Origin of the sequence: Micromonospora craniellae (assembly GCF_014764405.1) — a bacterium.
In the GTDB taxonomy this organism is placed as follows: domain Bacteria; phylum Actinomycetota; class Actinomycetes; order Mycobacteriales; family Micromonosporaceae; genus Micromonospora; species Micromonospora craniellae.
On record NZ_CP061725.1, the window covers coordinates 4533653 to 4590783 of the forward strand.

Here is a 57131-nt window from a genome sequence, read left to right on the forward strand (position 1 = left end):
CTGTCGCTGAACGAGGCCGCCGCCCAGGAGGTGTTCCGGGCGGAGGGCGTCGCGCTGATGTTCGAGGAGATCAAGTCCTCGCTGCGCGACTTCGGGGTGGAGTTCGATACCTACTTCAACGAGAAGGACCTGCACGACCGGGGTGAGCTGGAGCACGCCCTGACCCGGCTGCGGGAGCAGGGGCACGTCTTCGAGGCCGACGGCGCGACCTGGCTGCGCACCACCGACTTCGGCGACGACAAGGACCGGGTGCTGCGCAAGTCCAACGGCGATTGGACGTACTTCGCCGCGGACTGCGCCTACTACCTGGACAAGCGGGAGCGCGGCTTCGACCGGGTCGTGATCATGCTGGGCGCGGACCACCACGGCTACATCGGCCGGATGAAGGCGATGGCCGCCTGCTTCGGCGACGAGCCGGAGCAGACCCTGGAGATCCTCATCGGCCAGATGGTCAACCTGGTACGCGACGGCGCGCCGGTGCGGATGAGCAAGCGCGCCGGCACCGTGGTCACCCTGGAGGACCTGGTCGACGCCATCGGCGTGGACGCCTCCCGGTACGCGCTGGCCCGCTACTCGGCCGACTCGCCGATCGACATCGACGTGGAGTTGTGGACCCGGGCCAAGAACGACAACCCGGTCCACTACGTCCAGTACGTCGCGGCCCGCACCGCCGGGGCGGCCCGCAACGCGGCCGAGATCGGGCTGAGCCGGGGCGACGCCGCCGCGTTCCACGCCGAGCTGCTCGACCACGAGAAGGAGAACGAGCTGCTCAAGGCGCTCGCCGAGTTCCCCGCCGTGGTGGCCACCGCCGCCGAGCTGCGCGAGCCGCACCGGATCGCCCGCTACCTGGAGGAGAGCGTCGCGCAGGCGTACCACCGGTTCTACGACAACTGCCGGATCTCACCGCAGGGCGACGAGGAGATCACCGACACTCACCGGGCCCGGCTCTGGCTGAACGACGCCACCCGGGTGGTCATCGCCAACGGCCTGCGCCTGCTCGGCGTCTCGGCCCCGGAGAGGATGTGACCGATGCGCGCTCATGAGGCCGGTGCGCTGCACGGTGACATCGGCAACCGCGGGCCGGCGTGGCTGCGCACCCCGGCCGATGTCAACGCCCTGGTGCCGCGCCTCTGGCCGCGCAACACCCGGCGCGGCGACGACGGCGCGCTGGTGGTCGCGGGGCTGGACGTCCGCGACATCGCCGCCCGGTTCGGCACCCCGGTGTACGTCCTGGACGAGGACGACCTGCGGTCGCGCTGCCGCGACTTCCGGGCCGCCTTCCCGGACGAGGACGTGTACTACGCGGGCAAGGCGTTCCTCTGCCGCGCGGTGGTCCGGATGATCGCCGAGGAGGGCCTGTTCCTCGACGTGTGCAGCGGTGGGGAGCTGGCCGTGGCGTTGGCTGGCGGGATGCCGCCTGCGCGGATCGGCTTCCACGGCAACAACAAGTCCGTGGCCGAGCTGAGCCGGGCGCTGGACGCCGGGGTGGGCCGGATCATCGTCGACTCGTCCGCCGAGATCGACCGGCTCACCGCGCTGGCCCGCGAGCGGGGCGTCCGGCCCCGGGTGATGATCAGGGTCACCGTCGGCGTGGAGGCGCACACCCACGAGTTCATCGCCACCGCCCACGAGGACCAGAAGTTCGGCTTCTCGCTGGCCGGGGGCGCGGCGAGCGCGGCGGCGCTGCGCATCCTGGACGAGGACGTGCTGGAGCTGCGCGGGCTGCACTCGCACATCGGCTCGCAGATCTTCGACACCAGCGGCTTCGAGGTGTCCGCCCGCCGGGTGCTCTCGCTCCAGGCCCAGATCCGCAACGCCCGTGGGGTGGAGCTGCCGGAGCTGGACCTCGGCGGCGGCTTCGGTATCGCGTACACCACCCAGGACGACCCCTCGACCCCGCACGAGCTGGCCAAGCGGCTGCGCAGGATCGTGGACGCGGAGTGCGCGGCGGAGCGGCTGGCGGTGCCGCGCGTCTCGATCGAGCCGGGTCGGGCGATCGTCGGCCCGGCCGTGTTCACCCTCTACGAGGTGGGCACCGTGAAGTCCGTGCTGTTGGGTGCCGGTGGTGACGCGTCCGACGGGCACCGTGCCTATGTCAGCGTCGACGGGGGGATGAGCGACAACATCCGGACCGCGCTCTACGACGCCGCGTACTCGGCGACGCTGGCCTCCCGGGCCACCGCCGCCGGGTCGATGCTCGCCCGCGTGGTGGGAAAGCATTGTGAGTCCGGGGACATCCTGGTGAAGGATGAATTCCTGCCCGCCGACGTGCAGCCCGGAGATCTTGTCGCGGTACCGGGCACCGGTGCCTACTGCCGCAGCATGGCCAGCAACTACAACCACGTGCCCCGCCCCCCGGTGGTCGCGGTGCGGGACGGCCAGGCCCGGCTGATCGTTCGACGGGAGACCGAAGAGGACCTGCTCGCCTTGGATGTGGGATGAATCAACCTGTGCGCCTGGCCCTGCTCGGCTGCGGCACCGTCGGCGCCGAGGTGGTGCGGCTGCTGCACGAGCAGTCGGCCGACCTCGCCGCCCGGATCGGTGCTCCGCTGGAGATCGCCGGCATCGCGGTACGCCGGCTCGGGCGTGACCGTGGTGACCTGCCGATCGACCCGGCCCTGTTCACCACGGACGCGCTCGGGCTGATCAAGCGCGACGACGTGGACGTGGTCGTCGAGGTGGTCGGCGGCATCGAACCGGCGCGCGGGTGGCTGGTGGAGGCGCTGCGGGCCGGCAAGAGCGTGGTCACCGCCAACAAGGCGTTGCTCGCCGAGGACGGCGGCACGCTGCACGACGCGGCGGCCGAGGGCGGCGCCGACCTCTACTACGAGGCATCGGTGGCCGGGGCGATCCCGCTGCTGCGCCCGCTGCGCGAGTCGCTGCACGGCGACCGGATCACCCGCGTCACCGGCATCGTCAACGGCACCACCAACTTCATCCTCTCCGCCATGCACGCCACCGGCGCCGGCTTTGTGGAGGCGCTGGAGGAGGCTACCGAGCTGGGGTACGCGGAGGCCGACCCGACCGCCGACGTGGAGGGCTTCGACGCTGCGGCCAAGGCGGCGATCCTCGCCTCGCTGGCCTTCCACACCCGGGTCGGTGCCGACGACGTGCACCGCGAGGGCATCACCGAGGTGACCGCCGCCGACGTGGCCAGCGCGAAGGCGATGGGCTGCACGATCAAGCTGCTCTGCATCGCCGCGCGTGGCGCCGACGGTCAGGGGCGCGAGACGGTCAGCGTCCGGGTGCACCCGGCGATGATCCCGCTGAGCCACCCGCTGGCCGGCGTCGGCGACGCGTTCAACGCGGTCTTCGTCGAGGCCGACGCGGCCGGGCAGTTGATGTTCTACGGGCGGGGCGCGGGAGGTTCGCCGACCGCCAGCGCGGTGCTGGGCGACGTGGTGGCGGTGGCCCGCAACCGGCTGGCCGGGGTCCGCGCGGCCAGCGAGTCCGCCTACGCCGACCTGCCGGTACGGCCGATGGGCGAGGCGCTCACCCGCTACCACATCAGTCTCGACGTGGCCGACCGTCCGGGTGTGCTGGAGGCGGTGGCCGGGGTGTTCGCCCGCCACGACGTCTCGATCGCCACCGTGCGGCAGGGGCCGGCCGCCGGCGGCGCCGGGGGAGCGGGCGAGGCGATCCTGGTCATCGTGACCCACGTGGCGCCCGACGCGGCGCTGGCGGCGACCGTCGGGGAGCTGCGCGGGCTCGATATCGTCCGTTCGGTGGCGAGCGTGCTGCGGGTCGAGGGGGGCTCGTGAGCGGGCGGACCGGACGCGGGAGGCTGCCGGCCGGGAGTGACCGGCGGCAGGTACGAGAAGCGAGGAGAGCCGCATGTGGCGGGGTCTGATCGAGGCGTACCGGGACCGGCTGCCGGTCACCGACGCCACGCCGGTCGTCACGCTGCACGAGGGGAACACGCCGTTGTTGCCCGCGCCGGTGCTCTCCGCCCGGCTCGGCTGTGACGTCTACCTCAAGGTGGAGGGCGCGAACCCGACCGGGTCGTTCAAGGACCGGGGCATGACGATGGCCGTCTCCAAGTCGGTCGAGGCGGGCAACAAGGCGATCATCTGCGCCTCCACCGGTAACACCAGCGCCTCCGCCGCCGCGTACGCGGCCCGCGCGGGGGTGACCTGTGCGGTGCTGGTGCCGCAGGGCAAGATCGCCCTCGGCAAGCTGGCCCAGGCCCTGGTGCACGGCGCGAAGCTGCTCCAGGTCAACGGGAACTTCGACGACTGCCTGGCGCTGGCCGCCAAGCTCGCCCAGGACTACCCGGTGGCGCTGGTCAACTCGGTCAACATCGACCGGTTGCACGGTCAGAAGACGGCGGCGTTCGAGATCGTGGAGGCGCTGGGCGACGCGCCGGACATCCACTGCCTGCCGGTCGGCAACGCCGGCAACATCTCGGCCTACTGGATGGGCTACGTCGAGGACAGCGACGCCGGCAACGCCACCCGTACCCCGAAGATGTACGGCTTCCAGGCCGCCGGTGCCGCGCCGATCGTGACCGGGCAGGTGGTGCCCGAGCCGTCCACGATCGCCACCGCCATCCGGATCGGTAACCCGGCGAGCTGGACGAAGGCGCTGGACGCCCGCGCGGCCAGCGGCGGGCTGATCGAGGCGGTCACCGACCGGGAGATCCTGACCGCGTACCGGTTGCTCGCCCGGGAGGTCGGCGTCTTCGTGGAGCTGGGCAGCGCGGCCAGCGTGGCGGGTCTGTTGCAGCAGGCCGCCGCCGGTCGGGTGCCGGCCGGATCCACCGTGGTCTGCACGGTCACCGGGCACGGCCTGAAGGACCCGGAGTGGGCCATCACCACGGCTCCCGCGCCGGTGACCATCGCCAACGACCCGCTGGCCGCGGCCCGCTCGCTCGACCTGGTCTGAGGCGGCGACCCCGTTCCACCCACGTGGCCGGGCGGTCAGCCCCGGGGTGCGACCGCGCCGGCAACGGTCCGGATGACCAGGCCGAGGGCCTCGTGCCGGGAGACCTCGTGGGAGGCCAGGTAGCTCCAGCCGCCGTACAACTGGGACCACAGCACCGACTGCAACCACGGCGCGGGTAGCGCCGGGTCGATGCTGCCGTCGGCGTGTCCTCGCGCGATCATGGCGTAGAAGTCGTCGTCGCAGACCTCGGTGCCCCAGACCGGGTCCTCGACGAGCGCCGGCTCGGCGAAGACGAGCGAGAGCAGGTCACCCAGGTCGAAGTACTCGGCGCAGAGGCGGAGCAGCGCCTCGGCGCCGGTGCCGTCGGCGAGGCGGGCGCGTCCGGTGGCCTCGTTGAGCCGTCTCGCACCTTCGGCGGCGACGGCGGCCAGCAGGTCGGACCGTTCGGCGAAGTAGCGGTGCAGGGTGGTCCGACCGACCTGGGCGGCGGTGGCGATCTCGCCCAGGCTGGCGGCCTGGTTGTGCCCGAGCACCTCGATCGCGGCCTGCAGGATGGCCTGCCGGGTCCGTGCCCGGCTGCCGCTCTCGTCGGTGGTCACCACGCCGGAAAGGCTACCAACGTACGAGTCCGGAATATTGCTTGCCCGTAGTGGAACAGTAGTGTTCCATTGCCGCGTGACTGCAACCGCCGTACCCACCTCGACCGAACCCGAGCCGACCGCTCAGCGGGGCCGCACCGGGCTGCTGCTGGCCTACCTCCGGCCGCACTGGCCGGCGATGCTGATCGGGCTGCTGCTCGGCCTGGTCGCCAACGCGGCCGGGCTGGCCACCCCGCTGGTGACCAAATGGGTGCTGGACACCCTCGGCGCCGGTGACTCGCTGGCCCGACCGGTCACCGTGCTGCTGGTGCTCGTGGTGGTCGGTGCCGCCATCTCGCTGTGGCAGTGGATCCTGATGGGCCGCATCGCCGAGCAGGTGGTGCTCGACGCCCGCACCGGGGTGATCCGCCGCTACCTCGCCGCCCGGATCGACCAGCTGACCCACCGCTCTGGCGGCGAACTCGTCACCCGCGCCACCTCCGATCCCGCGCTGCTGCACGAGGCGTCCGGCAGCCTGGTCGGACTGACCAACGGAGCGCTGGCGCTGGTCGGGACGCTGGTGCTGATGGGCACGCTCGACCTGGTGCTGCTGGGTGCCACCATGGTCGCGGTGGTCGTGGTGGCGGTGCTGATGGGACTGCTGCTGCCGTCCATCGGACGTGCCCAGGAGGCGGCCCAGGAATCGGTCGGGCGGCTCGGTGGCACCCTGGAAGGTTCGCTGCGCGCCATCCGGACGGTCAAGGCCAGCCGCGCCGAGCAGCGCCAGACGGCGGCGCTCACCACGGACGCCCGCGACGCCGCCCGGCACGGACTCCACGCCGCCCGGCGCAGCGCCCTGGTGTGGACCATCTCCTGGACCGGCATCCAGCTCGCGATCATCGTCATCCTCGGCGTCGGCGCGGCGCGGGCCGAACGTGGCCTGATCGAGGTGTCCACCCTGATCGCGTTCCTGCTCTATGCCTTCGGGCTGATGGGGCCGATCAGCGAACTCACCCAGAACCTCACCGCCATGCAGGCCGGGATCGCGGCGGCCGGTCGGCTCCGCGAGATCGAGGCGTTGGAGGCCGAACCCGGCTCGTCGCCGACCGCCACCACGCCCGCCGAGCCGGAGCCCGTCCCGCCGGGCGGCGCCGCCGGGCGTCGCGACCTCGTCGGGCCGGTGCTGACACTCCGCGGCGTCACCGTCCGGTACGCCCCCTCGGCGCCACCCGCCGTGCGGGACATCGACCTGGATATTCCCCGTGTCGGCCACACCGCGCTGGTCGGGCCCTCCGGGGCCGGCAAGACCACGCTGTTCTCCCTGCTGCTGCGCTTCCTCGAACCGGAGCACGGTGAGGTGCTGCTCGACGGCCGGCGGTACCCGGACCACACCCCGGCGCAGGTCCGTGGCCGACTGGCCTACGTGGAGCAGGAGGCGCCGGTGGTGCCCGGCACCATCGGGGACAACCTGCGCTTCACCCACCCGGACGCCAGCGACGACGAACTGTGGGCCGCGCTACGCGCGGTGAACCTGCACGAGAAGGTGAGCGGGCTGGAGCTCGGGCTGGACACGCCGCTGGCGGCCACCACCGTCTCCGGTGGCGAACGGCAGCGCATCGCGCTGGCGCGGGCGGTGCTGCGTACGCCGGACGTGCTGCTGCTCGACGAGGCCACCTCGCAGGTCGACGGCCTGACCGAGGCGGTGGTGAGCCGGTGCGTCCGGGAACGGGCCCGGGAAGGGGCGGTGGTGACGATCGCGCACCGACTCTCCACCGTGCTCGACGCCGACCAGATCGTGGTGATGGAGCGTGGGCGGATCCGTGCCGTCGGTGACCACGCCACCCTGCTGGGCACCGACGAGCTGTACCGGGACCTGGTGGCGTCGCTGCGGATCGGCACCGCCGAACCGGTGCCCGCCCCGGGCAGCGACGGGCGGACCGGGTCGGGCACACTGCTCGTGCCCTTCGAACGCCTTCCCCAGGAGTGAGCCACGCCGATGTCGCTGCTCGCCAGATTCAGCCTCGCCAACCGAGGGCTGGTAGCCCTCATCGCGGTGGTGACCACGGCGTTCGGTGCGTACGCCGTGCCGTCGCTGAAGCAGCAACTCCTGCCCTCGTTGGAGTTCCCCGCCGCGTTCATCGTGGCGTCCTACCCCGGTGCCGGACCCGAGGTCGTCGAGTCCCAGGTGACCGTGCCGATCGAGAACAGTCTGCGGGGCATTCCCGCGCTGGACAGCGTCACCTCCACATCCAGCGAGGGACTGAGCACCATCCAGGTGCAGTACGAGTTCGGTACCGACCTGGACGACGTGGTCAACAAGATGCAGACCGCGCTGAACCGCACCCGGCTGCCCGACGAGGTCGAGCCGCAGGTGATCGCGGGCAGCACGGACGACCTGCCGGCCGTGGTGCTGGCCGCCAGCGGCGGCGACGAGCGGGCCCTCGCGGCCAAGCTGCGGGACACGGTGGTGCCCGAACTGGCGGCCATCGAGGGCGTACGCGGCGTCGAGCTGACCGGCGTACGCGACGACCTCGTGGTCATCTCCCCGGACCCGGCCAAGCTGTCCCGGGCCAAGGTGCAGCCGACCGCGATCGGCACCGCGTTGCAGGCCAACGGGGTCACGGTGCCCGCCGGAGCGGTCCTGGACGGCAACCGGGCGCTGCCGGTGCAGGTGGGCTCGCCACTGACCACCCTGGACGACCTGCGGGCCGTCATCGTCGCGCCGCCGAAGGGCAAGACCGGTCCGGTCCGCCTGGGCGACGTCGCCACCGTCTCCGAGCAGCTCGCCCCGGCCACCGCGATCACCCGTACCAACGGTCGGGAGAGCCTGGGGATCGCGGTCACCGCGGACCCGGACGGCAACGCGGTGCAGATCTCGCACGCGGTCGCCGACCGGCTCGACGGCCTGCGGGCCGCCACCGGCGCCGAACTGACCGTCGTGCTCGACCAGGCCCCGTTCGTGGAGAAGTCGATCAAGACGCTGAGTACCGAGGGTCTGCTGGGCCTGATCATGGCCGTGGTGGTCATCCTGGTGTTCCTGCTGTCGATCCGCTCCACCGTGGTCACCGCGGTCTCCATCCCGCTGTCGGTGGTGGTCGCGCTGCTCGCCCTCTGGATCGGCGACTACTCGCTCAACCTGCTCACCCTCGGCGCGTTGACGGTCGCCGTCGGCCGGGTGGTGGACGACTCGATCGTGGTGCTGGAGAACATCAAGCGCCACCTGACGTACGGCGGGCCGAAACGGGAGGCGATCCTCACCGCCGTTCGCGAGGTGGCCGGTGCGGTCACCGCCTCCACGCTGACCACGGTCGCGGTCTTCGCCCCGATCGCCCTGGTCGGCGGCTTCGTCGGTCAGCTCTTCGCCCCGTTCGCGATCACGACCACGGTGGCGCTGCTGGCCTCGTTGCTGGTCTCGCTGACGGTGGTGCCGGTGCTCGCGTACTGGTTCCTGAAGCCGGTCACCGGCGCCGACGGGGCAGCCGTGCGCCGCGCCGCCGAGGAGCGGGAACTGCGCAGCCCGTTGCAGCGGGCGTACCTGCCGGTGATCCGGTTCGCCACCGGCCGGCGGGTGTTCCGCCTGGCCACCCTGGCGGCCGGTCTGCTGGTGCTGCTCGGCACGTTCGGCCTGTCCCGGCAACTGGAGACCAACTTCCTGGACGACTCCGGCCAGGACACCTTGAACATCCGGCAGGAGTTGCCGGTGGGTACCGGGCTGGCCGGCACCGACGCGGCGGCCCGCCGGGTCGAGGCGGTGCTGGCGGAGACCCCGGGAGTGCGGTCGTACCAGGTAACCGCCGGAGGTGGCGACTCGCCCTGGGCCGGTGGCGCCGGCAACAACGTGGCCAGCTACGCGCTGCTGCTCGGCGAGGAGACCGACGCCAAGGAGATGCGCGGCATCCTGCGGGACCGCATCGGGGCGCTCGGCGCCGAGGCCGGCGAGATCACCTTCCCGGCCGGTCAGGGCGGCGCGTCCGCCAACGAGTTGGCCGTGGTGGTGCGCGCCGCCGACCCCGAGGCGCTGACCCGGGCCGCCGAGCAGGCCGAGGCGGTGTTGACCCGCCTCGGGGGCGTCGAAGACGTCTCGTCCACCCGCACCGAGCAGGTGCCGCGGGTGGAGGTGACCGTCGACCGGACGGCCGCCAGCCGGGCCGGGTTCACCGAGGCCGCGGTCGGTCAGCTGGTCGCGCAGGCGTTCCGGGGTACGCCGCTGGGCCAGGTGAGCCTCGACGAGGGTGCGCGCGACGTGGTGCTGCGGCTGTCCGCGCCGCCGCCGACGACCGTGACGGAGCTGCGCGAGATGCGGCTCGGCGCGGTGAAGCTGGACGACATCGCCGAGGTCACCGAGACCACCGGACCGCAGCAGGTGCGGCGGATCGACGGTGAGCGCAGCGTCTCGGTGACCGGCACGGTCACCGGCTCCGACCTGGGTGCGATCAGCGCCGAGCTGCAACGCGAACTCGACGCGATCGACGTACCCGGAGCGACCCTGACCATCGGCGGCGTCAGCGCCGAGCAGCGGGACACCTTCGCAGACCTCGGCCTGGCCGTGCTGGCGGCGATCGCGATCGTGTTCCTGATCATGATGGCGACCTTCCGCAGCGTCGTGCAGGCGCTGATCCTGCTGGTCTCGATCCCGTTCGCGGCCACCGGCGCGGTCGTCCTGCTGCTGGCCACCGGCACCGCGTTGAGCGTGCCGGCGCTGATCGGCGTACTCATGCTCGTCGGCATCGTGGTGACCAACGCGATCGTGCTGCTGGACCTGGTCAACCAGTACCGGGCCCAGGGGATGGACGTACGGGAAGCGGTGGTCGAGGGCGGACGCCATCGGCTCCGCCCGATCCTGATGACCGCCATCGCGACCATCTTCGCGTTGACGCCGATGGCCTTCGGGCTCACCGGCGAGGGCGGGTTCATCTCCCGGCCGTTGGCGATCGTGGTGATCGGCGGCCTGCTCAGCTCCACCCTGCTCACGCTGATCCTGGTGCCCACCCTGTACGCCATGGTGGAGGACACCAAGGCGTCGGTGCGGGCCCGGCGTCGGGGCCGGTCCGGCCCGACGCCCGAGGACGAGCCGCGCGACGCCGACCCGGGCGACGCGAGCGGGGCCGAGCCGGCCGGACGGGAGGCGGCTGCGGCCGAGTCGCCCGCCGAGGAGCGCAAACCGGAGAGCCGGCCCGTGCCTGCGGCCCCCTCCGGCGCGCTGATAGAGAGCACCGACCAGTTCGAGGTGCTCCGGCTGCCGAAGAGCCGCAACTCGCCCTTCCCGCCCACCGACTGAGTGTAAGGAGGGGGCCCCTGCTAACGCCTGGTGTATAGCAGGGGACCCCTCCTTACACCCGAAGGGTGTCCGCGCCCCGACTCACCCTGGGAGGGGGGCCGGGTAGGGTCCGCCTCGTGGCGTCCACCGTCGGGGTCATCACCCGCAACCGGAACTTCCGCAGTCTCTTCCTGGCCCAACTGGTGGTTTTCGGCGCCGACTGGTTCGTCATGGTGCCGTTGCTGGTCCTGTTGCCGCAGCTCACCGGCAGCGGGGTGTGGGGTGCGCTGGTGTTGGCCGTGGACACCGGCATCGTGGCGTTGCTGCTGCCGTACACCGGCACCATCGCCGACCGGTTCGACCGCCGCAAGATCATGATCGCCGCGAACGTGGCCGCGCTCGTCGGCGTCCTGCTCCTGCTCGGCGTACGCGACGCCGGCACGGCCTGGCTGGCGATGCTCGGCATCGGCGTGGTCGCGGTGGCCAAGGCGTTCTACTCCCCGGCCGCCCAGGCGGCCCTGCCGAACGTGCTCGACCCCGAGGAGTTGGCCGCCGGCAACGCGGTGGCCGGGTCGGCCTGGGGCACGATGACCGTCGTCGGTGCCTCCCTCGGCGGGGTCCTCAGCGCCGCTGCCGGACCGTACGTCTGCTTCTGGGTCGCCGCGATCGCCCTGGTGCTCGCCGCCGTGCTGGCCACCCGGATCCGCCGCCCCCTCCAGGCGCCACGCGAACGGGACGAGGCCCCGCCGCAGACCTGGGCGGCGATTCGCGAGGCGCTGGGCTACATCGCGCACCGCCCCCGGGTGCTGGCCCTGGTGACGGTGAAGTCGGCGGTGGGCCTCGGCAACGGCGTGCTGACCGTCTTCCCACTGCTGGCCGGGGTGTACGGGGTCGGCGCGCTCGGCACCGGCCTGCTGTTCGCCGTACGCGGCGCGGGCGCGCTGGTCGGCCCGATCCTGATGCGTCGGGTGCTGACCAACCGGGCCTGGCTGCTGCCCGGACTGGCACTGTCCATGTCGGCGTACGGGCTGGCCTATCTGGGCACCTCGGTGGTGCCCTGGTTCCCGCTGGTGCTGGTGCTGGTGTTCGTGGCGCACTTCGCCGGTGGCAGCAACTGGGTGATGTCGAACTTCGCGTTGCAGGGCGAGGTGCCGGACCGGTTGCGCGGCCGGGTGTTCGCCACCGACATGATGCTGGCGACCCAGGCGATCTCGGTCAGCCAGCTTGCGGTCGCCGCCGTGGTGGACGTGGTGGACGAACGGATCGTGCTGGCCAGTTGCGGCCTGGTCACCCTGACCTACGCGGTCGGCTGGCGGATCGCCACCCGGCGGCTCTCGCTGACCACGCCGGCCGCCGCGCCCGAACAGAGCGCCGTGCCGTAGCGGCACGCCGTCGCCGCCGACGTGTCCAGGGTACGGGAAGCCGGGTGTACCCGGGCGAATAGCATGGTCGCGTGCCGACCTCCTTCGCTGCCGGCCCGGTCCGGGTCCGGGTCCCTGCCACCAGTGCGAACCTGGGTCCCGGCTTCGACGCACTGGGCCTCGCCCTCGCGCTCTACGACGACGTCGCCGCCGAGGTGACGGCGGGAGGCGTGGCCGTATCGGTGGCCGGTGAGGGTGCCGACGACCTGCCGGCCGACGACGGGCACCTGGTGGTCCGCGCGATGCGGGCGACTTTTGACGAGCTCGGCGGGCAGCCGTCCGGGCTGGCGTTGGAGTGCGTCAATCGGATCCCCCAGGCGCGTGGGCTCGGTTCTTCCTCGGCCGCGATCGTGGCCGGCGTGCTCCTGGCCCGGGCGCTGGTGGTCGACGGGGAGCAGCGGCTCGACGACGACGCGGCGCTGCGGCTGGCAGCCCGGATCGAGGGGCATCCGGACAATGTCGCGCCCTGCCTGCTCGGCGGGTTCACGCTGGCCTGGACGGAGGCCTCCGGTGCGCGGGCGGTGTCGTTGCCGGTGGCCGAGGGCGTACGCCCGACGGTGCTGGTGCCGACCGAGCGGGGATTGACCGCGTCCGCGCGGGCGGCGCTGCCCGCGACCGTGCCGCACGGTGACGCCGCGCTCAACGCCGGGCGGGCGGCGCTGCTGGTGCACGCGTTGACCACCGAGCCGGATCTGTTGCTGCCGGCCACCGTCGACCGGCTGCACCAGGACTATCGGGCACCGTCGATGCCGGGTACGGCCGCGGTGGTGGACGCGTTGCGTGCGGCGGGTGTGGCGGCCGTGGTCAGTGGGGCCGGCCCGACTGTGCTCGCCCTGTCTGAGCTGCCGGAAGGCTTCGACGCGGGAACAGAATGGCAGATTCTGCGGTTGCCGATAGACGTGCCCGGCGCACAGGTCGAGCGGGGTAGACTCGGACACGCGGAGCGGGACCCTGTTGCCGCAGGTCGGAAGAGTTGATTACGCTCTAGACTTAGCACAGCCGCGAAGCATGCGATCTCCTGCGGGTCGGCGCACCCCCGAAGCTTTCGGCGGTAAGCCCGTCACCCCTGCCTAGGCCCACGCCGCACCGCAGTCTTCACTGGTCGCCGCAGACGGCGAAACCCGCTCACCGGCTTCCTGGTGGGTCGGGCGACCGACCGGCTGCTGTGTCACAGACTCCCGCGAAGCGTCATGCGAGGCGGGTGCACCGAGGCCGCCCGGCCACCTGTTAGTCGATTCCGGGCAGTCCCGGCCTATCGAGGGAAGGAATCCATTGAGCGACACCACCGACGTGACGTCGGATGTTTCCAACGTCGCTGGCGATGCCACTACCGCTGCTCCTGCCCGGCGTCGGCGCAGCGGCACCGGCCTGTCGGCGATGCTGCTGCCGGAGCTGCAGAGCCTGGCCGCGTCGCTCGGCATCTCGGGTACGGCTCGCATGCGCAAGGGCGAGCTGATCAGCGCGATCTCCGAGCGCCAGGGCAGCGCCGCCGGGGCCCCTCGACCACGGGCCGAGGTCGCGGCGGCCGCCGCACCGGTCCGCGAGGAGGTCCACGCGGAGGTCCGGGAGGCGGGTGAGCGGCCGGAGGCCGAGCGCCGCGCCGAGCAACCGGCGGCGAGCGTCGAGACCGAGGGCCGCAGCCGGACCCGGCGCAGTCGGGCTGTCGCGGCGGAGCCCCGGGCCGAGGAGGCCGCCGCCGAGACCGGCGAGCGGACCGAGGGCCGGGCCGGCCGCGAGCGTGGCGCCGACCGCGCCGAACGTGCGGAGCGGGGCGACCGCACCGAGCGGAGTGACCGCACCGAGCGTGCGGAGCGCAGCACCGACCGTGCCGAGAAGGCCGACCGTGCCGAGCGTGCGGAGCGTGGCGACCGCGCCGACCGGGGCGAACGCACCGAGCGGGGCGACCGGGGCGACCGCGGGCAGCGGGCCGATCGGGACAACGACGGTGACGACGACGAGGGCGGCGGTCGGCGCAGCCGGCGCAGCCGGTTCCGGGACCGTCGACGCGGTCGTGGCGACCGTGGCGAGGGCGGCGGCGACAGCGGCGGCCGCGAGCCGCAGGTCGGTGAGGACGACGTGCTCGTCCCGGTGGCCGGCATCGTCGACGTGCTCGACAACTACGCCTTCGTCCGGACCACCGGTTACCTGGCCGGCGCGAACGACGTGTACGTGTCGATGTCCCAGATCAAGAAGTACGGGCTGCGGCGCGGTGACGCGATCACCGGCGCGGTGCGTGCGGCGCGCGACGGCGAGCAGCGGCGGGACAAGTACAACCCGCTGGTCCGGCTGGACACCATCAACGGGATGGAGCCGGACGAGGCCAAGCGCCGGCCGGAGTTCTACAAGCTCACCCCGCTGTACCCGCAGGAGCGGCTGCGGCTGGAGACCGAGCCGCACATCCTCACCACCCGGGTGATCGACCTGGTCATGCCGATCGGCAAGGGCCAGCGAGCGCTGATCGTCTCGCCGCCGAAGGCGGGTAAGACGATGGTGCTCCAGGCGATCGCGAACGCGATCACGCACAACAACCCGGAGTGCCACCTGATGGTGGTGCTGGTGGACGAGCGGCCCGAAGAGGTCACCGACATGCAGCGTTCGGTGAAGGGCGAGGTCATCGCGGCCACGTTCGACCGTCCGCCGCAGGACCACACCACCGTCGCCGAGCTGGCGATCGAGCGGGCCAAGCGCCTGGTCGAGCTGGGCCACGACGTGGTCGTACTGCTCGACTCGGTGACCCGGCTCGGCCGGTCGTACAACCTGGCGGCGCCGGCCAGCGGCCGGATCATGTCAGGTGGTATCGACTCCACCGCGCTGTACCCGCCGAAGCGGTTCCTCGGCGCGGCCCGCAACATCGAGAACGGCGGCTCGCTGACCATCCTCGCCACCGCTCTGGTGGAGACCGGTTCGATGGCGGACACGGTCATCTTCGAGGAGTTCAAGGGCACCGGTAACGCGGAGCTGAAGCTGGACCGGAAGATCGCCGACAAGCGGACCTTCCCGGCCATCGACATCCACCCGTCCGGTACGCGCAAGGAGGAGATCCTGCTCGCGCCGGAGGAGCTGGCCATCGTGCACAAGCTCCGCAAGGTGCTGCACTCGCTGGACTCGCAGGCGGCGCTCGACCTGCTGCTGGACCGGCTCAAGCAGTCCCGCACCAACATCGAGTTCCTGATGCAGATCGCCAAGTCGACGCCGGGGGAGTGACCTCCACCGGGTGAGACCTTGTCGAAGGGGCGCGGCCGATCCGGTCGTGCCCCTTGCTTCAACCGACGCGAATGCGCGAGCCCGTGCGGGGAATGCGGAGAACGGGTCCGGCGTTGACCTGGCCGACCAGCCGGTACGGCCCGCTTCGCGGGTCGGCCCGGGCCCATGGCAAACTGGTCAATCGGCCACCGGTTCCGGTTCACGCCCCGATCGCGCGCATTGGCGCGCGAGGGCGACCCGGCGACCACGACGAGAGGACCGAGGCGAGATGAAGTCCAACATCCACCCGGAGTACGTGACCACGAACGTCACCTGCTCCTGCGGCAACACCTTCAGCACCCGCAGCACCGCGAAGGGTGGCTCGATCCACGTCGAGACGTGCAGCGCCTGCCACCCGTTCTACACGGGCAAGCAGCGTGTTCTGGACACCGCGGGCCGGGTCGCGAAGTTCCAGCAGAAGTACGCCAAGGTTCAGGCCAAGAAGGCCAAGTAGCTCCTGGTCCGACGCCCGCGTCCGGTTTCGCCCGGACGCGGGCGTCGTCCGTCTGTCGTCCGGTCTCCCCGCCGTCCAAGGAGCGATCCGCAGTATGAGCAGCGAGCGCCTGACCGCCCTCCTCGACGAGTACGCCGAGCTGGAGAAGCGCCTGGCCGACCCCGCCATCCACGCCGACCAGGGCACCGCCCGTCGGGTCGGCCGCCGGTACGCCGAACTCGTGCCGCTGCACAAGGCCGCCGGTGAGCTGGAGCAGGCCCGAGCCGACCTGGCCGCGGCACGGGAGTTGGCCGCCGAGGACGCGTCGTTCGCGGCCGAGGCGGAGACGATCGCGTCGACGCTGCCGGCGCTGGAGGAACGCCTGGCCGAGCTGCTCATCCCGCGCGACCCGCACGACGCCAAGGACGTCATCGTCGAGATCAAGGCCGGGGAGGGCGGCGAGGAGTCCGCGTTGTTCGCCGGTGACCTGCTGCGGATGTACACCCGGTACGCGGAGCGGCGGGGCTGGCTCACCGAGGTGATCGACGCGCAGGACTCCGACCTCGGTGGGGTCAAGGACGTCTCGCTGGCGATCAAGACCAAGGGTGTGCCCGACGGGGGCAATGGCGTCTGGTCCCGGCTCAAGTGGGAGGGCGGCGTGCACCGGGTGCAGCGGGTGCCGGTGACCGAGTCGCAGGGGCGCATCCACACCAGCGCGGCCGGCGTACTGGTGCTGCCGGAGGCCGAGGAGGTCGACGTCACCATCGACCCGAACGAGTTGCGGATCGACGTGTTCCGGTCGTCCGGGCCCGGCGGCCAGTCGGTCAACACCACCGACTCGGCGGTGCGGATCACCCACCTGCCGACCGGCATCGTGGTCTCCTGCCAGAACGAGAAGTCCCAGTTGCAGAACCGGGAGCAGGCCCTGCGGATCCTGCGTGCCCGGCTGCTCGCCGCCGCCCAGGAGCAGGCCGACGCCGCCGCCTCGGACGCCCGCAAGGCACAGGTCCGCACGGTGGACCGCTCGGAGCGGATCCGCACCTACAACTTCCCGCAGAACCGGATCACCGACCACCGGATCGGGTACACGGCGTACAACCTGGATCTGGCGTTGGCCGGCGATCTGGACGGTGTGCTCGACGCGCTCGGCGAGGCGGACCGCGCCGCCCGCCTGGCCGGCGACCCGGAGTTGACTCGCCGCTGACGCTGCTCAGGCGGTACGCGGTCGGGCCTTGGCCCGCAGCATCTCCCGGTCGGCGGCCTCGAAGGCGGCGCCGAGCGCGTCCCGTTGCCTGGGCCCGGCGGCGCCCACCTCGGCGAAGCCGATGCTGACGCCGACCGGAGTGCCGGGCACCAGCGACTCCCAGTCCTCGGTCCGGATCGCGGCGTTGATCCGACGCGCCACCTCGGCGGCCTCGGACATCCCGGCGCCGGCCAGCACCACCACGAACTCGTCGCCGCCGTAGCGGGCCACGAAGTCGCCCCGGCGCATCACCCGGTTGATCACCCCGGCGACCCGCTGGAGGACCAGGTCGCCCGAGTGGTGCCCGTGCCGGGTGTTGACCGCCTTGAAGCCGTCCAGGTCGCAGACGCCGATCACCACCCGCTCGCCCCGGGCGATCACCGAGGCGATGTAACGCTCCAGCCGTCGCCGGTTCGGTAGGCCGGTCAGCGGGTCGGTCAGCGCCTCGCCCTCGAACCGCGCCGCCTCGCGGCGCATCTCCTCGTGGTCGATCCGGGCGGCGATGCCGTCGATGTAGACGTCGCGGAGGCGGTCGTGCCGCTGGGCGGCGAGCCGGAAGGCCAGCCGGTCGGCGCGGTGCGCGGCCGCGTGGTCACCGGCGCGGGCCAGCGCGATGCTGCGCAGGCGCGCCGGTTCGGCCGCGCCGAGCGTCTCGGCGGATACCTGGACGGCGTCCAGCCGGGTGACCGCCTCGATCGGCCGGCCGGCCGCGACGGCCAGGCACGCCTGCCCGAGCTGGCGCATGTCGCGGGCCCGGGCGCTGTCCGCGCCGTGGCCGAGCAACCGCGCCGGATCGGCACCTGCGGGCGAGTCGATCGCGTCGCCGAGAGCGGACCGGCGGGCCGCCGCGTAGCCGTACGCGGCCAGGCTGCTCGGCCGTAGCCGGTCGGCGCGACCGGCGGCGACGAACCGGTCGAGGTCGGTGGCGACGTCCCGCAGGACCCGCAGGCAGCCGTCGCTGTCGCCGGTGTGGTCCAGGGCGACCGCGTTACGCAGCCGGATTCCGGGAGCGGCGAAGGTCTCCTGCGGGATGCCGGCGGTGGTGCCGAGCTGACGGGCCCGTTCGATCGCGCCGAGCGCGTAGCCGTGGAAGCTGAGGTACGAGTACGCCATCGCCAGGTCGTGCCAGCCCCAGGCGGTGTCGCGATCGGGGTCGTCCACCGCGCCCAGGGCCCGTGCCGCCTTCACCAGGTGCGTCACGCAGCGGTCCAGCGCGCCCTGATGGTGGGCGGCCAGTGCGGCCAGCGCGTTGAGGTGCCCGTGCAGGTAGGGCTCGGCGAGGTCGCGTACGGCTGCGGACGCCTCCTCGATGGCCCGGGTGTACTCCGCCGTACGACCGAGATTGATCAACGCGGAGAGCCGCTGGACGAGCGCGTCGGCGCGGGCCCGGGGGTCGGCGGTGCTGCGCAGCACCCGATCCAGCAACGCGTACGCCTCGGTCGAGCGGCTCACCTCCTGCAACGCCCGCGCCTTCGTCAGGGCGTCAACCTGGTCATCGACCCGGTCGAGCCAGCCCACCCGCGAACCTCCCGTCGGTGTGTCGCCGGATGCACCCGCTTATGCACGTGCACCGCGACGACTCATGATTATGGCGTGACCTCCCTGCCGCAACACCCGTCCGAAGGGACGAGACGCGAGCGTCCCACCGCCGTGCTGGCGCGGGCCGCCCGGGTCCTGGCCGACGCCGGGGTGCCCTCGGCCCGCGCCGAGGCGGAACTTCTGGCCGCGTACGTGCTGGCGGTGCCCCGGGGACGGCTGGCGCTCGCCGACGGCTTCACCGACGAGCAACTGGACCGCTTCGAGGCGCTGGTGACCCGGCGTTCCCGGCGGGAGCCACTGCAACACCTCACCGGGAGCGCGGGGTTCCGGCACCTGGAGTTGGCCGTCGGGCCGGGCGTCTTCGTGCCCCGCCCGGAGACCGAACTGCTCGCCGGCTGGGGTGTCGAGCGGGCCGCCGAGCGGGTGGCCGACGGGACGACCCCGGTGGTGGTGGACCTGTGCAGCGGATCGGGGGCGATCGCGTTGTCGGTGGCGCAGGAGGTGCCGGCGGCCCGGGTGGTGGCGGTGGAGCGCTCACCCGCCGCGCTGACCTGGCTGCGCCGCAACGCGGCGACCCGGGCGGCGGCGGGGGACCGGCCGATCGAGGTGCTGGCGGCCGACGTGACCGCACCGGACCTGCTGGCGGAGCTGGTCGGTCGGGTGGACGTACTGCTCTGCAACCCGCCCTACGTGCCGCTCGCGGTGGCCGTACCGCCGGAGGTGGCCGGACACGACCCGGCCGAGGCGGTGTTCGGCGGCGGCGACGGCCTCACCGTGATCCGGCCGGTGCTGCGGCGGGCGGCGGACCTGCTGCGCCCCGGTGGCGCCGTCGGCGTGGAGCACGACGACACCCACGGCGCGTCGGTGCCGGACCTGCTGGCCGCCGACGGCCGCTACACCGCGATCACCGCCCACCACGACCTCGCCGACCGGTCCCGTTTCGCCACCGCGTTCCGTCGCACGGACCACCGGCGACCCCCGACGGCCGACACGTGGCAGACTGGCTCCTCGTGATGCTCTACGACTGCCGGTCCCTCGCCGACCGGGACCGCGGCATCGCTGCGGCCATCGAGGCGGTGCGCAACGGCGAACTGGTCGTCCTGCCGACCGACACCGTGTACGGGGTCGGTGCCGACGCCTTCACCCCGTACGCGGTGAAGGCGCTGGTGGACGCCAAGGGCGGGACGCAGGCGTCGCCGCCGGTGCTGATCGGCTCCCGGCACACCCTCGACGGCCTGGTCTACACGCTGCCGCAGGCCGCCCGCGATCTGGTGGAGGCGTTCTGGCCGGGGGCGCTGACCATCCTGGTGAAGCACTCGGCGAGCCTGCGGTGGGATCTCGGCGACGACAGCGGCGTGGTGGCGGTCCGGATGCCGTTGCACCCGGTGGCGCTGGAGGTGCTGCGGGAGACCGGGCCGATGGCGGTCGCCTCGGCCAACAAGATCGGCCGCCCGGCGGCGCACACCGCCGACGAGGCCCGGGAGCAGCTCGCCTACTCGGTACGGGCCTACCTGGAGGCTGGACCCGCTGTCGACCCGCTGCCCAGCACGATCGTGGACCTGACCGGCGAGGTGCCGACGGTGGTCCGGGAGGGCGCCATCGGCCTGGCCCGGCTGCGCGAAGTGGTGCCGGAGCTGGTCGAGAGCCAGGTGGCGTGAATGCCTCCGTTCACCGTCCTGCACGTCTGCATGGGGAACATCTGTCGCTCGCCGATGGCGGAGCGGCTGCTCAGCCTCGCGGTGGCTCAGCGGCTGGCCCGGCGTGATCTCGACCCCGGCCGGGCCGAGGAGCTGTTGCACAGCCACAGCGCCGGCACCGGCGGCTGGCACGCCGGCGAGGAGATGAACCCGCCGGCGGCCCGCCAGGTGACCACCCGGGGCGGCACCGTGGCCGGCTTCGCCGCCCGGAAACTGCGGTCCGACCACATCGACGCCGCGGACCTGGTCCTGACCGCCACCGCCGACCAGCAGGAGTACGTGGTGGCGCTGCGCCCGGACGCCGCCGCGCGCACCTTCGTGCTGGGCGAGTTCGGTCGGCTGCTGACCGCGTTGGACCGGGACGCGCTGCCCTCGGCCGAGGCCACGCCGGATGCGGTGTATGCCCGTGGCGTGGCGGTGGTGGAGGCCGCGAACGTGGCCCGCCCGGGCATGTCCCTGCTGCCCAGCGACGACCTCGACGATCCGTGGGGGCGCGGCGACCAGTGCTTCAGCCGGGTGGCGGACGAGATCGAGGAGACGATCCACCCGCTCGCGGCGAGTCTGTTGCCCTGATTGGTGAACTTCCTCCGGGTTTGAGGAAAACCAGGGCGCAAAGGATCGTTAGCGCCATTCTGGGAGGGTCCTGACGGCTCCTGCGGGGAGATCTGATGACCCGGGCGTTCCTGCCGAAAGTGTTCACCGTCCTGCTGGCCGGCACGCTGGCCGGCCTGGCCCTGGCGGTGACGGCGCTGCCGGCCGCGCTGGTGTTCGGGATCGGTTTCTCGACGATGTCCGCGCCGTACTCGGAGCTGCCCCACACACTGCGGACGCCACCGACGGCCCAGCGGTCCAACCTGTACGCCAAGGACGGCACCACCCTGATCACCTCCTTCTATCAGGAGGACCGGATGGACGTGCCGCTGGACGAGGTGGCTCCGGTGATGCGCCAGGCCATCATCGCCGCCGAGGACATCCGGTTCCACGAGCACAGCGGGGTCGACCTGCGGGGCGTGGCGCGTGCCTTCGCCGCCAACCGGGGTTCCGGTAGCACCCGGCAGGGCGCCTCCACGTTGACCATGCAGTACGTCCGCAACGTGTTGAGCACGGACCCCCGGTTGACCGAGGCGCAACGGGCATCGGCCACCGAGGTCAGCACCGCCCGCAAGATCCAGGAGATCCGGTACGCGCTGGCGCTGGAGCGGGAGCTGACCAAGGACCAGATCCTGGCCCGGTACCTGAACATCGCGTACTTCGGGGCCGGGGCGTACGGCATCGCCGCCGCCAGCAAGCGCTACTTCTCCACCTCGCCGGCCGAGCTCACGCTGGCGCAGGCGGCGCTGCTGGCCGGGCTGGTCCGCTCCCCGCACACCGACGACCCCATCCACGGCGACGCGGACGCCGCCACGGCCCGCCGGGGGTACGTGCTGGACCAGTTGGCCGGCACCGGTCAGGTCACCGCCGAGGCGGCGGACGCGGCCCGGGCCGAACCGCTGAACCTGCGCCCCAGCGAGACGCCGAACGACTGCACCGGGGTGCCCGCGGGGCACAACGACTGGGGCTTCTTCTGCGACTGGTTCACCCGGTGGTGGAACGAGCAGAAGGCGTTCGGCGGCACGGTCGACGAGCGGCAGCGCACCCTGCGTCGGGGCGGTTTCACCATCGTCACCTCGCTCGACCCGAGCGTGCAGCGTGCCACCACCGAGCAGGTGCGGCGGATCTACTCGGTGGACGAGCCGTACGCCATGCCGACCGCGGTCGTCGAGCCCGGGACCGGGCGGGTGCTCGCCATGTCGGTGAACCGCAACTACAGCGTCGAGGCCAACCCGTCAGGGCAGACCAACTACCCGAACACCGTCAACCAGCTCGTCGCCGGTGGCGGCACGATCGTCGGGTACCAGGCAGGTTCGACGTTCAAGCTGTTCACCATGCTGGCCGCGCTGGAGGCCGGGATGCCGCTGCGGACCGTCTTTGACGCCCCGTCGCGCATCATCACCGACTACCAGGTCAGCGGCGATGCGAGCTGCGGCGGGTACTGGTGCCCGTCGAACGCCACCGTCTCGATGCGCGGCGAGCACGACATGTGGACCGCGTTCGGTGAGTCGGTCAACACGTACTTCGTCTGGCTGACCGAGCGGGTCGGCGCCGACCGGGTCGTCGAGATGGCCGAGCGGCTCGGCATCGTGCTGCGGGCCGGGGGGGACGCCCGGCTGGCCCGGCACGGCGCGCGCGAGTGGGGACCGTTCACCCTGGGGGTGGCCGCCAGCACCCCGCTGGACCTGGCCGGTGCGTACGCCACGCTGGCGGCCGAGGGGACGTGGTGTGCGCCCACCCCGGTGACCTCGATCGTCGACGGCACCGGCCGCCGGGTGACCGCGGGCCAGCCGGACTGCCGTCAGGTGCTCGATGTCGACGTGGCCCGGGCGGCGGCGGACGCCGCCCGTTGCCCGGTCGGGGACCAGTCGATGTACCGAGGCTGCTCCGGCGGCACGGCCACCGGCCTGCACGATCAGCTCGGACGGCCGGTGGGCGGCAAGACGGGCAGCTCCGACCGGTACGCCACGGAGACCATGGTGGCGTTCACCCCGCAGCTCGCGGTGGCGGCGATTGCGGCCAACCCCGACGATCCGCAGGACGCGGTCGGTCAGGCGGTGCAGGGCCGGTTGGTGGAGGGAGTGGGAGAGATTCTCGCCTTCGCGCTGCGCGACGTGCCGTCACGCGACTTCGTGCCGCCCAGTGAGACGACCGCCTGGCGGTACACCACCAGCCGCAGCGACGACTGAGCGATCGGGCCCGGGTCAGGGCACGGCCGGCGGCGCCTCGACGGCGGCCCGCTCGGCGTCCGCGGCGATGTTGCGGGCCATCCCGCCGAAGACCACCGCGTGGAACGGCGCCACCACCGCCCAGTACGCGTGCCCGCCGAGCCCCCGGGGCAGGAACACCGCCCGCTGGCGGTACCGGAGCTGACCGTCGTCGTCGCGCCGCACCCGCAGCTCCAGCCAGGCCCGGCCGGGCAGCCGCATCTCGGCCCGCAGGCGCAGCAGCTCACCGGGGACGATCTCCTCCACCCGCCAGAAGTCCAGCGCCTCACCCACCCGCAACCGGTGCGGATGGCGGCGGCCCCGGCGCAGCCCGACGCCGCCCACCAGCCGGTCCAGCCAGCCCCGCACCGACCAGGCCAGCGGGAACGAGTACCAGCCGTGCTGGCCGCCGACCCCCTCGATGACCCGCCACAGCGCCTCCGGCGAGGCGGTCACCGCCTGTTCCCGCACGTCGGTGTAGACGCTGCCACCGCTCCACTCCGGGTCGCTGGGCAGCGGCTCGGCCGGGGCGTCCCGCCCCGCCGCCGACGACCAGCGGGTCTCCACCTCGGCGTCGCGTACCTTCGCCAGGGCCAGCTCGACTGCCCGGTCGAAGCCGGTCAACCCCTCGGGCGGGTCCGGCAGGTACGCCCCGATGTCGTGTTCGTGTGCCACCGCCTCGTGCACCAGGCTCTCCACCAGCGGGCGGGCGAGCGCGTTCGGCACCGGGGTGACCAGCCCGACCCAGTACGAGGAGAGCCCGGGCGTCAGCGCGCGGACCGGCAGCAGGACCCGGCGGCTCAGCCCGGCGACCATGGCGTACCGCTGCATCATGTCGCCGAAGGTGAGCACGTCCGGGCCGGCGATGTCGAAGGCGCGGTTCACCTCCGGCGGCAGGCTCACGCAGCGGACCAGATAGTGCAGCACGTCCCGGACGGCGATCGGCTGCACCCGGTTGGCCACCCAGCGCGGGGTGACCATCACCGGCAGCCGTTCGGTCAGGTAGCGCAGCATCTCGAACGAGGCCGAGCCGGAACCGATGACCACCGCCGCGCGCAGCACCACCGTGGGCACGCCGCTGTCCAGCAGGATCCGGCCCACCTCGGTCCGCGAGTGCAGGTGCGCCGACGACGCGTCGCCGGCCGCCGGCTCCGGGCCGCCGAGGTACACGATGCGGCGTACGCCCGCCGCGTGCGCCGCCGCCGCGAAGGCCGACGCGGCCTGCCGGTCGGTGTCGGCGAAACCGGCCTGCCCGAGCGAGTGCACCAGGTAGTACGCGACGTCGACGTCGTCGAAGACCCCGGCCAGGCTCTCCGGCCGGCTCAGGTCGCCCTCGGCGATCTCGACCTGCCCGGCCCAGGGCACGTCCCGCAGCCGTCCGGCCCGCCGGGCCAGGCAGCGCACCGTGTGCCCCTCCGCCAGCAGGCGGGGCGCCAGCCGCCCGCCGATGTACCCCGTCGCACCGGTCACCAGGCATCTCACGGCCTCCAGTCTGCGGCCGAATAGACTCGGGCGCTGTGGAGACCGGTAAGGGCACCTTCTGGGGGCCCGACTTCGAGCAGCTCAGCACCACCGACCCCGAGATCGCGGACGTGGTGCTCGGCGAGCTCGACCGGCTGCGGGGCGGTCTGCAACTGATCGCCAGCGAGAACCTCACCTCGCCGGCGGTGCTGGCCGCGCTCGGCTCGACGCTGACCAACAAGTACGCCGAGGGCTATCCGGGGCGGCGTTACTACGGCGGGTGCGCCCAGGTGGACCGGGCCGAGGAGCTGGGCATCGCCCGGGCCAGGCAGCTGTTCGGCGCCGAGCACGCCAACCTCCAGCCGCACTCGGGCGCGAGCGCCAACCTGGCCGCGTACGCCGCGTTGGTGCAGCCGGGCGACACGGTGCTGGCGATGGAGCTGCCGCACGGCGGGCACCTGACGCACGGCAGCCGGGTGAACTTCTCCGGCAGGTGGTTCGACACGGTCGGCTACACCGTCCGGCGGGACACCGAGCTGATCGACTACGACGAGGTACGCGACCTGGCCCGTACGCGCCGACCGAAGATGATCATCTGTGGTGCGACGGCGTACCCGAGGCTGATCGACTTCGCCCGCTTCCGGGAGATCGCCGACGAGGTGGGCGCGTACCTGATGGTGGACGCGGCGCACTTCATCGGGCTGGTCGCCGGGCAGGCCATCCCCTCTCCGGTGCCGTACGCCGACGTGGTCTGCGCGACCACGCACAAGGTGCTGCGCGGTCCGCGTGGCGGGATCATCCTCTGCCGCGAGTCGCTGGCCGAGCGGATCGACAAGGCGGTCTTCCCGTTCACCCAGGGCGGGCCGTTGATGCACGCGGTGGCGGCCAAGGCCGTCGCGTTGCGCGAGGCGGCGCAGCCGGAGTACCGCACGTACGCCGCGCAGGTGGTGGCCAACGCGCAGGCGCTCGCCGACGGGCTGGCTGCGGAGGGGATGCGGCCGGTCTCCGGCGGTACCGACACCCACCTGGCCCTGGTGGACCTGCGGGAGACCGGGGTGACCGGGGCACAGGCGGAGGCCCGCTGCGACGCGGCGACCATCACGCTGAACAAGAACGCCATCCCGTACGACCCGCAGAAGCCGATGGTCGCCTCCGGCATCCGGTTTGGCACCCCGAGCATCACCACGCAAGGTCTGGGCGAGCCGCAGATGCGCCAGGTCGCCGAGCTGATCGCCCGGGCGGTACGCACCGACCCGGCGGCGCCGGGCGGCACCGACGAACTGGCCCGGGTCGCCTCCGACGTGGCCGAGCTGGTCGCCGAGTTCCCGGCGTACGCCCGATGACCGCGCCCCGCGCCGGGGAGCCCGGCGCCATCCGGTCCCGCCTGCCGCACCTGCGCCTGCCGCTGCTCGCCTGCGCCGCGCTGGCCGTGGTCGGGGTGCCGATCGCCGCGCTGCTGCGTGGCCCGACCGGCGCGGCCGGGGTGGCCGCCGGGATCGGCCTGGTGGTGGTGAGCTACCTGGTCTCCGGGTTCTCGGTGGCCTGGGCCGACGCGGTCAGCCCGAAGATGGTCATGCCGGTGGGGCTGGTCACCTACGCCACCAAGATGGTCTTCCTGGGCATGGTGATGGCCGCCGTGGCGCGTACCGGCTGGCCCGGCCAGCCCGACATGGGAGTGGCGATCATCGCGGGCGTGCTGGTGTGGATCGTCGCGCACACCACCTGGGCCTGGCGCTCCCCGCTGCCCACCGTGGACCGGGTGTCGGGTCACTGACCGTACGGCTGGTGTTCGCCGGGCGTTTTGCCCCCTTCCCGGCTGGCCGGGCAGGAGTAAGCTTGGGCCCGGCTTGAGGTGCCGCATCGATCACCCGCACGCTGCTCGCAGTGTGGGGGGTGCCGCACACTCGCGAAACACCCGGCTGATAAAGTTCGCCTCGTCATGGCCGACAACCCTCATCGCGGAAGCTCCGACGAGCACTCGTCGGAAGGCGTTGCCGGAGCCGTTCTTGGCTACCTGCTCGCCGGCATCCTGGTGTGGGGATTCCTCGGCTGGTTGGCGGGGACGTTCCTCGGCCTGCCGACCGGCATCGGGATCGGCGTGGGCATGATGCTCGGCGCAGCCGGAGCGATCTACCTGATCATGAAGAGGCTCGGTGCCTGAGTGCCGGCACACGCGGGTCTGTCGAGTGCGGAGGATGACACGGTGAGCGCAGAGCTTGTCGCCGCTGAAGGGCTGCCCTGGCCCCCGGGGGTCTCGGACTTCTATCTGCCGGAAGTGGCCGGCCCATTCGTCACCAAGTTCACCCTCATGGCCTGGCTGGCCGTCGGCCTGCTGATCATCTTTTTCATGGTCACCTATCGGAACCCGAAGCTGGTGCCGACCAAGGGCCAGTGGATGGCGGAGTCGATCTACGGCCTGGTCCGGGACAACATCGCCAAGGAACAGATGGGTAGCGCGGGCGTCAGGTTCGCGCCCTATTTCACGGTGCTCTTCTGCTACATCGCGTTGACCAACCTCTTCGGCATCATCCCGGGGTTGCAGATCTCGCCGAACTCGCACATCGCCTTCCCGATCGTGCTCGCGGCGATCACCTACGTGATGTACCTCTACCTCGGCATGCGCAAGCACGGTGTCGGCGGCTACCTCAAGCAGAGCCTGATCCTGCCGGGCATCCCCTGGCCGATGCACATCCTGCTGATCCCGATCGAGTTTTTGCAGACCTTCATCAACCGGCCGGTCACGCTCGCGGTGCGTCTCTTCGCCAACATGTTCGCCGGTCACCTGATCCTGCTGGTCTTCACCATCGGCGGCTTCGTGCTGCTCGCCTCGGACAACATCTTCATCCAGGCGACCTCGGTCTTCTCCTTCATCATGGCGATCGTGATGGCCTTCTTCGAGGTGCTGATCGCGCTGTTGCAGGCATACGTCTTCGTCACGCTGAGCGCCAACTACATGGGATCGGCGCTCGCGTCCGAACACTGATCCTTTCCGCGGGGCGCCCGCCCAAAGCTTCAGGTACGACCGTGTACGCGTGAAACCTCACGTGTCAAACAGGAGGAATACCCGCAATGACTGTTCTTGCCGAGATCAGCGGTAACGTCAACACGATCGGCTACGGCCTCGCCGCCGTCGGCCCCGCGATCGGCGTGGCCCTGATCTTCGTGGCGTACATCAACTCCAGCGCCCGTCAGCCCGAGTCGGCCGGCTACAACCGGACCTGGCTGGTCCTGGGCTTCGCCCTGGTCGAGGCGCTCGCCCTGTTCGGCCTGGTGCTCGCCTTCGCCGTTAACTGACCGTCCGCTTCCCGACCCGGAGGTCTGAAATGTTTGTCGCCGCCGAAGGTGTGGAGCACCACCCGCTCATTCCGCTGTGGCAGGAGTTGGTGATCGGCACGATCGCCTTCGCCCTGCTCTGCTTCGTGCTGCTGAAGTTCGTCATGCCGCGCATCGAGGCGATGTACCAGGCGCGGGTCGAGGCGATCGAGGGTGGCCTCAAGCGCGCCGAGGCGGCGCAGGCCGAGGCCAACCAACTGCTTGAGCAGTACCGGGCCCAGCTCGCCGAGGTGCGTACCGAGGCGGCGCGGATCCGGGACGACGCCCGGGCCGACGCCGAGTCGATCCGCACCGACATCCTCGCCAAGGCGCGGGAGGAGTCCGACCGGATCATCGCCGCCGGCCGGGAGTCGCTGGCCGTCGAGCGTCAGACCATCGTGCGCGAGCTGCGCGCGGAGGTCGGCGGTCTCGCGGTCGACCTGGCCGGTCGGATCGTGGGCGAGTCGCTCGCCGACGAGGCCCGCCGTAAGGGCACCGTCGAGCGCTTCCTCACCGACCTCGAGAGCGCGGGGGCCCGCTGATGCAGGCCGCCAGCCGGGAGTCCTACGCCGCCGCGAGCCAGCGGCTGGAGGAGTACGTCCGGGGCGCCGATTCGACGGCTCTCGCCACCACCGGTGCCGAGCTGCTCGCCGTGGCAGACCTGCTGCGGCGGGAGGTCCGGCTGCGCCGGGCGCTCTCCGACCCGGCCCGCCAGGGTGCGGACCGCAGCGGCCTGCTCAGCTCGGTGCTCGCCGGCAAGGTCGGCGCCGACGCGCTCGACCTGCTCGGTGTGTTGGTCGCCGGTCGTTGGTCGGCACCGTCGGAGCTGCTCGACGGTGCCGAGCGCCTCGGCGTGCAGGCCCTGCTCGCCAGCGCGGACCGCGCCGACGAGCTCGGTGAGGTGGAGGACGAGCTGTTCCGCTTCGGCCAGGTGGTCGCGGCGGACCCGCAGCTCTCCAACGCCCTGTCCGACCCGGGGGCCCCGGTGGCCCAGCGGACCGAGCTGATCGGGATGCTCCTGACGGGCAAGGCCCGGCCGGTGACGGTGCGACTGGTGGAGGCGGCGCTGGCCGGCTTCGGTGGTCGGTCGTTCTCCGCAGCGCTGTCCCGCCTGGTGGAGCTGGCGGCCGAGCGCCGTGACCGGCAGGTCGCGTACGTGACCGTCGCGGCCCCGCTGACCGCAGAGGAGGAGAGCCGGCTCACCAACCAGCTCTCGGCCATCTACGGCCGGGCGGTCGCGGTGAAGCTTACGGTTGACCCGACGATCCTCGGCGGAGCGAGCGTCCGGGTGGGTTCGGACCTGTACGACGGGACGATCCTGCGTCGCCTCAACGAGACCCGCAACGCGCTCGCGAAGCGCTGACCAGCACCCCGCGAAGCGCCCGGAATAACAGTCGACCCGAGGACCGGTCGGTACTAGGTATCCCGGGCCCCTGATACTTAAGGAAGCAGAGGATGGCCGAGCTGACCATCTCGACGGAGGAGATCCGCGGCGCCCTGGAGCGCTACGTCTCCTCCTATTCGCCCGACGTCTCCCGTGAGGAGGTCGGCACCGTCGCTGACACCGGCGACGGTATCGCCCACGTCGAGGGCCTGCCCTCGACCATGACCAACGAGCTGCTCGAGTTCGAGGACGGCACGCTCGGCGTGGCGCTGAACCTCGACGTCCGCGAGATCGGTGTCGTCGTCCTGGGCGACTACGCCGGCCTCGAAGAGGGCCAGCGGGTCAAGCGCACCGGCCGGGTGCTCTCCGTGCCCGTCGGTGACGCCTTCCTGGGGCGCGTGGTCAACGCGCTCGGCGCCCCGATCGACGGCCTCGGCGAGATCGCCGACGAGGGCTACCGCGAGCTGGAGCTCCAGGCCCCGAACGTGATGGCCCGGCAGTCCGTCTCCGAGCCGATGCAGACCGGCATCAAGGCCATCGACGCGATGACCCCGATCGGCCGTGGTCAGCGGCAGCTGATCATCGGTGACCGGAAGACCGGCAAGACCACGGTCGCCCTGGACGCCATCCTCAACCAGCGGGAGAACTGGGCCTCCGGCGACCCGACGAAGCAGGTCCGCTGCATCTACGTCGCCATCGGCCAGAAGGCCTCCACCATCGCCTCCATCAAGGGGCAGCTGGAGGAGGCGGGCGCGATGGAGTACACCACCATCGTCGCCTCCCCGGCCTCCGACCCGGCCGGCTTCAAGTACCTCTCCCCGTACACCGGCTCGGCCATCGGTCAGCACTGGATGTACGGCGGCAAGCACGTCCTGATCGTCTTCGACGACCTGAGCAAGCAGGCCGAGGCGTACCGGGCCGTGTCGCTGCTGCTGCGTCGCCCGCCGGGCCGTGAGGCGTACCCGGGTGACGTCTTCTATCTGCACTCCCGCCTGCTGGAGCGCTGCGCGAAGCTCTCCGACGAGATGGGCGGCGGGTCGATGACCGGTCTGCCGATCATCGAGACGAAGGCCAACGACATCTCGGCCTTCATCCCGACCAACGTCATCTCGATCACCGACGGCCAGATCTTCCTGGAGACGGACCTGTTCAACCAGGGCGTCCGGCCGGCGATCAACGTCGGTACCTCGGTCTCCCGGGTCGGTGGCGCGGCGCAGGTGAAGCCGATGAAGAAGGTCTCCGGTTCGCTGCGGCTGAACCTGGCCCAGTACCGCGAGCTGGAGGCGTTCGCCGCCTTCGCCTCCGACCTGGACAAGGCCTCCCGCGCCCAGCTGGACCGTGGCGCCCGCCTGGTCGAGCTGCTCAAGCAGCCGAACTACTCGCCGTACTCGGTGCAGGAGCAGGTCGTCGCGGTCTGGTCCGGCACCGAGGGCAAGCTGGACGACATCCCCGTCGGTGACGTGCGGCGCTTCGAGACCCAGTTCCTGGAGCACCTGCGGCGCAAGCACAACGCCACGCTGCTGGCGATTGCGGACAACAAGTGGGACGACGAGATCGTCGCCACGCTGGACGCCGCCGTCACCGAGTTCAAGCAGGGCTTCCTCGGCCGGGAGGATGAGCGCACGATCAACGAGGCGCCGGCGGCGCCGCTGGAGGGCGAGGCCGAGCAGGAGACGGTCACCCGCTACAGCGCAGCGCCGGCCCAGAAGCGTTAGGGCCGGGCCATGGCGGCGCAGGTACGTGTTCTTCGTCAACGCATCCGCTCGGCGAAGGGGATGAAGAAGATCACCAAGGCGATGGAGCTCGTGGCGACGAGCCGGATCGCCAAGGCCCAGGCCCGGGTGGAGGCGTCCCTGCCGTACGCCCGGGCCATCACCGGCGTTCTCACGGCGCTGGCGTCCAACGCGTCGGTCGACCACCCGTTGCTGACCCCGCGCGAGCGGGTGCGGCGGGCGGGCGTGCTGCTGGTAACCGCCGACCGAGGTCTGGCCGGCGGTTACAGCTCCAACGCCATCAAGACGGCGGAGTCGCTGGTCGCGCGGCTGCGCGAGGACGGCAAGGAGCCGGTGCTCTACGTCGTCGGGCGTAAGGGCGTGTCGTTCTACCGGTTCCGTAACCGGCCGATCGAGGCGAGCTGGACCGGCTTCTCCGAGCAGCCGTCGTTCGCCGACGCCCGCGAGGTGGGCGAGACGCTGGTCAAGGCGTTCTCGGCCGGCGCGGACGACCTCGACGGCGGTCCAAGTGCGGACGGGGTGCTCGGGGTGGACGAGTTGCACATCGTCTTCACCGAGTTCAAGTCCCTGATGACCCAGACGCCGGTGACCCGGATCATCGGTCCGCTGCAGGTGGAGGAGCGGCCTCGGTCGGAGGCGGCCCCCGGGCTGCTGCCCGACTACGAGTTCGAGCCGAACCCGGAGGAACTGCTCGACGCGTTGCTGCCGAAGTACATCAACACGCGGATCTACGCGGCGTTGCTGGAGTCGGCGGCGAGCGAGTCGGCGGCCCGGCGGCGGGCGATGAAGAGCGCCACCGACAACGCCGAAGAGATGATCGACAAGTACACGCGCGAGATGAACTCGGCCCGCCAGGCCGGGATCACCCAGGAGATCAGTGAGATCGTCGGCGGCGCCAACGCGCTGGCCGCGTCGGGAAGTGAAGTGTGATGACTGTTTCCACTGCTGGAGGACCAGCCGAGACCACGACCGCCACCGGTCGCGTGGTCCGGGTCATCGGCCCGGTCGTCGACGCCGAGTTCCCGCGCGACGCCATGCCGGACCTCTTCAACGCCCTGCACGTGAACGTGTCCCTCTCCGGGGGCGAGAAGACGCTGACCCTGGAGGTGGCCCAGCACCTGGGTGACAACCTGGTCCGCGCGATCTCGATGCAGCCCACCGACGGTCTGGTCCGGGGCGCCGAGGTGCGGGACACCGCCTTCCCGATCCGGGTGCCGGTCGGCGACGCGGTCAAGGGCCACGTGTTCAACGCGATCGGCGAGTGCCTCAACCTCACCGAGGGCGAGACCATCTCCGCCGACGACCACTGGGGCATCCACCGCAAGGCTCCGGCCTTCGCGGACCTGGAGCCGAAGACCGAGATGCTGGAGACCGGCATCAAGGTCATCGACCTGCTCGCCCCGTACGTCAAGGGCGGCAAGATCGGCCTGTTCGGCGGCGCCGGCGTGGGCAAGACGGTGCTCATCCAGGAGATGATCACCCGAGTCGCCCGGAACTTCGGTGGTACCTCCGTCTTCGCCGGTGTGGGGGAGCGGACCCGTGAGGGCAACGACCTCATCCACGAGATGACCGAGTCCGGCGTCATCGACAAGACCGCGCTGGTCTTCGGTCAGATGGACGAGCCGCCGGGCACCCGGCTGCGCGTCGCGCTCTCCGCGCTGACCATGGCGGAGTACTTCCGTGACGTGCAGAAGCAGGAGGTGCTGCTCTTCATCGACAACATCTTCCGCTTCACCCAGGCCGGGTCCGAGGTCTCCACCCTGCTGGGCCGGATGCCCAGCGCGGTGGGTTACCAGCCGACCCTCGCCGACGAGATGGGCGAGCTCCAGGAGCGGATCACCTCCGTCAAGGGTCAGGCCATCACCTCGATGCAGGCGATCTACGTGCCGGCGGACGACTACACCGACCCCGCCCCGGCCACCACCTTCGCCCACCTGGACGCCACCACGAACCTGGAGCGCTCCATCTCCGACAAGGGCATCTACCCGGCGGTGGACCCGCTGGCGTCCTCGTCGCGGATCCTCGCCCCGGAGTTCGTCGGCCAGGAGCACTTCCAGGTGGCCAGCGAGGTCAAGCGGATCCTCCAGCGCTACAAGGACCTGCAGGACATCATCGCCATCCTCGGTATCGAGGAGCTCTCCGAGGAAGACAAGATCACGGTCCAGCGGGCCCGTCGGATCGAGCGCTTCCTGTCGCAGAACACCTACGCGGCGGAGCAGTTCACCGGTGTGCCGGGCTCGACGGTCCCGATCAAGGAGACCATCGAGGCGTTCCGGAAGATCAGCGAGGGTGAGTACGACCACTTCCCCGAGCAGGCGTTCTTCATGTGCGGTGGGCTCGACGACCTGGAGAAGAAGGCCGCCGAGCTGATGAAGGGCTGACCCTTCGGTTCGAACGACGAAAGGCCGTCCCGGTTCACGCCGGGACGGCCTTTCGTTCATCTACGGGACGTACGATCCTGGCTGCCCGGTTTCCCGTGCTCGGCGATCACGCCGTGCCCGAGATACCGTCTAGTGCAGCTCAGGCGCGGACGAGCGGCGAACGACGTTAAACCTTTCGGCTACGCGGACCCGTACACCTCCCGGGGACGCGACGAACGGAGAAGCTTGTGGGTAAGGCCGGCAGGGGCGGTACGCGCGGCACGCGTGGTGGCAAGAAGAAGTCGATCTGGCGGGGCGTACCGCTGTGGGCGAAGCTCTGCACAATCTTCGGCGTGGTGCTGATGATGGTCAGCGGCACGTCGCTGGTGGGCGCCGAGGCGCTGATGGCCCGCTACGAGGGGGCTATCGGCAAGGCCGACCTCTTCGGTGACCAGGCGGCGGGCGGGGCCAAGAGCGACATCGAGGGCCCGCTCAACATCCTGCTGGTCGGCATCGACCCGGTCCGGGACGACCGGCCGCCGCTGAGCGACGCCATCATGATCCTGCACGTGCCGAAGGAGATGGACCGGGCGTACCTCTTCTCCCTGCCCCGGGACCTGTACGTCGAGATCCCCGCGTTCCCCAAGGCGAACTTCAACGGCAGCACCACCAAGCTGAACGCGGCGATGTCCTTCGGCAGCCGGGTGCCGGACGGGAAGCCGGATGCGGCACGCGGCTTCGAACTGCTCGCCCTCACCGCGCAGGAGGTCACCGGCATCGAGCGCTTCGACGCCGGCGCGATCATCAACTTCTCCGGCTTCCAGAAGATCGTCGACGCGATGGGTGGCGTCACGATGAACATCGAGCGGGAGGTCCGTTCCCGGCACCGCGAGCCGGACGGCAAGCACCGCCAGGGTCGGCCCGGCGGCGGGGGCTACATCGGGCCGCAGGCGGTCTACCCGAAGGGCAAGCAGCACCTGGAGGGGTGGCAGGCGCTGGACTACGTTCGCCAGCGTTACCCGGAGAACGGTGTACCGGACGGCGACTACGGCCGGCAGCGGCACCAGCAGCAGTTCGTCAAGGCGATGGCCGGCCAGGCGCTCAGCGCCGACGTGGTGACCAATCCGGTGAAGCTGGACCGGGTGCTGCGGGCGGCCGGTGAGTCGTTGATCTTCAGTGGCCGGGGGCACAGCGTGATCGACTTCGGTCTCGCGCTCAAGGACATCCGGCCCGGCAACATCCAGATGATCAAGCTGCCGGGTGGCGGGGTCATGGAGAACGGCAAGTACCTCGGTGAACGGTTCGAGCCCGAGGTGGACGACTTCTTCGTCGCGCTGGAGCGGGAACTCCTGGACCCGTTCCTCCTCGAACATCCCAAGTTCGTCAACAAGAGCTGATCGGGGTGTGGCTCCCGGCACCCGCATGAAGCACAGGTCAGGGCCGCGACTAGACTTTCCCTAATCCGCCGCCTCAGCAAGGAGACAGCGTGGCACAGCACCTTAACGTCCAGCTCGTGGCCGTCGAGGAGAAGGTCTGGTCGGGCGAGGCCGAGATGGTCATGGCCCGTACGACCGAGGGTGAGCTGGGTGTGCTGCCGGGGCACGCGCCCCTGCTCGGCCAGCTCGCCGACTCCGGCCAGGTGCGCATCAAGCTGCCCGGCGGTAAGCAGGTCGTCTACGAGGTGGCCGGTGGCTTCCTCTCGGTGAACGAGCGGGGCGTGACCGTACTGGCCGAGACCGCGACCCCGGCCTCCGCCTCCCAGGGCAACTGAGCCGACCCGCCGATGGAGATCGTCGAAGGGATCGGAATCGGCGTCGCCGTGATCCTCGGCGCGATTCTGGTCCTCTTCATCCGGCGGGCCCTGGTCACCCGTAGCGGTGGCATCATCCGGCTCAGCGTCCGGACCTCCACCATGCTGGACGGCCGAGGCTGGGCGCCCGGTTTCGGTCGCTTCGCCGGCGACGAACTCCGGTGGTACCGGTTGGTGAGTTTCGCCGTACGGCCCAAGCGGGTGCTCTCCCGCGAGGGTCTGACCGTGGAACGACGACGGTTGCCCGAGGGGCAGGAACGAATGTCCATGCCGTCGGACTGGATCATCCTCCGGTGTAACTGCGGACACGCTCCGGTCGAGATCGCCATGGCGCGGTCCACCGTCACCGGATTCCTTTCCTGGCTCGAGGCCGCCCCTCCGGGGGCGGTCTCGCCGCGTCTGGCGTCTTCTCAGGATTGGCCTGCTGCCTGACCTGCCCCGTGGGGTTGGGGGTTTCCGGGGGCGCCCACCCGCTCCGGGCGGTCAGGCTTGATCCCTGCGCGGGCGTGCTCCCCCGGAAACCCTGAAGCGGGCGTGGTCGGAGCGTGCGTTGCGGCTCCGGGAGTGCTGTCCAGCGGCGGGTTCTTGGTCAGCGTGGGCTGTTTGGGGCCTTCAAGGTGGTGGTGGCTACTAGTTCCACCTCGTATCCCTGGCCGTCGGTCAGGTAGGCGGCGTATGTGTCAGGGCCTCCGGCGTGCGGGTGGCGGTCGGCGAACAGCAGCGTCCAGCCGTACCCGGGGGCCTCCTCGACCAGGTGGTCCACGGCGGCGGGTGGGCCGGCGTGGAAGGCCAGGTGGTTCAGGCCCGGGGCGAGACGGTCGTGCCGCCGCCCGGAGAGCGCGGGGGACTCCTCCAACACCAGGTACGTCGGGCCGAGCCGCCAGGACCGGCCGGCCGGCCACTCCTGGAAAGTGGCCCAGCCCAACTGGCCGAGGAGCCAGCCCCAACTGCGCATCGCGGCGCCCAGGTCGGGTACCCAGAGTTCCACGTGGTGCAGGGACCCGAAGGTCACCGGCTCCCGCCCGGAACCCATAGCACGTCTCCGTCCGGATTTGCCGTTCTTGCCAGAATGAAGAGTAGATCCGACAACCGGTTGAGATACTTTGCCGGGAGATGGCTGGTCCGGTCGGGATCGTGTCCGACGAGGGCCCATGCCGACCGCTCGGCCCGCCGGGCGACGGTCCGCGCCACGTGCAGCAGTGCCGCACCCGCGGTGCCGCCGGGGAGGATGAAGGAGTCGAGCTTGCTCAGGCGCGCGTTGAACTCGTCGCACCAGCCCTCAAGGCGCTCGACGTACTCCTCGGTCACTCGCAGTGGCGGGTACTTCGGGTCCGGTTCGACCGGGGTGGACAGGTCCGCCCCCACGTCGAACAGGTCGTTCTGGATCGGCCCGAGCACCGCTCGCAACCCGTCGTCGAGCCCGCCCAGGGCCAGCGCGACCCCGATGGCGGCGTTGCACTCGTCCACGTCGGCGTACGCGGCGATCCGTGGATCGTTCTTCGGCACCTGTTCGTTGTTGCTCAGCCTGGTCATGCCGGCGTCGCCGGCCTTGGTGTAGATGCGCGTGAGGTGGACGGCCATGACGCACAGCCTACGGATACCGGACCTGACGATCCCGAACCGGCCGACGGCCGGTACGGGCTGGTCCAGCGGGGTCGGCCCGGGTGACGCGGGTGACGCCGCGGTCGCCGACGTCGACGTCATCCGGGTACGCGGCGGCGCCCGGCTCACCGGCACCGTGCACGTGGTCGGCGCGAAGAACTCCGCGTTGAAGCTGATGGCCGCCGCGTTGCTGGCACCGGGCCGGACGGTGATCACCAACGTTCCGCGGATCACCGACATCGCCATCATGGGCGAGGTGCTGCGCCGTCTCGGCTGCGGCGTCCGCTTCGACGCCGACGAGCCGGTGGACCCGATGGTCGCCGTCGGCGGGGTGGCCCGCTCCTGCTCGGTCACCATCGACGTGCCGGAACAGCCGGGTGTCGAGGCCGACTACGACCTGGTCCGCCGGCTGCGTGCCTCGATCTGCGTACTCGGCCCGCTGCTGGCCCGCTGCGGATACGTCCGGGTGGCCCACCCGGGCGGCGACGCGATCGGTTCCCGTGGCCTGGACATGCACATCTCCGGGCTGACCCGGATGGGCGCCGACATCGCCGGCGAACACGGCTTCGTGATCGCCTCCGCGCCGGACGGCCTGCGGGGCGCGGAGATCACGCTCGACTTCCCGAGCGTCGGCGCGACCGAGAACCTGGTCATGGCGGCGGTGCTGGCCGAGGGCACCACCGTGATCGAGAACGCGGCCCGCGAGCCGGAGATCGTGGACATCTGCACGCTGCTCCAGCGGATGGGCGCGCTGATCGAGGGGGAGGGGACCTCCACGATCAGCATCGTCGGCGTACGCCGGTTGCAGCCGGTCCGGCATGCCACGGTGGGCGACCGGATCGTTGCCGGAACCTGGGCCTTCGGCGCGGCGATGACCCGCGGCGACGTGACCGTGACCGGTCTCGACCCGGCCTTCCTGGAGGTCGCGCTGGACAAGGTGGTCGCGGCCGGCGGCCTGGTGGAGACGCGGCCCGACGCCTTCCGGGTACGCATGGACGGCCGTCCCCGGGCCGTGGACGTGGTGACGCTGCCCTACCCGGGGTTCGCCACCGACCTGTTGCCGATGGCGATCGGGCTCGCCGCGCTCAGCGACGGCGCCTCCCTGATCACCGAGAACATCTTCGACGGCCGGTTCATGTTCGCCAACGAGATGATGCGGCTGGGCGCGGACATCAAGACCGACGGGCATCACGCCGTGGTACGCGGACGCGACCGGCTCTCCGGCGCGCCGGTACGCGCCACCGACATCCGTGCCGGCGCCGGACTCATCATCGCCGGGCTCTGCGCCGACGGGGTGACCGAGGTGTCGCATGTGCACCACGTCGACCGGGGCTACCCCGATTTCGTGGCCGACCTGCGGGCGCTCGGCATCGAGGTGGAGCGGGCGAGCGCGCCGGAGGAACCCGAACTGACCTTCTGAGCAGCGGTCTCCTTAGCCATCGTTCAGGCTCGCCGACTAGGGTGCAGGCAGACACTCGAATCGCAGCGAGGGAGGGGCAGATGGCGGGTCGACTCGCGGTCGTGGGCGCCGGGCTGATGGGCTCGGGTATCGCACAGGTGGCGGCACAGGCGGGCTGGCAGGTGGTGCTGCGGGACCTGGACGACGCGGCCACCCGGCGCGGTCTGGACGGCATCCGTACGTCGCTGGGGAAGTTCGCGGAGAAGGGCAAGGTCTCCACGGCCGACGCCGAGGCGGCGCTGGGGCGGATCACGGCCACCACCGACCTGGAGGCGACGGCCGACGCGGACATCGTGGTCGAGGCGGTCTTCGAGCGGCTGGAGGTCAAGCACGAGGTGTTCCGCGCGCTGGACAAGATCTGCAAGGCGGACGCGGTGCTGGCCACCAACACCTCGGCCATCCCGGTCACCCAGATCGCGGCGGTCACCGAACGTCCCGAGGCGGTCGTCGGCACCCACTTCTTCTCGCCGGTGCCGATGATGAAGCTCTGCGAGCTGATCCGGGGCTACAAGACCAGCGACGCCACGCTCGACACGGCGAAGTCGTTCGCCGAGGAGATCGGCAAGACCGTGGTGGTGGTCAACCGGGACATCGCCGGATTCGTCACCACCCGGCTGATCACCGCCCTGGCGATGGAGGCGGTCCGGCTGGTCGAGACGGGCGTGATCTCCGCCGAGGACCTGGACACCGCCTGCAAGCTCGGCTTCGGGCACGCCATGGGCCCGCTCGCCACCGTCGACCTGACCGGCGTCGACGTGCTGCTCAACGCCACCCGCAACATCTACACCGACACGGGCGACGAGAAGTTCTTCCCGCCGGAGCTGCTCCAGCGCATGGCCACCGCCGGCGACCTGGGCCGCAAGACCGGCCAGGGCTTCTACTCGTACTGATGCGCCCAGATGTGTAAGGAGGGGTCCCCTGCTAACGCCTGGTGTATAGCAGGGGACCCCTGCTAACGGCGCTGGCCGCGCGAGCGCCATCGGGCTGTTAGCAGGGGGCCCTTGCTATACACCAGGCGTTAACAAGGGGCCCTTCCTTACACCCAAGTCTCAGCCGTCGCGGCGGGTGGTCCAGCGGAACGTGGTCAGGCAGAGCACCAGGCCGACCACGCACCAGGCGCCGAGCACCAGGGCGACCCGGGCCAGCTCGAACGAGCCGCCGGGCTCGTTGGCGCCAAAGCTCTCCGGCAGGAAGACCGCCCGCAGCCCCTGGCACATCCACTTGAGCGGAAAGACGGCCGCCACCTGCTGCATCCAGCTCGGCAGGTTGGTGAAGACGAAGAACACCCCGGAGATGAACTGGAGCACCAGGGCGACCGGGGTGACCACTGCCGAGCCGCTGCGCGCCGTACGGGCCAGAGACGAGATGGCGATGCCGCAGAGGGTGCAGGCGGTGATGCCCAGCGCGCTGACCCATCCGAAGGTGAACCAGGCCGTAGCAGTCGTCGGCAGGTTCAGGTCGAACAGCAGCACCGAGACCGTGAGCAGCAGGGCGGTCATCACCACGCCGGTCACCAGCACCATGATCACCTTGCCGGCGAACCAGACCCACTTCGGCATCGGCGTGCCCCGGTAGCGCTTGAGCACGCCCCGGTCCCGCTCGATCGGGATCCAGATGCCGAGGTTCTGGAAGCTGACCGTCATCAGGCCGGTGGCGATCATGCCGGTGATGAAGTACTGCGTGTAGCTGACGCCCTCGCCGAGGTCGTCGTCGAAGATCGACGCGAAGATCAGCACCATGATGACCGGGAAGCCCAGCGTGAAGACGACGGATTCCCGGCTGCGCAGGAACTGCCGGATCTCCAGGCGACCCTGGCGCAGGGCGAGAGCGGCGCCTCCGACGCGGCGGGCGGCGGGGGCGGCGACCGGAGCGTCCGGTCTGGTCGTGGTCGTCATCGGTGTCCGATCATCCGCAGGTAGATGTCCTCCAACGTGGGCCGGGTGACGGTCAGGCCGGGCGCCTCGCCACCGAAACGCGCGGCCAGCTCCGTCACCAGCGCCGTCGGCGTCGCGCTCTGCGCGCTCTCCGCCGCCCCCTCCGGCGTACGCCAGGAGACCGTGGCCAGCGCCTCCCGCCGGTTGCCCAGCTCGGCGGGTACGGCGACCTCGACCAGCCGGCCACCGGCGATGACGCCCACCCGGTCGGCGAGCGTCTCGGCCTCGTCCAGGTAGTGCGTGGTGAGCACGATGGTGGTGCCGGCTGCGGAGAGGTCCCGGATCAGCTCCCAGAACTCGCGGCGGGCCTCCGGGTCGAAACCCGTGGTCGGCTCGTCGAGGAAGAGCAGTTCGGGGCGACCGATGATGCCCAGCGCCACGTCCAGGCGGCGCTTCTGCCCGCCGGAGAGGGTGTGCGTACGGGCACCGGCCTTGGCGGTGAGTCCGACCCGGTCGATCACCTTGTCCGGGTCGTCGCCGTGGGGATAGAAGCCGGCGAAGTGGTGCACCACCTCGGCGACGGTCAGCTCGTCGAACTCGCCGGTGCCCTGCAGGACGATGCCGACCCGGCCGCGCCAGTCGCGCACGGAGTGGCCCGGTGCGCGTGAGCCGCCCGACCGGGACCCGGGCGAGGGGTCGGTGCCCAGCACGCGTACCTCACCGGCGTCGCGTTGCCGGTAGCCCTCCAGGATCTCCACCGTGGTGGTCTTGCCCGCGCCGTTCGGGCCGAGCAGGGCGAACACCTCGCCCCGGTGGACGTCGAGGTCCAGATCGGCCACGGCGACGTTGTCGCCGTACGCCTTGCGCAGGCCCCGGACGCGGATCGCGACGTCGTCACTCATGCCGTCAAGTGTGCGGCCCGCCCGGGTCCACCATCCGCACCGGGGGGTGGTGGTTCCTCCCGTCACGGGCGGATCGGCCCCGGGCGTCACCGTCGTCGTGCTGTGCGGTTCTGCACAATCTCGGGCGCGTCCGCTTGGCGGACGCGCCCGGGCCGGCGGATCAGCGGTGGCTGTAGGTTCGCCTGGACCGGTTCGCCGGTACTCAGGGGCAGACGCGCCACTCGTCGTTCTCGCGCAGCAGGCTGATCGACTCGGCCGTCTCGCCGCTGGCAGTCTCCAGGCGTACCGACGCGACGCCGGTGGTCCGGCCGTTGTCGGTGGAGACCCGCATCCCGGTGATGTCGTAGTCCACCAGTCGCGGCTGCGCCTGGCGCTGCCGGGCGAAATCGTCCGGGGTCACCTGGTCACGCTGCCGCTGGCAGAGAAGGTCGTAGGCGCGCTGGTGGTCGCCGTCCCGGACGGCGTTAAGGTATTCGCTGGTGGCGCTACGGGCCGGGCCGACCGCGTCCTGCACGGTCCGGAAGAGGAAGAACCCACCGGCCGCACCGCCCAGGCAGCAGACCGCGACGACCACGCCCACCACGATGAGCACGATCCGCAGGGAGCGGCGGTTGTCACGGGGCGGGACCGGAGGCGGGTGGTACGTCATGGAGGGCAGCGTAGATCCACTATGCAAGGCCAGGCCGTCCGCGTACGCGGGATCAGACCCGGAAGCCGGCCTCCCGGGCGGCCTGGCGCTCCCGGCGTCGGTCCGCGCGTCGGCGCAGGAACCACGGCAGGTAGCACGCGAACGCGACCAGGAACACCAGCACCAGCACCGGCAGCACGATCGCCACCAGCGACATCACCACGCTGGTCGCGTCCTCGACGGTGCTCGCCACCGGGGCGCCGACACCGGCCGTGGTCGCGTTGATGACCGGGCGCGCGGCGGACTTTAGCAGGTGTACGCCGAGCGCGATGAGCACCCCGACGACGACCGGCAGCCACTGGCCGCCGTCGGCGAAGAAACTGTCCGGGTCGCTGACCGTCACGGTCTCCGAGGCGGAGCCGGCGCCGAAGGCCAGCCCACCGGCGGTCGGGCGGACGACGGTCTGCACCAGGTCGTTGACGTGGTCCACCACCGGCACCTTGTCCGCGACGACCTCGACGACGAGCAGCACCGCGAGGATGCCCAGCACCCAGTCGTTACCGAGCCACTGCCAGCCGCCGGGCAGGTCGATGACGCTGGTGAAGCGGGCCAACGCTCCCATCAGCAGCAGCGGGATGTAGGCGTTCAGCCCCGCCGAGGCGGCGAGGCCGGTACCGGTCAATACTTCGAGCACCATCTCAGCATGGCACCGGCACGCCAGTGGTGCTCGGCGGCGATGCCCGGCTGCTCCGCTACCCTCGTCGGGTGCGGTTGGTGATTGCGAAATGCTCGGTGGACTATGTCGGACGGCTCTCGGCCCACCTGCCGCCGGCCACCCGGCTGCTGATGGTGAAGGCGGACGGATCGGTGTCGATCCACGCCGACGACCGGGCCTACAAGCCGTTGAACTGGATGAGCCCGCCCTGCCGGCTGGAGGAGGCGCCCGGGGTGTGGCGGGTGGTCAACAAGGCCGGTGAGGAACTGCGCATCACCCTGGAGGAGATCTTCCAGGACACCTCGTACGACCTGGGTGTCGACCCGGGACTACGCAAGGACGGGGTGGAGGCGCACCTGCAGGAGTTGCTGGCCGCCAACCCGGCGACCCTGGGCGAGGGCTACACGCTGGTCCGCCGCGAGTACATGACCGCCATCGGGCCGGTCGACCTGCTCTGCCGGGACGCCGACCAGGGCGCGGTCGCGGTCGAGGTGAAGCGTCGGGGCGAGATCGACGGCGTCGAGCAGCTCACCCGTTACCTCGAACTGCTCAACCGCGATCCGCTGCTCGCACCGGTGGCCGGCGTCTTCGCCGCGCAGGAGATCAAGCCGCAGGCCCGGGTGCTCGCCAGGGACCGCGGCATCCGCTGCGTGGTGGTCGACTACGACCGGCTGCGCGGCATCGAACGCGACGAGTTGACCCTCTTCTGACGGTCGGGCTTCTGGCGGTCGGGCCGGAACTCCGTCGGCCACCGATCGTCCCGCGACCGGCCGTGCGGTCAGGCACGTTGGCGAGGGATCGTGGTGCGGACCGCGATCAGCGACTTCGGCAGGCCACCGACCCGCTCCACCAGGATGCGGGACTGCGGGAAGTAGTGCCGCATCTGGGACCGGTCCAACAGTTCGGTCCAGAGCACCTGATGGATGGCCGCGTCGTGGGTGCGGGTGGCCTTGTGCCCGAGTGGCCAGCGTCGGGCGACCGCGGTGCGCAGGCGGACCGGCAGGAACTGCATGCCCGGGGCGATCCAGTGCGGCTCGATCGGGAAGTAGCGGTACGGCGTCTGCACCCAGTGCCGCTCGCCCAGGGTGTGCACCGCCTCGGCGAACCGCAGCCGGCGCTCGTGTCCACCCACGTGTTCCAGCACTGAGTTGGAGAACACCAGGTCGTAGCGGCGCTTGGCGATGCGGGCCGGCAGGTCGCAGGCATCGGCCTGGTCGACCTCGGCCCAGTCGGGCACCTCGGCGGTGGGTCGTTCCAGATTGACCACGTGTACGCGGGCGGGCCGGACGGTCGCGCGGGTCCAGGTGCCGAGGCGTCCACCGAGGTCGATCACGTGCATCTCGGACAGGCGCGGAAATGTCCGGATCAGCCATTCGGCGCGGCGCTGGCGTTGCCGCGCGCTCCATGAGCCGTCCTTGTCGACGAGATGGAATCGCAATCGATGGGGGCGCATTTAACGCAATGTACCGTCGCGGCTACCGACGCTAAACCTCCGTCTCGGATCGAAGCTGACGATGATCGGGTTTCCGACAGTGGCGGGTCCCGGACCCGCGCGGTCACCTGCCGTAGAGCATCTTGACCGCTTTGACGAGACGGGCCACGTCAGCGGGGGTGCGGTCGAACGTGGTCGAGGGCAGCAGCGTCCGGCCCCGGCGACGGGTCACCGCCTTGGCCCGGCCGAACTCGCGCAACCCGTCCTCGCCGTGGATACGGCCGAACCCCGACTCGCCGACCCCGCCGAACGGCAGGGTGGACATCCCGGCGAAGGTGAGCGCCGAGTTGATCGACGCCATGCCGGAGCGCAGCCGTCGGGCGATGGCCACCGCCCGACGCCGTCCGAAGACCGAACCGCCCAGCCCGTACGGCAGGGCGTTGGCCCGGGCGAGTGCCTCGTCCGCGTCCCGTACCCGGTTGACGGTCAGCGTCGGGCCGAAGGTCTCCTCGCGGACGGCGACGGAGTCCTCCGGCACGTTCACCAGCACCGTCGGGTGCGCGTACGGCGGTCGTACCGCGTCCCGTCCGCCGAGGGCGGCCCGTCCGCCCCGGGACAGCGCGTCGTCGATGTGCCGGCGGATGACGTCGAGCTGGCTGGGCATGGTGATCGGGCCGACGTCGGCGCCGTCCGGGCCCACGCTGAGTCGGCCCGCGCGTGCGACCACCTTGTCGAGGAAGGCGTCGAAGACCGGCTCCACCGCGTAGACCCGTTCGATGCCGATGCAGGTCTGCCCGGCGTTGGTCATCGCACCCCAGACGGCGGCCTCGGCGGCGGCGTCCAGGTCGGCGTCCACGTCGACGATCATCGCGTCCTTGCCGCCGGCCTCCAGCAGCACCGGGGTCAACGACTCGGCGCAGGCCGCCATCACCTTCTTGGCGGTCGCCGTGGAGCCGGTGAAGGCGACTTTGTCCACCCCGGAGCGGCACAGTGCCGCACCCACGTCGCCGAGCCCGTGCACCGTGGTGAAGACCGGCTGCTCGGGCACCACCTCGGCGAACGAGTCGACCAGCCACTGGCCGGCCACCGGGGTGTACTCGCTCGGCTTGAGGACCACCGCGTTGCCGGCGGCCAGCGCGTACGCGGCGGAGCCGACCGGGGTGAAGACGGGATAGTTCCAGGGGCCGATCACCCCGACCACCCCGTACGGCTGGTATTCCAGATGGGCCGAGAACTCGGCCAGGATGAGCCGGGAACGGACCCGGCGGGCGCCGAGCACCCGGCGGGCGTTGTTCGCGGCCCAGTCGACGTGCTCGACGGCGGACACGACCTCGACCAGCGCGTCGGCGACCGGCTTGCCGCCCTCGGCGTGGACCAGTTCCGCCAGCGTCTCCATCCGCTGCGCGAGCAGCCGTCGCCAGCGCAGCAGCCGCTCACGCCGCCCGTCGAAGCCGAGCCCGGCCCACCACAGGCCGGCGGCGCGGGCGTGGGCGACGGCGCGCTCGATGTCCACTCCGGTGGCGACCGGTACGCGGCCCGCCTCGTCGTCCGTCGCCGGGCTGGTCGAGATCAGGTGGTCGCCCTCGATCACGGGGGTGCCGGGGTGATGCACAGCCGTCATGGCGGAAGTCTAGACCTGAAAATTACTCACTGGTAGGGGAGCGGAGTGAGGCTGAACCGGTTGGGCGGTGGATGGTTGAATCGGACTGAGCAGCAGTTTTCGCCGGGAGGCCGGTGCCCTGTCCACCGAAAGGGCCGAACGGAAGGTGTCCGGCCGGTTACTCGGTGATGACTGGCCGGGTGGTGGAGGTGGCCGCCCGGTGGTGGCAGGCTGACGCGGGGGTGGCCGCGCGGGGTGGAGGTCCGACTGTCCATGAAGGAACATCCGCAACTGATGCCGCTGCTGACGGTGGCCGCCGGACCCATGCGTGGGCTCGGGTTCCGGCTGCGTCGCCAGCCGCAGGTGATAGGCCGCGACCCGGCGGTCGACATCGTCGTACACGACCCGCACCTGAGCCGCCGGCACGCCGAGATCTGGCTGGCCGGCGAGGGAGTGTCCCTGGTGGACCTCGGTTCGACCAACGGCACCTGGGTGAACGAACGCCGGATCACCGGACTTACCCGGCTCAGTGACGGCGACGTGATCCGGATCGGTCGCACCGACCTGCGGTTCTTCGACCCCGGTGTGGCCCGCACCGATCCGGTGGGATTCAGTTTCGGGGTGCCGCGCCAGGAACGGCGGCCGACCCTTCCGCTGCCGGTCGCCCCGTCCAGGCCCGCCATCACCGGCGGTTCCTGACCTGTTCCCAGACGCGGTGACAAACCCCACCGCGTCTGGACAGGCCCGAGCCACGTGGCAGACTCGCGCGCATGACCTGAGCGGCCGTTAACGTCCGGTCGCCGGTATCGCGGATAAGGGGAGGCCGGGCGTGGCGCGCGAGTTCACCAGCGTGGGTGTGGTGGGTCTGGGCACCATGGGTGCCGGCATCGTCGAGGTCTTCGCCCGCAGCGGCGTCGACGTGGTCGCCGTCGAGATCACCGACACCGCTCTGGAGCGTGGCCGGGCCACCCTGAGCGGCTCGACCGACCGGGCCGTGGCCAAGGGCCGGCTCGCCGCCGCCGACCGGGACGCCCTGCTCGGCCGGGTCACCTTCGCCGTCGGGCTGGACGCGTTGCACGCGGTCGACCTGGTGATCGAGGCGGTGCCCGAGCGCCTCGACCTGAAGCGCCGGCTCTTCGCCGACCTAGACCGGATCTGCAAGCCCGAGGCCGTCCTCGCCACCAACACCTCCTCGTTGAGCGTCACCGAGATCGCGGTCGCCACCGGTCGACCCGACCAGGTGATCGGCATCCACTTCTTCAACCCGGCGCCGGTGATGAAGCTGGTCGAGGTCGTGCGGACGGTGGTCACCGCCGACGACGTGGTGGCCGACGTGGAGGCGCTCTGCGCGCGGCTCGGCAAGGTCGGCGTCACCATCGGCGACCGCGCCGGGTTCGTCGCCAACGCGCTGCTGTTCGGCTACCTCAACCACGCCGTCGCGATGGTCGAGGCACGGTACGCGACCCGCGAGGACATCGACGTCGCGATGAAGCTCGGCTGCGGACTGCCGATGGGCCCGCTGGCCCTGATGGACCTGATCGGGCTGGACACGTCGTACGAGGTCCTGGACACCATGTACCGCCGTGGTGGCCGGGACCGCCGCCACGCCCCGGCGCCGCTGCTGCGGCAGATGGTGACCGCCGGTCTGCTCGGGCGGAAATCGGGCCGGGGCTTCTACACGTACGAGCGGCCCGGTTCATCGAAGGTCGTACCCGACGCGCAGACGCCGGCACCGGCGCCGGAGACGCCCACCGACCCGGTGCGCGCCGTCGGCGTGGCCGGAGCGGGCGCGTCAGCGCACCGGCTTGTCGCGGTCTTCGCCGCCGCCGGATACCAGGTCGCCGCGGTCGGCCCCGAATTCGAGGATCCCGCGACGGCTGGCGCGGCGGTACGGACCGCGCTGGCTGAGAACGTGGGCCAGGACCGGCTCGGCGAGGCCGACCGCGACGCCGCCCTCGCCCGGATCACCTGGTCGACGGCGTCGGCCGCACTGGCCGACGCCGACCTGCTGGTCGAGGCGGTGGCCGACGATCTCGACGTCAAGAAGGCGCTCCTCACCGAGTTGGACGCAGTCTGCAAGCCGGGCGCGGTGCTGGCGACCACCACCTCCGCGCTGCCGGTGATCGAGCTGGCGATGGCCACCGGACGCCCGGCCGACGTGGTGGGCCTGCACTTCGTCCACCCCGGCGCGGCGGCGCCGCTGGTCGAGATCGTGCGGACCATCCGGACCTCGGACCAGGCCGTGGACACCGCGCGGGCGGTCTGCGCCACGCTGGGCCGGACCGGGGTGGTCTGCGACGACCGGGCCGGTTTCCTGGTCAACGCGCTGCTGTTCCCGTACCTCAACGACGCGGTCCGGATGCTGGAGGCCGGTTACGCCGGCACCGACGACGTGGACCACGCGATGACGCTCGGCTGCGGCTACCCGACCGGCCCGTTCGCACTGCTCGACGCGGTCGGACTGGACGTGGCGTTGGCCATCCAGCGACGGCTCTACCGGGAACTGCGCGACCCCGGCTTCGCCCCCGCCCCACTGCTGGAACAACTCGTCACGGCCGGTCACCTTGGCCACCGCACCGGACGCGGCTTCCGCGACCTCCCCGGATGAAAGGAAGGGTCCCCTGCTAACGCCTCCGGTAGAGGAAGGGTCCCCTCCTTGCACGCAACGCGGGCCGGCCGGCGGGAAGCGCGGTGCCATCCGGCCTTACGCTGGGTGACGTGAGCCCTCGTCGCAACCGTCCCCGCCGTGACGACGACACGCGTCTGGACGCCGAACGCGCCCGGCACGGAGTCGCCTCGGTGCAGCAGTGGCGGGACGGCGACTGGCAGGTACGTGCGATCAGCGGCGGTGGGTCGACCAAGACGTACCGCTGCCCCGGCTGCGACCAGGAGATCCGGCCCGGCGTGGCGCATCTGGTCGCCTGGCCGGCCGACGACCGGGGCGACCTGACCGACCGGCGGCACTGGCACACCGGCTGCTGGCGCGCCCGGGACCGGCGGGCACCGGGGATCCAGCGCGGCCGGAGCGCCCCTCGTCACCGCTGAACGTCGGCCCGCGCTCGTCGCGCGTACCCGCTGCTTCGGCGATCTTTGTCACCTGGCCGCGCGGCCGGCGCGGTGGGACGGGAGGATGGAAGGGTGAGTGCACCCATTCGCGCGTCGTCGATCCTGCCCGGTCGCCGGGACGACATCGAGCTGCACACCGCGGACGGACTGCGGCTGGTCGGCGAGCTGGCCCGCCCGGCCGACCGGGAGCCGGCGGCCACCCTGGTCTGCCTGCACCCGCTGCCCACCCACGGCGGGATGATGGACAGCCACGTGCTCCGCAAGGCCGCCTGGCGGCTGCCCGCGCTGGCCGACCTGGCCGTGCTCCGGTTTAACACCCGGGGCACCAGCAGCGTACGCGGCACCAGCGAGGGCAGCTTCGACTCGGCCGTCGGCGAGCGGTACGACGTAGCCGCCGCCATCGAGTACGCCGAGTTCCACGAGCTGCCGAACATCTGGCTGCTGGGCTGGTCGTTCGGCACCGACCTGGTGCTCAAGTACGGCGGAGACCCGGCCGTGTCCGGCGCGATCCTGCTCTCCCCGCCGCTGCGCTTCTCCGAGGCGGGCGACCTGGACCACTGGGCTTCCTCGGGCCGACCGCTGACCGCCCTGGTGCCGGAGTTCGACGACTACCTACGTCCCGAGCAGGCCCGCGAGCGGTTCGCCGCAGTGCCGCAGGCCGAGGTCGTCGGGGTACCTGGGGCGAAGCACCTGTGGGTCGGGGACGCCGAGACGGTGCTGGACGAGGTGGTCCGGCGGGTCAACCCGGCGGTGCCGGTGCCGCTGCCGACGACCTGGGACGGCCCGATGGAGACCGGCGACGCCAGCGCGTACGCCGACCGCACGGTGGCCGCCTTCGCCGACACCCCGGTTCCCGGCCCGGAGCAGCGTCGGGCCGACTGAGCCCCGCCCGACCCGTCGGCCGCTCCACGATTCCCCGCTTCCAGGGTTTCCTGGTCTCGGCCGGGGTCGGTTGCTCCTGCGGCGACCACCCGGTTGCCGGTCAGCGGCGGTCCTGGCGGGGGATCACCACCTCGCGCAGGATGAGCTGGATCGCGGCGACCGTCGGGATGGCGGTCAGCGCGCCGATCAGGGACACCCCGAGGAGTGCGGCGACCAGCGCGGCCACCTCGTTGACGTGCACCGACCGACGCAGGGGTCGGCGTTCGACGTCACCGCCGTGCGCTCGCTCGGCGAGGGAGTCGATGTGCAGTCAGTGGTACCGGTGCCCGGCTCACGCTGAGTGCCGGGCACCGGAGACCGTGCGATCGGCTCAGTCCGAGGTGACCTTGCTCGGCTTGGCGCTGCGCTCGTCGGTGGTCGGCTTGGTCGGTCGCTTGCCGTTCTCGCCGGTACTGGTGATCTTCGTCGGGGTGGCGCCCCGACCACCCGCACCGGGCACGGCTGCCACCGTCGGCTCGCCGTCCACACCGGCGCTCGCCGTGCTGCCGTCGACGGAGGTCGGTTCGGTGGCCGGCCTCGCCGTCGCGTCCTCGACCGTGGTGACCGGCTCCGCGACCGGCTTCGTCGCCGGCCCGCCGTCGTCCGCGGTCGTCGGCATTACCGCCGGGCTGTCGTCGCCCGTGGTCGCCGGCTTCGTCGCCGGGCTGTCGTCGTCTGCGGTCGTGGGCTCGGCGCCGGGCCTGCTGGCGATGTCGGCCGCGCCACCTGGTCCGCTCGCCGCACCGATGACGCCGTTGCTCGGGCGGCTGCCGTTGACGGCGGCCGGCATCGTGGCAGAGCCGGCCGTGGCAGAGCCGGCCGTGGCAGAGCCGGCCGTGGCAGAGCCGGCCGTGGCAGAGCCGGCCGTGGGAGAGCCGGCCGTGGCAGAGCCGGCCACTGCGCGGGCCGCCGGGGCGGATGCGGCCACCCCGGCGGGGACGCCCACACCGTCGGGGCCGGTCGATGCCGTCAGCCGCAGGTCGAGCAGCTTGCGCTGGAGATCGTCCGACTCCTGCCGGGACTTCCAGGTCTCCTGACGAAGGTCGGCGAGCTGCTGCTGGGCCTTGGCGATCTCCAGCATCACCTGGGCGAGCTGCTGACGGCCCGCCGCAGCCTCCTGCTGTGTCGCGGCCAGGTGCTGTTGCGTGGTCGCCAGGTGCTGCTGGGTGGTGGCGGCGTACTCCTCGAACTGCCGGCGGGAGGAGGCGACGTACTCGTCGGCCTCGCGGCGGGTGTTGGTGACGTGCTCGTCGGCATCCCGACGAGTGGTGGTGGCGTACTCGTCGGCTTCCCGGCGTTTGTCGGCCGCCTCGGTCCCGGCGTCACGGAGCAGCGCGGTGGCCCGCTCCTCGGCCTCGGCGCGAACCGTGGCGGCCTCCTGCTCGGCGGCCTCGCGGATCGCGTCGGCACCCTGCTCGATCTCGTTCCTGCGCGTGGAGTACTCCGACTCGAGTTCGGCGCTGCGGGTCTCGAAACCCGACTCCAGCTCGGCGGTACGGGCCCGCACCTGCTCGTCCAGCTCGGCGTTGCGGGTCTTGAACTGCTTTTCCAGCTCCTCGCGGCGGCCGGTGAACTCGCGTTCGGCGTTCGTCCGGCGTTCGGTCAGTTCCCGGTCCGCCGCCTCCCGCCGGCCGTTGACCTCCTGCTCCACCCCGGCTCGCCAGGCACCCAGTTCCTGCTGTGCCTGGGTGCGGGCGTGCTGCACGTACGCCTCGGTCTCGGTGCGCATGCGCTGCGCGTACGCCTCGGTCTCCGCGCGGGTGCGGCGGGCGGCCTCGGTGGTCTGCGCGGTCAGCCGCTCGGCCTCCTGGCGGGTCTTGTCGCGCGTGGCGCGGCCAGCCGCGGCGGCGTCGTCGATGATCTGCTTGGCCTCCTGCTGCGCCTTGGCATGCGTGGCGCGACCCGCCTCGGTGGCCTGGTCGACCAGGCGTTTGGCCTCCTGCTGCGCTTTGGCGTGCACCTCCTTGGCCGCGTCGCGGAGCTGGGTGGCCTCCTGCTGGGCGGTGGCGTGCACCTCGCGGGCCGCCTCCCGGAGCTTGGCCGCCTCCTGCTGGGCCCGGGTGTGGATCTCCTTGGCGGCGTCGCGGAGCTGGGTGGCCTCCTGCTCGGCCTTGGCCAACGCCTCCTGGGCGGTCTTGCGTAGCCGGGCGGCCTCCTCGCGGGCGGCCCGGGCGGCGGCCTCGGACTCCGCCTTGCGTGCGGCGGCCTGCCGCTCCTCCTCGGACCGGCGGGTGGCCAGGGCGATCTCGAAGTCCTTGAGCGCCTTGGCGGCCTCCGTGCGCGCCTCGTCGATGATGTGCTCGGCCGTGGCCCGGCGTGCCTCGATCTCCTCGTGGGCGGCACAGAGAATGTCCTCGGCCTGCTCCTCGGCCAGGGCGAGGATCTGCTCCACCCGGGGGCCGAGATGGCGGAACGCGGCGCGGTCGACCACGCCGACCTGTTTGCGGACCTGCGCGAGGTCGCGCTGGAGCACCTCGACCTGACCGGCCAGCTTGTGGATCTGGGTGTAGGCCTGTTCCCGTTCGGCCGCCAACGCCGCGATCTCGTGCTCCGCACGAGCGACGTACCGGTCGACCTGCCGTTTCTCGTACCCTCGCAGGGCGGACTCGAAGCTTGGCTCCGTGGTCACGTCCCCGCCGAGGGCGAACAGTTCCTCGCCGTGCGACATGCTCCCATCCTCACACGCAACGGCCCCTCCTGGGGCGATACGGACGCCCCTGTTGGGAGCTACTTCACGTGCCCGGGCGGGCGCTTGCCGGCACGTCCCGCGAATGCAGGGCGGCGCGGGGTGGCACCGTCACCCGGTGTCACCCCGCGCCGTGGATCATGCCCCGATCCGCCGGATCAGCTGGTGGTCTCCGCAGCGACCTTGTCGTCGGCCTCGTCGGCCTTCTTGGCCGCCGGCTTGTCCGCCGCCGCAGCGGCGTTCGCGTTCGGTACGCCCGGCACGATGCCGGCCAGACCGGAGAGCATCTGCCCGAGCTGCGAGGTGACCGCGTCCTTCTGCCGGGTGAGGTCCTCGACCTCGCGGCGGGCCGCCTGCGTGGTCAGCTCGGCCTCGGTGCGAGCCTCGTTGAGCAGGCGCTGCGACTCGGCGCGGGCCTCGTTCAGAGTCCGGTCGGAGAGCGCCTTGGCCTTCTCGATCGTCTCGGTGGCGTTGCGCTCCGACTCGACCCGGCGGGCCTCGGCGCGCTGCTCGATCTCCTTGGCCCGCTCCTGCGCGGCCCGGGCCCGCTGCTCGGCCTCGCCGACCAGCTTCTGGGTCTGTGCGACCTGGGCGGCGTGCCGCTCCGACTCCTCGCGCTCGGCCTTTTCCCGCCGCTCGGCGAGCTGCAGCTCCAGAGCCTGAAGGTCCTTGTCGCGCTTGTCCCGGGCGTCGGTGAGCAGCTTGGTCGCCTCGGCGCGCTTTTCCTCGGCCTCGCGGGCGGCCTTGGCCCGCTGCTGGGTGATCTCCCGCTCGGCGGTGGCCCGCAGGGTGGCCACCTCCCGTTCGACGGTCGACTTCAGCTCGGCGACCTCGTGCGCGGTCACCGTACGCAGCTGCTTGGTCTCCCGATCCGCGTCGGCGCGCAGCGTGTCGGCCTCCCGGCGGGCCTGCACCCGTGCCTCGGCCGCCTCGCGCTCGGCGGCGGTGCGGACGTTGCCCGCCTCCCGCTCGGCGCTGGCCTTCATCGCCGCGGCCTCGGCGCGGGCCTTGTCGGTGATCTCCCGCGCCTCGAGGCGGGCGGCGGAGAGGATGCCCTCCGACTCGCGCTTGGCCTCGTTGCGGTGGTCGTTGGCCTGCTCCTCGGCGAGCCGGAGGATCTGCTCGACCCGCGTGCCGAGTCCGGACAGCGTCGGGCGGCTGTTCTCCTCCAGCTGCTTGCTGGTGTCGGTGAGCTTCTGCTCCAGGGCGGTGAGCCGCTGCTCGGACTGCCGGAGCCGGCGCTGGGCGTCGTTGAGCGCCTGCTCGGCGTCGGCGCGGTCCTTGTTGGCCTGGCTCAGGGCGGCGTTCAGCCGGCCGATGAAGTCATCGACCTGACCGGTGTTGTATCCGCGCAGGCCAACCGTGAAATCGGGCTGCGAGTTCGCGTTATCGAAGAACGCGAGAGGGGAGGACTGCTGCTGGGGCATTGGGACATACTGGCAGACCCCCCGGGGTGCTTCGCAAGAGCGTGCCGCCCTTTGCCGTCCTCATTTCATGGTCAACTCGATCACGCGCCGGACCGCCCGGGGAAGTGGCGATCTTGCCAGCTCCGAGGCGGGCGCGATGGCACGCAGCGTGACGCGGAAAAGGGGCGCTGCGTCCTATGTTTCCGGCCGCCCCAGATCACTCGAATGGGTGTCGGCTCGCCTCTGGGAAAGCCAAAGGCGGTTCACCGAATGGCCACCGGAGCCTCGTCCGTGAGGCCAGCGGCGGCCGGTGGCCACCGTGCCCAGCCCGCCGTGCCCGTCCGCCGTCCGCGTCGTACCGGCGGGCTCGGTGTTAGGAAGGGTCCCCTGCTATGCACGAGGCGTTAGCAGGAGACCCTTCCTTGCACATCAGGCGGGTTGGACGAGTTCGATCAGGACGCCGCCGGCGTCCTTGGGGTGGACGAAGTTGATCCGCGAATCGGCGGTGCCACGTCGGGGCGTCTCGTACAGCAGCCGTACGCCGCGCTCGCGCAGCGCCGCGCAGGCCACGTCGATGTCCGCAACGGTGTACGCGACCTGCTGCACGCCCGGGCCGTTGCGGTCGAGGAACTTCCCGATGGTCGACTCCGAAGTCAGCGGGGCGAGCAGTTGCACGCAGCCGCCCTCGGCGGTCGGCCCGACCGTCAGCATCGCCTCGCGGACCCCTGCTCGGCGTTGACCTCGGTGTGCACGCAACGCATGCCGAAGGTCCGTTCGTAGAAGTCGATCGCTGCGTCGAGGTCGGCGACCGCGATCCCGACATGGTCGATGCGGCGTAGACCGATGTCTGTGACATAGTCGGCAGCGGGCTCGACGGGGGAGTTCTCAGGCATGACGTTAGTCTGGCCGAACGATAGTTAAGGCGTACAGGTCGGGACCCCCCTCGGAGGCAGTCATGGCTTCGGTGATCGTCAGCGGCGCACGGACCCCGATGGGGCGTCTGCTGGGCAACCTGAAGGACCTACCGGCGACGAAACTGGGCGGTATCGCCATCTCCGCGGCACTGGAACGTGCCGGCGTGGCCCCCGACCAGGTCCAGTACGTGATCATGGGGCAGGTGCTCCAGGCCGGCACCGGGCAGATACCGGCCCGCCAGGCGGCGGTGGCGGCGGGCATCCCGATGTCGGTGCCCGCGCTGACCATCAACAAGGTCTGCCTCTCCGGGCTGGACGCGATCGCCCTGGCCGACCAGTTGATCCGGGCCGGCGAGTTCGACGTGGTGGTGGCCGGCGGCATGGAGTCGATGACCAACGCCCCGCACCTGCTGCTCGGTCAGCGGGGTGGCTACAAGTACGGCGACGTGGTGGTCAAGGACCACATGGCGCTGGACGGGCTGACCGACGCCTGGGACTGCTGCTCGATGGGCGAGTCCACCGAGCGGCACGGCGCCACCCGGGGGATCAGCCGCGCGGAGCAGGACGCCTTCGCCGCGGCCAGCCACCAGCGGGCCGCCGCGGCGCAGAAGAACGGCCACTTCGCCGACGAGATCACTCCGGTGGTCATCCCGCAGCGCAAGGGCGACCCGCTGGTGATCAGCGAGGACGAGGGCATCCGGCCGGACACCACCGCCGAGACGTTGGCCAAGCTCCGTCCGGCCTTCGCCACGGACGGCACCATCACCGCGGGCAGTTCGTCGCCGATCTCCGACGGCGCCGCCGCGGTGGTCGTGATGAGCAAGGCGAAGGCCAAGGAGCTCGGGCTGACCTGGCTGGCCGAGGTGGGCGCGCACGGCAACGTGGCGGGCCCGGACAACTCCCTGCACTCGCAGCCGGCCAACGCCGTCCAGCACGCGCTGCGCAAGGCGGGCCTGAGCGTCTCGGATCTCGACCTGATCGAGGTCAACGAGGCGTTCGCCCAGGTCGGCATCCAGTCCACCCGTGACCTCGGGATCAGCCCGGCCAAGGTCAACGTGAACGGCGGCGCGATCGCACTGGGGCACCCGATCGGCATGTCCGGTGCCCGGCTGGTGCTGACCCTGGCGATGGAGCTCAAGCGGCGCGGCGGCGGCACCGGCGCGGCGGCGCTCTGCGGCGGCGGCGGCCAGGGCGACGCGTTGATCATCCACGTTCCCGGCGCTGCCGAAACCGAACTGTGAGTACGACGAGCGAGCCGACCCTGCGGGACGGGCAGCCGCGAACGACGCGCGGCGCACGGAGCCGCCGAGCGTCGCGGGTGAGGGCGGCTGCATGAGCGAGGCGAGGGGGAGCGCGCCGGCCGCGACCGGTTCGGTGCGGCGCAGTCGGGACGTACCGATGCTGGTCGAGCGGGCTCGCGAGGGTGATCCCCGGGCGGTTGCCCGGCTGATCACCCTGGTCGAGTCGGGCGACGAGACGCTACCGCGTGTCGCGGCGGCGCTCGCCCCGCAGGCGGTGCGGGTGCTGGAGGGCGCCGGCTGCGACGTGGTGCTGGTGGAGACGGTCGGTGTCGGGCAGGCCGAGATCGAGGCGATCGCGCTCGGTGCGCTGCGCGGCGGTACGCAGTTGCCGGCGCTCGCCGCCGAGGTCGCCGCCGGTGCGATCGATCCGTACGCCGCTGCGGACACCTTGCTGGCCCAGCTCTCCGGCTGAACGTAGTCCACTGCGGACCGTCTCGGGCGGTTACGCTCGCACCGCCTTCGCAGAGCGCGTGGGATGGTGTGACGGCTGCCGGAGAGAGATGGACCACGAGATGACGCAGGAGTTGCCGATGACGCCGGACGCGGTGGCGGGTGGTCGTACCGACATCTCGGACGAGGTGGTGGAGAAGATCGCGGTGGCCGCGGCAAAGGCCGTCCCCGGCGTGGTCGAGTTGGGCGGTGACATCGCCCGGTTCTTTAACGCGGTGCTCGACCGGGTCGGGCTGGACCAGGTGGGTGACGCCCGGCGCGGGTGCTCGGCGCACGTCACCAACGGCGCGGCGGTGGTCAACCTGGTGATCGTGATCGACGCCGGGCACGCGGTGCCCGAGGTGACCTCGGCGGTGCGGACCGGGGTGACCCAGGCGATCGAGGCGTACGGGCTGCGGGTCGACGAGATCAACATCCGGGTGGACGACGTCGCCATCGGTGGTCCCGCGGCCTGACCCGAGCGGGCCGGCATTACCGGCCGGTACGAGTATCCTTAGCGATCGTTCAGGTAGGGCTCTACACTCGACGTGCAGTCGAGGACTCGAGGAGGAGCCCGGGAGATGAACGCCGACGAGATCGCTGCCGGACGGGCCCGCTGGCAGGCCCGCTACGACGCCGCACGCAAGCGGGACGCGGACTTCACCACGCTCTACGGGATGCCCGTCGAGCCGGTCTACGGGCCCCCGAGGGGCGCAGCGTACCCGGGCTTCGACCGGATCGGCTGGCCGGGCGAGTTCCCGTACACCCGGGGCCTGTACCCGACCGGCTACCGCGGGCGGACCTGGACCATCCGGCAGTTCGCCGGGTTCGGCAACGCCCGGCAGACCAACGAGCGCTACAAGATGATCCTCGGCGAGGGCCCGCACACCATCGGCCCGATGACCTCCGGCATCCTGCGCGGTATCGAGGACGGCTGGTTCACCGGCCAGATCGCCGAGTCGGCGTTCGTCTACCAGCAGGCGCTGGAGAAGGGCGACAAGAAGATCGTCGGCGTCAACTGCCACACCGGCACGGTCGCCAAG

The 57131-nt window shown here is 71.5% G+C and carries 52 protein-coding genes and 2 pseudogenes (2 of these 54 running past the window's edge); 39 read left to right on the top strand and 15 right to left on the bottom strand.

What is annotated here, in order from left to right; genetic code table 11:
* The 4 genes from argS to thrC form a co-directional block, all read left to right on the top strand.
* On the top strand, window positions 1-1026 hold the 3' portion of the coding sequence (gene argS / locus ID554_RS20640; protein WP_117225998.1) for an arginine--tRNA ligase. The gene continues 642 nt to the left of window position 1, outside the view; the window shows 1026 of its 1668 coding nt (coding positions 643-1668); its start codon lies off the left edge, out of view; the stop codon is at window positions 1024-1026.
* Between the two features lie 3 nt (window positions 1027-1029).
* Window positions 1030-2442 (top strand): diaminopimelate decarboxylase, encoded by a 1413-nt coding sequence (gene lysA / locus ID554_RS20645; protein ID WP_117225997.1) that lies wholly within the window; start codon window positions 1030-1032, stop codon window positions 2440-2442.
* An 8-nt stretch (window positions 2443-2450) separates the two neighbouring features.
* A complete protein-coding gene (locus ID554_RS20650; RefSeq protein WP_191088912.1) occupies window positions 2451-3761 on the top strand; it encodes a homoserine dehydrogenase in 1311 nt (436 codons plus the stop codon).
* 73 nt (window positions 3762-3834) lie between these two features.
* On the top strand, window positions 3835-4884 hold the full coding sequence (gene thrC / locus ID554_RS20655) for a threonine synthase (RefSeq protein WP_117225995.1): 1050 nt from the start codon (window positions 3835-3837) through the stop codon (window positions 4882-4884).
* Window positions 4885-4919: 35 nt separating this feature from the next.
* Here the strand turns inward: thrC and ID554_RS20660 are convergent, their stop codons facing one another.
* On the bottom strand, window positions 4920-5486 hold the full coding sequence (locus ID554_RS20660) for a TetR/AcrR family transcriptional regulator (RefSeq protein ID WP_223884165.1): 567 nt from the start codon (window positions 5484-5486) through the stop codon (window positions 4920-4922).
* 73 nt (window positions 5487-5559) lie between these two features.
* Between ID554_RS20660 and ID554_RS20665 the strand changes: the two genes are divergently transcribed.
* The 7 genes from ID554_RS20665 (at window position 5560) to prfA (ending at window position 17020) form a co-directional block, all read left to right on the top strand.
* Entirely contained in the window at window positions 5560-7449 is a 1890-nt protein-coding gene (locus ID554_RS20665) for an ABC transporter ATP-binding protein (RefSeq protein ID WP_223884166.1), read from the top strand.
* A gap of 9 nt (window positions 7450-7458) precedes the next feature.
* Complete coding sequence (locus tag ID554_RS20670) at window positions 7459-10740, top strand: efflux RND transporter permease subunit (RefSeq protein ID WP_117225994.1); 3282 nt, start codon at window positions 7459-7461, stop codon at window positions 10738-10740.
* Window positions 10741-10856: 116 nt separating this feature from the next.
* The gene (locus ID554_RS20675) at window positions 10857-12101 is read left to right on the top strand and encodes an MFS transporter (protein WP_117225993.1); all 1245 of its coding nucleotides are present in this window, start codon (window positions 10857-10859) and stop codon (window positions 12099-12101) included.
* 71 nt (window positions 12102-12172) lie between these two features.
* The gene (gene thrB, locus ID554_RS20680) at window positions 12173-13117 is read left to right on the top strand and encodes a homoserine kinase (RefSeq protein ID WP_117225992.1); all 945 of its coding nucleotides are present in this window, start codon (window positions 12173-12175) and stop codon (window positions 13115-13117) included.
* Window positions 13118-13412: 295 nt separating this feature from the next.
* The gene (rho, locus tag ID554_RS20685) at window positions 13413-15344 is read left to right on the top strand and encodes a transcription termination factor Rho (RefSeq protein WP_117225991.1); all 1932 of its coding nucleotides are present in this window, start codon (window positions 13413-13415) and stop codon (window positions 15342-15344) included.
* A gap of 268 nt (window positions 15345-15612) precedes the next feature.
* Window positions 15613-15837 carry a 50S ribosomal protein L31 gene (rpmE, locus tag ID554_RS20690; RefSeq protein WP_117225989.1) on the top strand — a complete coding sequence of 75 codons (225 nt, stop codon included), beginning with the start codon at window positions 15613-15615 and terminating at the stop codon, window positions 15835-15837.
* A 94-nt stretch (window positions 15838-15931) separates the two neighbouring features.
* Window positions 15932-17020: a peptide chain release factor 1 gene (prfA, locus tag ID554_RS20695; RefSeq protein WP_117225988.1), complete on the top strand. Its 1089-nt coding sequence runs from the start codon at window positions 15932-15934 to the stop codon at window positions 17018-17020.
* 6 nt (window positions 17021-17026) lie between these two features.
* Here the strand turns inward: prfA and ID554_RS20700 are convergent, their stop codons facing one another.
* Entirely contained in the window at window positions 17027-18577 is a 1551-nt protein-coding gene (locus tag ID554_RS20700; RefSeq protein WP_117225987.1) for a GGDEF domain-containing protein, read from the bottom strand.
* Window positions 18578-18652: 75 nt separating this feature from the next.
* Here ID554_RS20700 and prmC point away from each other — a divergent pair, with 75 nt between their 5' ends.
* The 4 genes from prmC (at window position 18653) to ID554_RS20720 (ending at window position 23075) form a co-directional block, all read left to right on the top strand.
* Window positions 18653-19612: a peptide chain release factor N(5)-glutamine methyltransferase gene (prmC, locus tag ID554_RS20705; RefSeq protein ID WP_191088591.1), complete on the top strand. Its 960-nt coding sequence runs from the start codon at window positions 18653-18655 to the stop codon at window positions 19610-19612.
* A complete protein-coding gene (locus ID554_RS20710) occupies window positions 19612-20256 on the top strand; it encodes an L-threonylcarbamoyladenylate synthase (RefSeq protein ID WP_117226418.1) in 645 nt (214 codons plus the stop codon). Before prmC ends, ID554_RS20710 begins: the two co-directional genes overlap by 1 nt.
* Window positions 20257-20868 (top strand): arsenate reductase/protein-tyrosine-phosphatase family protein, encoded by a 612-nt coding sequence (locus tag ID554_RS20715; RefSeq protein WP_117225985.1) that lies wholly within the window; start codon window positions 20257-20259, stop codon window positions 20866-20868.
* 95 nt (window positions 20869-20963) lie between these two features.
* The gene (locus ID554_RS20720; RefSeq protein WP_117225984.1) at window positions 20964-23075 is read left to right on the top strand and encodes a transglycosylase domain-containing protein; all 2112 of its coding nucleotides are present in this window, start codon (window positions 20964-20966) and stop codon (window positions 23073-23075) included.
* Window positions 23076-23090: 15 nt separating this feature from the next.
* Here the strand turns inward: ID554_RS20720 and ID554_RS20725 are convergent, their stop codons facing one another.
* On the bottom strand, window positions 23091-24575 hold the full coding sequence (locus ID554_RS20725) for an SDR family oxidoreductase (RefSeq protein ID WP_117225983.1): 1485 nt from the start codon (window positions 24573-24575) through the stop codon (window positions 23091-23093).
* A 35-nt stretch (window positions 24576-24610) separates the two neighbouring features.
* On the opposite strand from ID554_RS20725, the gene ID554_RS20730 reads away from it, so the two are divergent.
* From ID554_RS20730 to ID554_RS20790, 13 genes are all read left to right on the top strand, one after another.
* Entirely contained in the window at window positions 24611-25897 is a 1287-nt protein-coding gene (locus ID554_RS20730; RefSeq protein ID WP_117225982.1) for a serine hydroxymethyltransferase, read from the top strand.
* Entirely contained in the window at window positions 25894-26328 is a 435-nt protein-coding gene (locus ID554_RS20735; protein ID WP_117225981.1) for a hypothetical protein, read from the top strand. Before ID554_RS20730 ends, ID554_RS20735 begins: the two co-directional genes overlap by 4 nt.
* 165 nt (window positions 26329-26493) lie before the next feature.
* Window positions 26494-26715 (top strand): hypothetical protein, encoded by a 222-nt coding sequence (locus ID554_RS20740; protein ID WP_117225980.1) that lies wholly within the window; start codon window positions 26494-26496, stop codon window positions 26713-26715.
* Window positions 26716-27537, top strand: coding sequence for a F0F1 ATP synthase subunit A (atpB, locus tag ID554_RS20745; protein WP_117225979.1), 822 nt, complete (start codon window positions 26716-26718; stop codon window positions 27535-27537).
* A gap of 86 nt (window positions 27538-27623) precedes the next feature.
* Complete coding sequence (atpE, locus tag ID554_RS20750) at window positions 27624-27848, top strand: ATP synthase F0 subunit C (RefSeq protein ID WP_117225978.1); 225 nt, start codon at window positions 27624-27626, stop codon at window positions 27846-27848.
* Window positions 27849-27877: 29 nt separating this feature from the next.
* Window positions 27878-28408 (top strand): F0F1 ATP synthase subunit B, encoded by a 531-nt coding sequence (locus tag ID554_RS20755; protein ID WP_117225977.1) that lies wholly within the window; start codon window positions 27878-27880, stop codon window positions 28406-28408.
* Window positions 28408-29229, top strand: coding sequence for a F0F1 ATP synthase subunit delta (locus tag ID554_RS20760; RefSeq protein WP_117225976.1), 822 nt, complete (start codon window positions 28408-28410; stop codon window positions 29227-29229). The genes ID554_RS20755 and ID554_RS20760 overlap by 1 nt, the downstream gene beginning before the upstream one ends.
* Before the next feature lie 92 nt (window positions 29230-29321).
* The gene (gene atpA / locus ID554_RS20765; protein WP_117225975.1) at window positions 29322-30965 is read left to right on the top strand and encodes a F0F1 ATP synthase subunit alpha; all 1644 of its coding nucleotides are present in this window, start codon (window positions 29322-29324) and stop codon (window positions 30963-30965) included.
* A 9-nt stretch (window positions 30966-30974) separates the two neighbouring features.
* On the top strand, window positions 30975-31913 hold the full coding sequence (locus tag ID554_RS20770) for a F0F1 ATP synthase subunit gamma (RefSeq protein WP_117225974.1): 939 nt from the start codon (window positions 30975-30977) through the stop codon (window positions 31911-31913).
* On the top strand, window positions 31913-33364 hold the full coding sequence (gene atpD / locus ID554_RS20775; RefSeq protein ID WP_117225973.1) for a F0F1 ATP synthase subunit beta: 1452 nt from the start codon (window positions 31913-31915) through the stop codon (window positions 33362-33364). Before ID554_RS20770 ends, atpD begins: the two co-directional genes overlap by 1 nt.
* A 227-nt stretch (window positions 33365-33591) precedes the next feature.
* A complete protein-coding gene (locus ID554_RS20780) occupies window positions 33592-34740 on the top strand; it encodes an LCP family protein (protein ID WP_117225972.1) in 1149 nt (382 codons plus the stop codon).
* Between the two features lie 89 nt (window positions 34741-34829).
* Window positions 34830-35114: a F0F1 ATP synthase subunit epsilon gene (locus tag ID554_RS20785; RefSeq protein ID WP_117225971.1), complete on the top strand. Its 285-nt coding sequence runs from the start codon at window positions 34830-34832 to the stop codon at window positions 35112-35114.
* Between the two features lie 12 nt (window positions 35115-35126).
* A complete protein-coding gene (locus ID554_RS20790) occupies window positions 35127-35585 on the top strand; it encodes a DUF2550 domain-containing protein (RefSeq protein WP_117225970.1) in 459 nt (152 codons plus the stop codon).
* Between the two features lie 157 nt (window positions 35586-35742).
* On the opposite strand, the gene ID554_RS20795 is transcribed toward ID554_RS20790, so the two are convergent.
* Both ID554_RS20795 and ID554_RS20800 read right to left on the bottom strand, forming a co-directional pair.
* Window positions 35743-36186, bottom strand: a complete 444-nt coding sequence (locus ID554_RS20795) for a VOC family protein (RefSeq protein ID WP_117225969.1) — start codon at window positions 36184-36186, stop codon at window positions 35743-35745.
* Window positions 36162-36734 carry a cob(I)yrinic acid a,c-diamide adenosyltransferase gene (locus tag ID554_RS20800; protein ID WP_117225968.1) on the bottom strand — a complete coding sequence of 191 codons (573 nt, stop codon included), beginning with the start codon at window positions 36732-36734 and terminating at the stop codon, window positions 36162-36164. The genes ID554_RS20795 and ID554_RS20800 overlap by 25 nt, the downstream gene beginning before the upstream one ends.
* Here ID554_RS20800 and murA point away from each other — a divergent pair.
* Window positions 36733-38175, top strand: coding sequence for a UDP-N-acetylglucosamine 1-carboxyvinyltransferase (gene murA / locus ID554_RS20805; protein WP_117225967.1), 1443 nt, complete (start codon window positions 36733-36735; stop codon window positions 38173-38175). The genes ID554_RS20800 and murA overlap by 2 nt on opposite strands.
* Window positions 38176-38255: 80 nt before the next feature.
* The gene (locus ID554_RS20810; RefSeq protein ID WP_117225966.1) at window positions 38256-39104 is read left to right on the top strand and encodes a 3-hydroxyacyl-CoA dehydrogenase family protein; all 849 of its coding nucleotides are present in this window, start codon (window positions 38256-38258) and stop codon (window positions 39102-39104) included.
* A 159-nt stretch (window positions 39105-39263) separates the two neighbouring features.
* Here the strand turns inward: ID554_RS20810 and ID554_RS20815 are convergent, their stop codons facing one another.
* The 4 genes from ID554_RS20815 to ID554_RS20830 form a co-directional block, all read right to left on the bottom strand.
* Window positions 39264-40109, bottom strand: a complete 846-nt coding sequence (locus ID554_RS20815; RefSeq protein WP_117225965.1) for an ABC transporter permease — start codon at window positions 40107-40109, stop codon at window positions 39264-39266.
* Window positions 40106-40990 (bottom strand): ABC transporter ATP-binding protein, encoded by an 885-nt coding sequence (locus tag ID554_RS20820; protein WP_117225964.1) that lies wholly within the window; start codon window positions 40988-40990, stop codon window positions 40106-40108. Before ID554_RS20820 ends, ID554_RS20815 begins: the two co-directional genes overlap by 4 nt.
* Before the next feature lie 202 nt (window positions 40991-41192).
* On the bottom strand, window positions 41193-41639 hold the full coding sequence (locus tag ID554_RS20825; RefSeq protein WP_117225963.1) for an Rv0361 family membrane protein: 447 nt from the start codon (window positions 41637-41639) through the stop codon (window positions 41193-41195).
* 52 nt (window positions 41640-41691) lie between these two features.
* Window positions 41692-42312: a DUF4126 domain-containing protein gene (locus ID554_RS20830; protein ID WP_117226417.1), complete on the bottom strand. Its 621-nt coding sequence runs from the start codon at window positions 42310-42312 to the stop codon at window positions 41692-41694.
* Window positions 42313-42383: 71 nt separating this feature from the next.
* On the opposite strand from ID554_RS20830, the gene nucS reads away from it, so the two are divergent.
* Window positions 42384-43043 carry an endonuclease NucS gene (gene nucS, locus ID554_RS20835; protein WP_117226416.1) on the top strand — a complete coding sequence of 220 codons (660 nt, stop codon included), beginning with the start codon at window positions 42384-42386 and terminating at the stop codon, window positions 43041-43043.
* A 68-nt stretch (window positions 43044-43111) separates the two neighbouring features.
* Here nucS and ID554_RS20840 read toward each other — a convergent pair whose 3' ends face one another.
* Window positions 43112-43786: a methyltransferase domain-containing protein gene (locus tag ID554_RS20840; RefSeq protein WP_117225962.1), complete on the bottom strand. Its 675-nt coding sequence runs from the start codon at window positions 43784-43786 to the stop codon at window positions 43112-43114.
* Between the two features lie 103 nt (window positions 43787-43889).
* On the bottom strand, window positions 43890-45386 hold the full coding sequence (locus tag ID554_RS20845; RefSeq protein WP_117225961.1) for an aldehyde dehydrogenase family protein: 1497 nt from the start codon (window positions 45384-45386) through the stop codon (window positions 43890-43892).
* Between the two features lie 252 nt (window positions 45387-45638).
* Here ID554_RS20845 and ID554_RS20850 point away from each other — a divergent pair, with 252 nt between their 5' ends.
* The 4 genes from ID554_RS20850 (at window position 45639) to ID554_RS20865 (ending at window position 49313) form a co-directional block, all read left to right on the top strand.
* Window positions 45639-46064: an FHA domain-containing protein gene (locus tag ID554_RS20850; protein ID WP_117226415.1), complete on the top strand. Its 426-nt coding sequence runs from the start codon at window positions 45639-45641 to the stop codon at window positions 46062-46064.
* Window positions 46065-46194: 130 nt separating this feature from the next.
* On the top strand, window positions 46195-47973 hold the full coding sequence (locus ID554_RS20855; protein WP_117225960.1) for a 3-hydroxyacyl-CoA dehydrogenase family protein: 1779 nt from the start codon (window positions 46195-46197) through the stop codon (window positions 47971-47973).
* A gap of 110 nt (window positions 47974-48083) precedes the next feature.
* Window positions 48084-48410, top strand: a complete 327-nt coding sequence (locus ID554_RS20860) for a hypothetical protein (RefSeq protein ID WP_117225959.1) — start codon at window positions 48084-48086, stop codon at window positions 48408-48410.
* Window positions 48411-48503: 93 nt separating this feature from the next.
* On the top strand, window positions 48504-49313 hold the full coding sequence (locus ID554_RS20865) for an alpha/beta hydrolase (RefSeq protein WP_117225958.1): 810 nt from the start codon (window positions 48504-48506) through the stop codon (window positions 49311-49313).
* 100 nt (window positions 49314-49413) lie between these two features.
* On the opposite strand, the pseudogene ID554_RS20870 reads toward ID554_RS20865, so the two are convergent.
* The 4 genes and pseudogenes from ID554_RS20870 to mce all read right to left on the bottom strand — a co-directional run.
* A pseudogene (locus ID554_RS20870) lies at window positions 49414-49566 on the bottom strand (AI-2E family transporter); the annotation flags it as partial.
* Window positions 49567-49683: 117 nt separating this feature from the next.
* A complete protein-coding gene (locus ID554_RS20875; protein WP_117225957.1) occupies window positions 49684-52020 on the bottom strand; it encodes a coiled-coil domain-containing protein in 2337 nt (778 codons plus the stop codon).
* A gap of 176 nt (window positions 52021-52196) precedes the next feature.
* Entirely contained in the window at window positions 52197-53465 is a 1269-nt protein-coding gene (locus tag ID554_RS20880; protein WP_117225956.1) for a DivIVA domain-containing protein, read from the bottom strand.
* Between the two features lie 408 nt (window positions 53466-53873).
* Window positions 53874-54337 (bottom strand): annotated as a pseudogene (mce, locus tag ID554_RS20885) (methylmalonyl-CoA epimerase).
* A 62-nt stretch (window positions 54338-54399) separates the two neighbouring features.
* On the opposite strand from mce, the gene ID554_RS20890 reads away from it, so the two are divergent.
* The 4 genes from ID554_RS20890 to ID554_RS20905 all read left to right on the top strand — a co-directional run.
* Entirely contained in the window at window positions 54400-55599 is a 1200-nt protein-coding gene (locus ID554_RS20890) for an acetyl-CoA C-acetyltransferase (protein ID WP_117225955.1), read from the top strand.
* A gap of 91 nt (window positions 55600-55690) precedes the next feature.
* Window positions 55691-56071 carry a P-loop NTPase family protein gene (locus ID554_RS20895; protein ID WP_117225954.1) on the top strand — a complete coding sequence of 127 codons (381 nt, stop codon included), beginning with the start codon at window positions 55691-55693 and terminating at the stop codon, window positions 56069-56071.
* An 88-nt stretch (window positions 56072-56159) separates the two neighbouring features.
* A complete protein-coding gene (locus ID554_RS20900; RefSeq protein WP_117225953.1) occupies window positions 56160-56564 on the top strand; it encodes an Asp23/Gls24 family envelope stress response protein in 405 nt (134 codons plus the stop codon).
* A 105-nt stretch (window positions 56565-56669) separates the two neighbouring features.
* Window positions 56670-57131, top strand: partial view of a methylmalonyl-CoA mutase family protein gene (locus tag ID554_RS20905; RefSeq protein WP_117225952.1) — the 5' portion only. It continues 249 nt past the right edge of the window; the window shows 462 of its 711 coding nt (coding positions 1-462); its start codon is at window positions 56670-56672; its stop codon lies beyond the right edge, outside the window.

What these genes read in the sequence shown, in the direction of transcription:
- lysA (WP_117225997.1), top strand. Translation starts at nt 1,030, where the DNA reads ATGCGCGCTCATGAGGCCGGTGCGCTGCACGGTGACATCGGCAACCGC.
- thrC (WP_117225995.1), top strand. Translation starts at nt 3,835, where the DNA reads ATGTGGCGGGGTCTGATCGAGGCGTACCGGGACCGGCTGCCGGTCACC.
- ID554_RS20670 (WP_117225994.1), top strand. Translation starts at nt 7,459, where the DNA reads ATGTCGCTGCTCGCCAGATTCAGCCTCGCCAACCGAGGGCTGGTAGCC.
- rpmE (WP_117225989.1), top strand. Translation starts at nt 15,613, where the DNA reads ATGAAGTCCAACATCCACCCGGAGTACGTGACCACGAACGTCACCTGC.
- prfA (WP_117225988.1), top strand. Translation starts at nt 15,932, where the DNA reads ATGAGCAGCGAGCGCCTGACCGCCCTCCTCGACGAGTACGCCGAGCTG.
- ID554_RS20710 (WP_117226418.1), top strand. Translation starts at nt 19,612, where the DNA reads ATGCTCTACGACTGCCGGTCCCTCGCCGACCGGGACCGCGGCATCGCT.
- ID554_RS20715 (WP_117225985.1), top strand. Translation starts at nt 20,257, where the DNA reads ATGCCTCCGTTCACCGTCCTGCACGTCTGCATGGGGAACATCTGTCGC.
- ID554_RS20720 (WP_117225984.1), top strand. Translation starts at nt 20,964, where the DNA reads ATGACCCGGGCGTTCCTGCCGAAAGTGTTCACCGTCCTGCTGGCCGGC.
- ID554_RS20735 (WP_117225981.1), top strand. Translation starts at nt 25,894, where the DNA reads ATGACCGCGCCCCGCGCCGGGGAGCCCGGCGCCATCCGGTCCCGCCTG.
- ID554_RS20740 (WP_117225980.1), top strand. Translation starts at nt 26,494, where the DNA reads ATGGCCGACAACCCTCATCGCGGAAGCTCCGACGAGCACTCGTCGGAA.
- atpE (WP_117225978.1), top strand. Translation starts at nt 27,624, where the DNA reads ATGACTGTTCTTGCCGAGATCAGCGGTAACGTCAACACGATCGGCTAC.
- ID554_RS20755 (WP_117225977.1), top strand. Translation starts at nt 27,878, where the DNA reads ATGTTTGTCGCCGCCGAAGGTGTGGAGCACCACCCGCTCATTCCGCTG.
- ID554_RS20760 (WP_117225976.1), top strand. Translation starts at nt 28,408, where the DNA reads ATGCAGGCCGCCAGCCGGGAGTCCTACGCCGCCGCGAGCCAGCGGCTG.
- atpA (WP_117225975.1), top strand. Translation starts at nt 29,322, where the DNA reads ATGGCCGAGCTGACCATCTCGACGGAGGAGATCCGCGGCGCCCTGGAG.
- ID554_RS20770 (WP_117225974.1), top strand. Translation starts at nt 30,975, where the DNA reads ATGGCGGCGCAGGTACGTGTTCTTCGTCAACGCATCCGCTCGGCGAAG.
- atpD (WP_117225973.1), top strand. Translation starts at nt 31,913, where the DNA reads ATGACTGTTTCCACTGCTGGAGGACCAGCCGAGACCACGACCGCCACC.
- ID554_RS20790 (WP_117225970.1), top strand. Translation starts at nt 35,127, where the DNA reads ATGGAGATCGTCGAAGGGATCGGAATCGGCGTCGCCGTGATCCTCGGC.
- ID554_RS20795 (WP_117225969.1), bottom strand. Translation starts at nt 36,186, where the DNA reads ATGGGTTCCGGGCGGGAGCCGGTGACCTTCGGGTCCCTGCACCACGTG.
- murA (WP_117225967.1), top strand. Translation starts at nt 36,733, where the DNA reads ATGACGCACAGCCTACGGATACCGGACCTGACGATCCCGAACCGGCCG.
- ID554_RS20800 (WP_117225968.1), bottom strand. Translation starts at nt 36,734, where the DNA reads ATGGCCGTCCACCTCACGCGCATCTACACCAAGGCCGGCGACGCCGGC.
- ID554_RS20810 (WP_117225966.1), top strand. Translation starts at nt 38,256, where the DNA reads ATGGCGGGTCGACTCGCGGTCGTGGGCGCCGGGCTGATGGGCTCGGGT.
- ID554_RS20815 (WP_117225965.1), bottom strand. Translation starts at nt 40,109, where the DNA reads ATGACGACCACGACCAGACCGGACGCTCCGGTCGCCGCCCCCGCCGCC.
- ID554_RS20820 (WP_117225964.1), bottom strand. Translation starts at nt 40,990, where the DNA reads ATGAGTGACGACGTCGCGATCCGCGTCCGGGGCCTGCGCAAGGCGTAC.
- ID554_RS20825 (WP_117225963.1), bottom strand. Translation starts at nt 41,639, where the DNA reads ATGACGTACCACCCGCCTCCGGTCCCGCCCCGTGACAACCGCCGCTCC.
- ID554_RS20840 (WP_117225962.1), bottom strand. Translation starts at nt 43,786, where the DNA reads ATGCGCCCCCATCGATTGCGATTCCATCTCGTCGACAAGGACGGCTCA.
- ID554_RS20845 (WP_117225961.1), bottom strand. Translation starts at nt 45,386, where the DNA reads ATGACGGCTGTGCATCACCCCGGCACCCCCGTGATCGAGGGCGACCAC.
- ID554_RS20850 (WP_117226415.1), top strand. Translation starts at nt 45,639, where the DNA reads ATGAAGGAACATCCGCAACTGATGCCGCTGCTGACGGTGGCCGCCGGA.
- ID554_RS20875 (WP_117225957.1), bottom strand. Translation starts at nt 52,020, where the DNA reads ATGTCGCACGGCGAGGAACTGTTCGCCCTCGGCGGGGACGTGACCACG.
- ID554_RS20880 (WP_117225956.1), bottom strand. Translation starts at nt 53,465, where the DNA reads ATGCCCCAGCAGCAGTCCTCCCCTCTCGCGTTCTTCGATAACGCGAAC.
- ID554_RS20890 (WP_117225955.1), top strand. Translation starts at nt 54,400, where the DNA reads ATGGCTTCGGTGATCGTCAGCGGCGCACGGACCCCGATGGGGCGTCTG.
- ID554_RS20895 (WP_117225954.1), top strand. Translation starts at nt 55,691, where the DNA reads ATGAGCGAGGCGAGGGGGAGCGCGCCGGCCGCGACCGGTTCGGTGCGG.
- ID554_RS20900 (WP_117225953.1), top strand. Translation starts at nt 56,160, where the DNA reads ATGGACCACGAGATGACGCAGGAGTTGCCGATGACGCCGGACGCGGTG.